The sequence below is a fragment of the Pseudomonas sp. 6D_7.1_Bac1 genome, from assembly GCF_025465945.1.
In the GTDB taxonomy this organism is placed as follows: domain Bacteria; phylum Pseudomonadota; class Gammaproteobacteria; order Pseudomonadales; family Pseudomonadaceae; genus Aquipseudomonas.
The window spans coordinates 1-57320 of record NZ_JANLNW010000011.1 but is presented as its reverse complement, the minus strand read 5'-3'; the positions used below and the strand labels follow the sequence as shown (position 1 = coordinate 57320).

Genomic DNA, 57320 nt, shown 5'->3' with positions numbered 1-57320 from the left:
CTCGCGTCGGTGCCGAAGGCCAGCGTAGAGAGCGGATCGTCGAAACGCCGCTCTTGGGGGATCAGCTGCTGCGCATCGCGCAGGAACGCGACCGGTAGACTCATTGGTCCTCCAGGATCAGCACCACCAGGTCTTTCGGGCCGTGAGCGCCGTAAGCCAGGACTTGCTCGATGTCGGCGGTTTTCGACGGGCCGGACACCAGTAAAGCGTTGGTCGGCATGCCCTGGGCCCACTCGAACTCTTGTTGCACCTGATAGAAGTTGTCGCGAATTTCACTGGCCTTGAGCAAGGCGAAATGCACCGGCGGCACCAGGCTCATCAGCCGTGGTTCTTCGCGTGTGGGCCAGATGATCAGGCTGCCGGTGGCGGCAATTGCGCCAAGGGTGGTGGTCAGGCTGGCCGGGGTGTCGTTGAACAGCTCGGCTTTCCATTCTTCTACTGGGCGGTCGTAGGCCTTGAGTGTGGGCAGGTCGGGATTGTTCGACCAGTGCTGCGTGACGCGTTGACCATGAGGCGTAGTCGGTGCGATCAACAGGCTCGGCAACTGACGGTCGCGCAGCAATTGCGCGAGCAACTCGGGCCAGCCTTGCTCGCTGGTCAGATGGATTTCGGTGTGCACCGCTTCCATTAACGTGCGCAGCTGCGGGATGCGCTGTTCCGCCGTGTAGGTGTAAGGCTCGGTCACCAGCGCTTCGTCGAAGTTGTCAGGCACTGGCGTGGTTCCGGTCAGACTGTTACGCAGTTTGGCGAGGATGTTCTGCTTGGCGCTCATCAGCGATCTCCCTGTTTGGCCAGATGCTCGCGGGCCATGTCATGCAGTGAGCGGGCGGCGGGTTTTGGCGCACTGTGGTTTTGCGTCCACGGGCCAATGTTGCTTGGCGTAAGGGCACGCAGGCGGGTGGCGAAGAAACCGAACAGCCGATACAGCGTCGGCGAACTGTTGAGTTTCGCCCAGGCGTTCCAGATGAAGCGCTCTTTGCGCGAGTACTTGCTGCCCTGGCCGCGCATCACTTGATGAGGGCTGTCCGGGGCTTTGACGTTTTCTTCGCGTAGGCGGCGCAGCAGTGCCGGGATCGGAATTTTTACCGGGCAGACTTCACCGCAGGCGCCGCACAGCGACGAGGCGCTCGGGTGGTCCGGGACTTTCGCCAGGCCGACCAGGTGCGGGGTGATGATCTTGCCGATGGGGCCCGGATAAACCTCGCCATAGGCGTGGCCGCCGATGCGGGTGTAGACCGGGCAATGGTTCATGCAGGCGCCGCAGCGGATGCAGTTCAGGGTCTGGCGCAGTTCACTGTCGGCGAAGGCCTGGCTGCGACCGTTGTCGAGCAGCACCAGATGCACTTCCTGCGGGCCGTCGAGTTCATGTGCCTTGCGCGGGCCGGAGATCATGTTGACGTAGGTGGTGATCGGCTGGCCGAGGGCCGAGCGCGTCAGCAAGGACAACAGCGGTACAACGTCGCGCAGGTTTTCGACGACTTTCTCGATACCGGTGACGGCGATGTGTACCGGCGGCACGGTGGTCGACATGCGACCGTTGCCTTCATTTTCCACCAATAGCAGGGTGCCGGTTTCGGCCACGGCGAAGTTGACGCCGGAGACGCCGATGTCCGCTTCGAAGAACTTCTGCCGCAAGACTTTGCGACCGATCTGAATAAGTTGGTCAACGTCCTTGGTGTATTCCACGCCAAGTTTGTCGTGGAACAAGGACGCGACCTGACCGGCATTCTTGTGGATCGCCGGCATAATGATGTGTGAAGGCTTCTCGTGATCGAGCTGGACAATGAATTCGCCCATGTCCGACTCCAGGCATTCAACACCTTGAGCCGCAAGGACATGGTTCATCTCCATCTCTTCGCTGACCATCGATTTGCCCTTGATCACTTGCCGCGCCTCGTGAGCGCGGATGATCGATAAGACGATGCCATTGGCCTCGTCCACCGTTTCCGCCCAGTGCACTGTCACACCGTTGCGGGTCAGGTTCTGTTCCAGTTGCTCGAGCAGGTCGGGCAACTTGGATAACGCGCGGGCACGGACCGCATTGCCCAGTACGCGTAAATGTTCTCTTTCATGGGCATCGCTGAAGGACGCTGCCCGCTTCGCCATCAGTGAATCCATCGCGCTGCGAAAGTTGTTTCGCAGTTGCGTGTCGCCCAGAGCCTTGTGAGCTCGTGCGCGAAAATCGTCTTGCACTTCTACGGTCGGAATCAGCTTCGGCGTGCTCATGAAGCACCTCCGGTACGCTGCCAGAGGAAGCTGGCCAGATGTTGGCCGCGTAACGCTTCGTTCTGTTTTTCCAGCGCGCCGTTGATGTTCATCAAGCAACCGCAGTCGGCACTCAGCACCGTGTGTGCGCCGGATTCCTTCAGGGCTTTGGTCTTGTCAGCGACCATCGCACCGGAAATGTCTGGCATTCGGACGCTGAATGTCCCACCAAAGCCACAGCATTCGCTTTCGTGGTCGTGATCGACCCGTTTCACGTTGCTCAACTGCGCCAACAACTCGCGGCCATGCAAGTGGGTGTTCATCTCCCGCCGCGCCGAGCACGAGGTGTGCAGCGCCACTTTGACCGGCTCGCCACTGTCCTTGAACTGCACCTTGCAAACGAACAGCAGAAACTCGGCCAGTTCATAGGTTCGCGCCGCGAGGGCTTGAACCTGTTTCAACGTGTCCGGCTCGTCCTTGAACAAGTCGGCGTAATGCTCACGCAGCATTCCCGCGCAGGAGCCCGAAGGCACCACCACCGGATAATCCCCGGCAAACAGCGCCAGTTGCGAGCGCGCCACGGTCCGCGCCTGTTCGGTGTAACCCGAGGTGTAGGCCGGCTGTCCGCAGCAGCTTTGCCCTTGCGGGTACTCAACGCGAATGCCTTCGCGTTCGAGCAGGTGAATCGCGTCCATCCCGGCTTCAGGATAAAACAGGTCGACCACACAGGTGCCGAACAGGTAGACCCGCTGCGGTTTCTCGCGGGGGTACTGGCGCGGTTCAGGCAGTGGCGGGGCGACACGGGTCGCGTTCGGCACAGCGTTGTAAAAAAGCTCGCTCATCAGGCGTGTCTCTCGGCCGGTTATCCGTCCGCTGAGGCTGCTGACTATAAAGCGGGAAGCTTTCAGCAGCCTTGCAGACCGGGTGGTGAGTCGCTGACGCCAGGGTTGTGGCCCGGCGTCGGTTCTTTCTGTATTGGGTGTAGCTGTGTGTCGCCCTTAGTGCACCAGCATGCCGGTAAACCAGTAGGCCTGGGCCAGCGTGATCAGGCCGACGATAGTGGCAAAGAATAGGCTGTGCTTGAGGGTGAAGCGGAACAGATCGGACTCCTTGCCCACCAGGCCGGTCGCGGCGCAGGCCACGGCAATCGACTGTGGCGAGATCATTTTGCCGGTCACGCCACCGCTGGTGTTCGCTGCCACCAACAGCACGTCGTTGACGCCGATCTGATGTGCGGTGGTGGCTTGCAGCGAACTGAACAGCGCGTTGGACGACGTGTCCGAGCCGGTCAGAAACACGCCCAGCCAACCGAGGAATGGCGAGAAGAACGGGAAGGCTGCACCGGTGGCTGCCAGTACCAGGGCCATGGTCGACGACATACCCGAATAGTTGGTGACGAAGGCGAAGGCCAGCACCATGCCGATCGACAGAATAGGCCAGCGCAGTTCGTAGAAGGTCTCTTTCAAAGTGGTAAGACCAGTTTTAACGTTGATCTTCAGGATCAGCATCGAGATCAGCGCGGAGAAGAAAATCGCCGTGCCGGTCGCCGAAATCGGGTCGAATTTGAACACCGCAGGAATGGCGGTCGGGGCGGCTACGATCGGGGCGGTCTTGATCACCAGTTGGTCAAGGTGCGGGATGGCGAAGTTGAACACCCAGCTGTACATCGAACCGCCGGCGGCGAACATCGCCTTGAAGGGCTTGAGGGTCCAGAGGGTGACCAGCGCGGTGAGGATCAGGAACGGCGACCAGGCCTTGAAGATCTCGCCCAGGCGGTACGGCGAAGGCTGGGTCGTACGCGGTTGGCCGAAACCTCCGGCGCTTCTTACGGTTGCGGCACCGACGCTGGCGGTCGCTTCGGCGAACGAACGCTTGGGCTGCCAGACCTTGAGGAACAGGGTCAGGGAGACCAGGCTGACCAGTGCCGAGGTGATGTCCGGCAGCTCGGGGCCGATGAAGTTCGAGGTGAAGAACTGGGTCACGGCAAAGCTTGCGCCCGCCACCAATGCTGCCGGCCAGGTTTCCTTGACGCCGCGCAGGCCGTCCATCATGAACACCAGCCAGAACGGCACGAACACCGACAGCAGCGGCAGTTGGCGACCCGCCATGGCGCCGATCTTGAAGGGATCGATGCCGGTTACTTGCCCGGCGACGATGATCGGAATCCCCAGTGCGCCGAAGGCGACTGGCGCGGTATTGGCAATCAGGCACAGGCCGGCGGCATACAGCGGGTTGAAACCCAGTCCTACCAGCAGCGCAGCGGTAATCGCTACGGGCGCGCCGAAGCCGGCGGCACCTTCCAGGAACGCACCGAAGCAGAAACCGATCAGCAGCACTTGCAGGCGTTGGTCGTCAGTAATCGACAGCACCGAGCTGCGGATCACTTCGAACTGGCCGCTCTTGACCGTCAGTTTGTAGAGGAACACCGCGGCCACGATGATCCAGGCAATCGGCCACAGTCCGTAGGCGAATCCATAGCCAGCCGCGGCGAAGGCCATGTCGACAGGCATTTGGAAGGCAAAGATCGCCACTAGAATCGACAAGGCCAGGGTGATGCTGCCGGCGACGTGTCCTTTGAGACGGAACACGGCCAGAGCCAGAAAGAAAAATACGATGGGGATAACGGCCGCGAGCGCGGACAAGCCGAGACTGCCGAGCGGGCTGTAAAGCTGTTGCCAGGTTTGCATATGGGGTGGCCCCTAATTGTTGTTGGTCAGGCACTGGTCAGCGTTCTTGGATAATTGGTAATACCAATTTACAATCGCTGTCGGCTAGGGTAAAAGCCTTGGGTGTGGTGTGTCAATTTGCCGCCCTGAAACTTTGGTCGAATGAGCGGTGTAGCGGTCATCTGATCTGTTCGATCAAACGCTGTCTGGTAGGTGCTGGCGCGACGCCAATAGGCCAGAATAGAGAGCCCGGCGAGCCGTCGGGATCGTGGAGAATGAGTTATGGGGTTTGATCAGATTCGTCAGCGCCGTTTGTCTGACGATATTGTCGAGCAGCTCGAGGGGATGATCCTTGAGGGCACGCTGAAGTCCGGTGAGCGACTGCCGGCAGAGCGCGCCTTGGCCGAGCAGTTCGGTGTGTCGCGCCCTTCATTGCGTGAGGCGATCCAGAAACTGGCGGCCAAGGGGCTGCTGGTCAGTCGCCAGGGTGGCGGCAACTATGTGGTTGAGTCGCTAGGTTCAACGTTCAGTGATCCGCTGCTGCACCTGCTGGAAAGTAACCCCGAAGCCCAGCGTGATCTGTTGGAGTTTCGCCATACGCTGGAAGCGTCCTGCGCCTATTACGCGGCGTTGCGTGCGACGGATGTTGACCGCGAGCGACTGACGGCAGCATTCGAAGAGTTGCAGGACTGCTATGCACGCCATGATGAAGTGAGTCGGGCGGAAGAGGGCGCGGCGGATGCGGAGTTTCACCTGGCTATTGCCGAGGCCAGCCACAACGCAGTCTTGCTGCACACCATTCGCGGGCTGTTCGATCTGCTCAAGCGCAACGTGGTGACCAACATCGGTGGCATGTACAAACAGCGCGCCGAAACCCGCGATATGCTGATCAGTCAGCACCGGGATTTGTATCAGGCGATTGTCGAAGGGCACGCCGAGCAGGCGCGAGAAATCTCCAGCCGACACATTCTGTATGTGCAGGAAGTGCTCGAAGAAGTGCGTCAGGAAGTGCAGCGCATGGCCCGGGCGGAGCGGCGCAAGGGGATGTAACTGTGTGAATGGGATTCAATGTGGCGAGGGAGCTTGCTCCCGCTGGGGCGCGAAGCGGCCCTCAAACCGGTCATTACAGTCTCACAAACAGAATGTGTTTTTCGGATACGACTGCTTCGCAGTCGAGCGGGAGCAAGCTCCCTCGCCACAAAAAAAACGCGCTGAGGCTGGAAGATTAGTCTTCCTTACCCTTGTTCCGCACCGCTCGCTGCAACTCGCGACCGGCGTCGCGCTCGCGCTCGGTATCACGCTTGTCGTATTCCTTCTTGCCCTTGCCCAGAGCGATCTCGCACTTGATCAAGTGCTTGCTCCAGTACAACGACAGGCAGACGCAGGCATAACCCTTCTGTTGCACGGCGGCAAACAGCTTCTCCAGCTCACGCTGGTTGAGCAGCAGTTTGCGCGTGCGCGTCGGGTCGGCGATGACGTGGGTGCTGGCGGTGGTCAGCGGAGTGATATGGCTGCCGAGCAGCCAGGCCTCGCCATCCTTGAGCAGCACATAACTGTCGACCAGTTGTGCCTTGCCTGCACGCAGACTCTTTACTTCCCAGCCGGCCAGGACCATGCCAGCCTCGAACCGGTGTTCGATGAAGTAATCGTGTCGCGCCTTTTTATTTTGCGCGATGGTCCCTTCGGGGTGTTTCTTCTGTTTAGCCATAGGGGCGGCATTATAGGGAGTTGCGCGCGAGTCGGCTACGGTGAACCTGCGTGCTTGAGCGCATTGAGTGAATCCCGGACAATGCGCCCATTGTTTACCCTGATTTTGTTTTTGATGCGCTATGTGGCGCCCATCGGCATTCTTGTAGTTTTTGCCGCCCAGCTGTGGAAGTAACGCTGACATGACGACACATATTCAACGTTCGGCTCTGCTGCCGTATCCCGCGCAAGCGCTCTATGACCTGGTCAATGACGTGGCGCGCTATCCGGAATTCTTGCCCTGGTGTTCCGAGGCCGAAGTCCTGGAAAGCTCAGCCGCGCAAATGCGCGCTAGTGTGGGGGTGGCCAAGGCCGGGTTAAGCCAGCATTTCGTGACGCGCAATACGCTGGTGCCTGGGCATTCGATCGAGATGAACCTCGAAGAGGGTCCATTCAATCATCTGCATGGTGTCTGGGTCTTCAAACCGTTGGGCGAGAAGGCCTGCAAGATCAGCCTGGACCTGTCGTTCGACTATGCAGGGCCGATTGTCCGGGCGACGCTGGGTCCGCTGTTCAATCAGGCAGCCAACACGCTGGTGGACGCGTTCTGTCAACGCGCCAAGCAGTTGCATGGTTGAGTCGGTGATTGAAGTCGAGGTGGTGTATGCCGCCGTCGATCGCCAGTTGCTGCTCAAGGTGACGGTGCCTGTGGGTACTACGTTACGAGCGGCGCTGGCCGAATCAGGCATCGCCGAGCAGTTCCCCGAGTTGGATCTGGCGACGTGCCCTGTGGGGATTTTCGGCAAGGTTATTGCCGATCCCCAGAGCCGTCAGGTTCAGGCCGGTGACCGAATCGAAATTTATCGAGCGTTGCTGGCGGATCCAAAAGAAGTCCGCCGGTTGCGTGCGGCCAAGGCTGCCGAGCAGGCCAAGGCCCGGGATCAGTAGACTGCCAAGCGACAGATAACAAAAAGCCCGGACATGCCGGGCTTTTTGTTATGCCGCAATTTATTGCGGCGCTGTGTCCAGCGGTGCTGGCGTCGGGACCGGGACAGTTTTGACGTTGTCGACGTCCTTCTGGATTTGATCCAGCAGCGAACCTGGTTTTACCGGTTTTTCTGGCTTCGGCTTCTCGGCATTTTCAGCAGGGGCGGTCACGGTCGTGCCGCTGTCCTTGCCAAGAAGGGCTTCGTCACGGCTCACGCCAGGCATGAAATCACCTGACAGGCTGACAAGCTGGTCATTAGCGTTGAAGATAACGCTGATGCGTTCCTGCTGGCGTTCACCGCCGCCAGGTTGCAGGCTATACAGGTAATCCCAGCGATCGGCATGGAACGTGTCGGTCAGCAGAGGGTTACCCATGATAAACCGTACTTGCCGGCGGGTCATTCCCGGGCGTAACTGGTCTATCATGTTCTGCGTGACGACATTGCCCTGCTGGATGTCGATTTTGTAAACCCCGGGGAATGAACAACCGGCGAGTGCGAGCAGTCCCACGAGGGTGAAACTGGTTAGCAGGAGCTTGGTGTTTTGCATCGGTGGGCGACTTCCACTATCTTGGCTGGGACAACGTAAACGCCGATCATACCCGCATTAAGAGAAGCTGCGAAGCAGCATCGCGAGAAAGCTGACCATGGTTGAAAATAGCGAACTACGCAAAGCCGGCCTTAAAGTGACCCTGCCACGGGTCAAAATTCTGCAAATGCTCGATTCCGCCGAGCAGCGTCACATGAGTGCTGAAGATGTTTACAAGGCGCTGATGGAAGCTGGCGAGGATGTCGGTCTGGCCACGGTTTACCGTGTACTGACCCAATTCGAAGCGGCTGGTCTGGTGGTCCGCCACAATTTCGACGGCGGCCACGCGGTCTTCGAACTGGCTGACGGTGGTCACCACGACCATATGGTTAACGTGGAGAACGGTGAAGTGATCGAATTCTTCGAGGAAGAAATCGAAAAGCTTCAGAAGGCGATCGTCGAGAAGCACGGCTTCGAGTTGGTGGATCACAACCTGGTGCTGTACGTGCGCAAGAAAAAGTAAGCATGTCGCGCGGATTTTTTAGTCCGCGAAACGAACGAAGGCGACCCAAGGGTCGCCTTCGTGCTGTCTGGCGTACTTAAATTTTTGCCGTCACGACCATTTTCCTGGCGTGGGCCAGGGACTCCTTGGTCAGGTCGATCCCTCCCAGCATTCGCGCGACTTCTTCAATCCGCTCATTTTTACTCAGTTTGGACACGGCGGTATGCGTGGCATCGTCACCGCGCACCTTGTGGACAAATAGATGTTGATGGCCCTGAGAGGCCACTTGCGGCAAGTGCGTGACGGTCAGCACTTGCCCGCGCTCCCCGAGGCGGCGCAAGAGCTGGCCGACAATTTCCGCCGTCGGGCCGCCAATGCCCACGTCCACTTCGTCGAACACCAGTGTCGGTACTCGCGAGGTTTGTGCGGTGATCACCTGGATGGCCAGGCTTATCCGTGAGAGCTCACCACCCGATGCGACTTTGGCCAATGCCTTGAGCGGTTGCCCTGGGTTGGCACTGACCAGCAGTTCCACCTGTTCAAGGCCGTTGGGCAGTAATTCGGCGCTGGTGTTGGGGCGTAGTTCGATGGTGAAGCGGCCGCCGGGCATGCCCAAGCGTTGAATTTCCTGTTCGACGGCATTGGCCAGGCTGCTCGAGGCTTGATGGCGCAGATCGCTCAGCTCTCGGGCTTTTTCCTGATAGTGCCGGGCGAATGCACCCAGCTCTTCGCTCAGGCGCTCGATGGACTCGTCGTTGGCATTCAGTGTTTCGATCTCGTCCAGAAGCCTTTGCTGAAGCTCTGCGACTTCGGTGGGCTGGATCCGGTGTTTGCGCGCCAGGGTATAGATCGTGTCCAGGCGTTCTTCGAGTTGCTGGAGGCGTGCCGGATCGGCATCGAAGTGGTCGAGAAAGCGGTTCAGTTCGCCAACGGCTTCTTCCACCTGAATCTGTGCGCTGGTCAGCAGGTTGGTCGCTTCGCCCAGGGCGCCGACCGAATTGTTCACGCTCGACAGGCGATTGAGGCTGGCCGTCAGGGCGTTCAGTACATTGCCGGAATCGCTTTCGCTGCACTGCTCGACCACTTGTCGGCAAATGCCCAGCAAGGTTTCGGCGTTGGTCAGGTTTTTGTGTTCCTGTTCCAGTTGCTCCAGCTCACTCTCGCCGAGGCCGAGGTTTTCCAGCTCTTCGAGTTGGTAGCTGAGCAATTGGTGGCGAGCACGCTGCTCGTCGCCGGAGTTGGAGAGGCGTTCCAGCTCCTGGCGGGTCTGGCGCCAGCGCTGGGCGGCAAGTTGCACCTGGCGGGCGAGGTCCGTGGCGCCGGCGTATTCGTCGAGCAGCCGACGGTGCGTGTCGGTTTTCAGTAACGATTGGTGTTCATGCTGGCTGTGGATATCGATCAGCAGTTCGCCAAGGGCTTTGAGGTCACCCAGCGGGCAGGGGCTGCCATTGATGTAGCCGCGCGAGCGACCTTCGGCGGTGATCACCCGGCGCAGGATGCACGGGCCGTCAGTGTCGAGGTCGCGTTCGGCGAGCCAGGCACTGGCTTCCGGGATATCGGCCAGGTCGAATGTGGCCAGGATGTCGGCCTTCTCCGCGCCTGGGCGAACCACGCCGCTGTCGGCTCGATCGCCGAGGGTCAGGCCCAGGGCGTCGAGCATGATCGACTTGCCGGCGCCGGTTTCCCCTGTGATAACGCTCATCCCGCGATCGAGTTCCAGATCGAGATGTTCAACGATGGCGTAGTTATGTACGGACAGGTGCACCAGCATAGAGGCCGCTCCCAGGCTTTAGGTCTGGTTATTTATACAGTGTTTTGTTTCTGGCTGACAATGCCCGTGTTTAGCTCGATTTGCTTGGTAACGGTGTTTTTTTAAAACCCGGTGGAATGTCAATTCAGCTGTTTTTGTAAGGGTAATGGCGTTCAGCGGTCTGGCAGCCCTTGAACCTTGAATTTGCGACCCCATATACCGGGGCAGAAGCGCGAGTCGAGTTCGCGCACGATTTTGAAAGGAGAAATCTATGGCTGACGAACAGACGCTGGATACGCAAAATCTAGACGCCAATCAGGCTCCCGAAGCATCGGGTGAAGACCTGGTGGCTCGTGTACAAGTGCTCGAAGAGCAACTGGCTGGCGCGCAGGATCAGTCTTTGCGTGTTGCTGCCGATCTGCAGAACGTCCGCCGTCGCGCCGAGCAGGATGTAGAAAAAGCTCACAAATTCGCGCTGGAGAAGTTCGCCAACGACCTGCTGCCGATCATCGACAGCCTGGAGCGTGGTCTTGAGCTGTCCAACCCGGACGACGAAAGCATTCGCCCGATGCGTGAAGGCATCGAACTGACCCTGAAAATGTTCCAGGACACCCTGAAGCGTTATCAGCTGGAAGCGATCGATCCTGAAGGCGAACCGTTCAACGCTGCACACCACCAGGCGATGGCCATGCAGGAAAGCGCCGACATGGAACCCAACAGCGTGCTGAAGGTGTTCCAGAAGGGCTACATGCTCAACGGCCGTCTGCTGCGCCCGGCCATGGTCGTGGTCAGCAAGGCTCCGGCGCCGGTTTCGCCTTCGATTGACGAGCAGGCTTGAAATCCGCCGTAAGGCCCCCATTTAGAAGTCAAGCGTTTAAGTGCTACCGCAGTCAGCCACCACTACTGCGGCAACCAAATCCAAAGTTTCGGGAGAGTTAACATGGGTAAAATTATCGGTATCGACCTGGGGACTACCAACTCCTGCGTCTCTATTCTTGAAAACGGCAACGTAAAAGTTATCGAAAACGCTGAAGGCGCGCGTACCACGCCGTCGATCATCGCGTACGCCAATGATGGCGAAATTCTGGTTGGCCAGTCGGCCAAGCGTCAGGCAGTGACCAATCCGCACAACACCCTGTATGCGGTTAAGCGTTTGATCGGTCGTCGTTTCGATGAAGAAGTGGTCCAGAAAGACATTCAGATGGTCCCTTACAAGATCGTCAAGGCTGACAACAATGACGCCTGGGTTGAAGTGAACGGCCAGAAAATGTCGCCGCCACAGATCTCGGCTGAAATTCTGAAGAAAATGAAGAAAACCGCCGAAGACTACCTCGGCGAGACCGTGACTGAAGCGGTCATCACCGTTCCGGCTTACTTCAACGACAGCCAGCGTCAGGCGACCAAAGACGCCGGCCGTATTGCCGGTCTGGACGTAAAACGCATCATCAACGAACCAACCGCAGCCGCTCTGGCTTACGGTATGGACAAGGCCAAGGGCGATCACACCGTGATCGTTTATGACCTGGGCGGCGGTACTTTCGACGTATCGGTAATCGAAATCGCCGAAGTGGATGGCGAGCACCAGTTCGAAGTGTTGGCCACCAACGGTGACACCTTCCTCGGCGGTGAAGACTTCGACATTCGTCTGATCGACTACCTCGTTGACGAATTCAAGAAAGAAAGCGGCATGAACCTCAAAGGTGACCCGCTGGCCATGCAGCGCCTGAAAGAAGCCGCTGAAAAAGCCAAGATCGAGCTGTCTTCGAGCTTGCAGACCGACGTTAACCTGCCGTACATCACTGCAGATGCGACCGGTCCTAAGCACTTGAACGTGAAAATCTCCCGCGCCAAGCTGGAAGCGCTGGTTGAAGACCTGGTTCAACGCACCATCGAGCCTTGCCGCATTGCGCTGAAAGACTCGGGTATCGAAGTTGGCGCGATCAACGACGTGATCCTGGTCGGCGGTCAGACCCGTATGCCGCTGGTACAGAAACTGGTGACCGAATTCTTCGGTAAAGAAGCACGTAAAGACGTTAACCCGGACGAAGCGGTTGCCATGGGTGCTGCTATCCAGGGCGCAGTATTGGCCGGTGACGTGAAAGACGTTCTGCTGCTCGACGTCAGCCCGCTGACTCTGGGTATCGAAACCATGGGCGGCGTGATGACTGCGCTGATCGAGAAAAACACCACGATTCCTACCAAGAAATCGCAAGTGTTCTCGACTGCTGATGACAACCAGGGCGCAGTGACCATTCACGTGCTGCAAGGCGAGCGTAAGCAAGCTGCCCAGAACAAGTCCCTGGGCAAGTTCGACCTGGCCGAGATTCCACCAGCACCACGTGGCGTGCCACAAATTGAAGTGACCTTCGACATCGACGCCAACGGCATTCTGCACGTGGGCGCCAAAGACAAGGCCACCGGCAAGACTCAGTCGATTGTGATCAAGGCCAACTCCGGTCTGTCCGAGGAAGAAATTCAGCAGATGATTCGCGATGCTGAAACCAACGCCGACGAAGATCGCAAGTTCGAAGAGCTGGCCACTGCCCGTAACCAGGGTGACGCACTGGTTCACTCGACGCGCAAAATGGTCGCTGACGCAGGCGAAAAAGTGACCGCTGAAGAGAAGACTGCAATCGAAGCGGCCGTAGTTGCCCTGGAAGCCGCCATCAAAGGCGACGACAAGGCAGCCATCGAAGCCAAGGTTGAAGAGCTGTCGAAAGTCTCCGCGCCAGTGGCTCAGAAGATGTATGCCGAGCAAGCCCAGCCAGCTGAAGGTGCCGCACCGCACGCTGAAAAAGCTGAAAAGGCTGACGACGTTGTCGATGCTGAGTTCGAAGAAGTTAAAGACCACAAGTAAGTTGTTGGTCGGCCGGTTGACTGCCTTTGCGCGGTGACTGGTAGGATGTCGCCGCGCGGGAGCTTGCTCCCGCGTTGGCGTGTCTGGAGTAGACGAATTTTTACAGCATGCGACATCGCTCGGATGCTGGCGGTACGGTCGGGAATGCTCCTGCTTTCCGACTCATGAATACCGCATCAGCAGGCCGGTGTTCCGGCTGCGAATCAAAGACCAGGATCGTTGAATTGACGTGAGTTGGGTCCGGGCCTGTATTGGGGCTCAACGAGTTTGGCGAAGCTCAGGAGGGGTTTGCCGAACGTCCTTAAGAGTGCAAAGACTTATGGCAAAGCGTGACTATTACGAAGTGTTGGGTGTCGAGCGTGGCACAAGCGAAGCGGACCTGAAAAAGGCCTACCGTCGCTTGGCGATGAAGCACCACCCGGACCGTAATCCTGACGACAAAGCGTCGGAAGAAAAATTCAAAGAGGCCAACGAGGCCTACGAAGTGCTGTCCGATTCCAGCAAGCGCGCGGCGTACGACCAGTACGGTCATGCCGGTGTCGACCCAAGCATGGGTGGCGGCGGTGCCGGTTTTGGTGGTCAGAACTTCTCCGATATCTTCGGTGATGTGTTCAGTGATTTCTTCGGTGGCGGTCGTGGTGGTTCCCGTGGCGGTGCTCAGCGCGGCAGCGATCTGCGTTACACCCTGGAGCTGAACCTGGAAGAAGCGGTGCGCGGTACAACCGTGAATATCCGTGTTCCGACACTGGTCAACTGCAAGCCGTGCGACGGCTCGGGTGCCAAAAAAGGCTCTTCTCCGATTACTTGCCCAACCTGCGGTGGTATCGGTCAGGTACGCATGCAGCAAGGCTTCTTCTCGGTGCAGCAAACCTGCCCGCGTTGCCATGGCCAGGGCAAGATCATTGCCGACCCGTGCAGCTCCTGCAACGGCGAAGGCCGTGTCGAAGAGTACAAGACTCTGTCGGTGAAGGTGCCGGCTGGCGTTGATACCGGCGACCGCATTCGTCTGTCGGGCGAAGGCGAGGCGGGTACTCAAGGTGGGCCGACTGGCGACCTCTACGTGGTGATCAACGTGCGCGAGCACGCGATCTTCCAACGTGACGGCAAGCATCTGTTCTGCGAAGTACCCATCAGCTTCGTTGATGCGGCGCTGGGCGGCGAGCTGGAGATTCCGACCCTTGATGGTCGGGTCAAGCTGAAGATTCCTGAAGGCACGCAGACCGGCAAGCAGTTCCGGGTGCGTGGCAAAGGCGTTGCGCCGGTTCGTGGCGGTGGAGCAGGCGACCTGATGTGTCGTGTGGCGGTCGAGACTCCGGTTAATCTGGGGCGTCGTCAGCGCGAGTTGCTGGAAGAGTTCCGCAGCTCGTTGGCAGACGACAACAGTCACTCGCCGAAAACCACCGGTTGGTTCGAAGGCGTGAAGCGCTTCTTCGGCGATCTGTAAGGAGTCGGCATGCGACGTATAGCTGTGATGGGTGCTGCCGGGCGTATGGGCAAGATCCTGATCGAGGCGGTGCAACAGCGCGCGCCACTCACCGGCCTGACGGCGGCCATCGTGCGCCCCGGCAGCACGTTGATCGGAGTGGATGCCGGTGAGCTGGCATCGCTGGGGCGTATTGGTGTGCCGCTGTCGGGTAGCCTGGACGCGGTGGCTGATGAGTTCGATGTGTTGATCGACTTCACGCTCCCGGAGGTCATGCTGAAAAACCTGGCGTTCTGTCGCAAGGCGGGCAAGGCCATGGTCATCGGCACCACGGGATTGGGTGTCGCGGAAAAACAATTGCTGGTCGAGGCGGGCAAGGACATTCCGATTGTCTTCGCCGCCAATTTCAGTGTCGGCGTGAACCTGTCGCTGAAGCTGCTCGATATGGCGGCTCGTGTGCTGGGTGATGATGCTGATATCGAAATCATCGAGGCACATCATCGACACAAGATCGATGCGCCTTCAGGTACGGCTTTGCGTATGGGCGAGGTGATCGCCAACGCACTGGATCGTGATCTGCAGAAAGTTGCGGTCTATGGGCGTGAAGGCCATACCGGTGCGCGCGAGCGCGAAACCATTGGCTTCGCCACTGTTCGCGGTGGTGATGTGGTTGGCGATCATACGGTGCTGTTCGCCTGTGAGGGTGAGCGGCTGGAGATCACTCACAAGGCGTCGAGTCGCATGACTTTCGCCAAGGGTGCCGTTCGTGCTGCTTTGTGGCTCGATGGCCGCACGCCGGGTCTGTATGATATGCAGGACGTGCTCGACCTGCGTTGAGATGTACCGGAAACAGGGTTCGAACTCAATTTGAGCCCTGTTTTCAACCGCTAAGCGACGTCCTGTCGCATTCCCCTGCCTTTAAGGCTCATTAGCGGTGGACCAAAAAAGCCTTTTTCTGTAAGCTACAGCTTTAGTGTGTCCACTAAAAGCGCGCAGAATAATTCAGTGAAGAAGCGGGGTGACGTGTCCATACGTCACTCCGCTTTTTTACAACCTGCGATCGCCCTTTCAGGCTTTATTTACGGGAGGTCTTCTTGACTAAGCCAGCCATACTCGCCCTTGCTGATGGCAGCATTTTTCGCGGCGAAGCCATTGGAGCCGACGGTCAAACCGTTGGTGAGGTGGTGTTCAACACCGCCATGACCGGCTATCAGGAAATCCTTACCGATCCTTCCTACGCCCAACAGATCGTTACCCTGACTTACCCGCACATCGGCAACACCGGCACCACGCCGGAAGACGCCGAGTCCGACCGCGTCTGGTCCGCTGGTCTGGTGATTCGTGACCTGCCACTGGTTGCGAGCAACTGGCGTAACACGATGTCCCTGTCCGACTACCTGAAAGCCAACAACGTTGTGGCAATCGCCGGTATCGACACCCGCCGCCTGACACGCATCCTGCGTGAAAAAGGTGCGCAGAACGGCTGCATCATGGCTGGCGACAACATCTCCGACGAAGCTGCGATTGCAGCGGCGCGCGGCTTCCCGGGCCTGAAGGGCATGGATCTGGCGAAAGTCGTCAGCACCAAAGAGAAGTACGAATGGCGCTCGACTGTCTGGGACCTGAAAACCGACAGCCACGCGACAATCGATGCGTCCGAACTGCCGTATCACGTGGTGGCCTACGACTACGGCGTCAAGCTGAACATCCTGCGCATGCTGGTCGAGCGCGGCTGCCGCGTCACCGTGGTGCCGGCACAAGCCCCGGCCAGCGAAGTCCTGGCACTCAAGCCGGACGGTGTGTTCCTGTCCAACGGCCCGGGTGACCCGGAGCCTTGCGACTACGCGATCCAGGCGATCAAGGACATCCTTGAAACCGAGATCCCGGTGTTCGGCATCTGCCTCGGTCACCAACTGCTGGCCCTGGCCTCTGGTGCCAAGACCCTGAAAATGGGGCACGGTCACCACGGTGCCAACCACCCGGTTCAGGATCTGGACACCGGCGTCGTCATGATCACCAGCCAGAACCACGGTTTTGCGGTAGACGAAACGACCCTGCCAGGCAACGTTCGCGCGATCCACAAATCGCTGTTCGACGGCACCCTGCAAGGCATCGAGCGTACCGACAAGAGCGCGTTCAGCTTCCAGGGTCACCCTGAAGCCAGCCCTGGTCCGAACGATGTGGCGCCGCTGTTCGATCGCTTCATCAACGAGATGGCCAAGCGACGTTAATCGCTGGCCTTGAGCATGTAGCGAGAAGTCACTGAGGGTGGCCCCGGTAGCCCGGCGGCCCCTGAAGGACTTCAGAGATTGATCAAGACGGCTTCTCCTCGGGGATTGCCGTCGGACCTGCGGATTTGAGTGAGTACCCATGCCAAAACGTACAGACATTAAAAGCATCCTGATTCTCGGCGCTGGCCCGATCGTGATCGGCCAGGCTTGCGAATTCGACTACTCCGGCGCCCAGGCTTGCAAGGCCCTGCGCGAGGAGGGTTACCGCGTCATCCTGGTGAACTCCAATCCGGCCACCATCATGACCGATCCGGACATGGCCGACGCGACTTACATCGAGCCGATCAAGTGGCAGACCGTTGCCAAGATCATCGAGAAAGAGCGCCCGGACGCGCTGCTGCCGACCATGGGCGGCCAGACCGCCCTGAACTGTGCCCTGGACCTGGAGCGCGAAGGCGTTCTGGAGAAGTTCGGCGTAGAGATGATCGGCGCCAACGCGGACACCATCGACAAGGCTGAAGACCGTTCGCGCTTCGACAAGGCGATGAAATCCATCGGTCTGGATTGCCCGCGCTCCGGGATCGCCCACAGCATGGATGAGGCCAACGCGGTCCTCGAGAAGCTCGGCTTCCCGTGCATCATCCGTCCCTCGTTCACCATGGGCGGCACCGGTGGCGGTATCGCTTACAACCGTGAAGAGTTCGAAGAAATCTGCGCCCGCGGTCTGGACCTGTCGCCGACCAAAGAGCTGCTGATCGACGAATCGCTGATCGGCTGGAAAGAGTACGAAATGGAGGTTGTCCGCGATAAGAAGGACAACTGCATCATCGTCTGCTCGATCGAAAACTTCGACCCGATGGGCGTGCACACCGGTGACTCGATCACCGTGGCTCCGGCACAGACCCTGACGGACAAGGAATACCAGATCATGCGTAACGCCTCGTTGGCGGTACTGCGTGAGATCGGTGTTGAAACCGGTGGCTCCAACGTTCAGTTCGGCATCTGCCCGGACACTGGCCGTATGGTGGTGATCGAGATGAACCCGCGTGTATCCCGCTCTTCGGCACTGGCCTCGAAAGCCACTGGTTTCCCGATTGCGCGTATCGCTGCCAAGCTGGCGATCGGCTACACCCTGGACGAACTGCAGAACGAAATTACCGGCGGCGCTACTCCTGCGTCCTTCGAGCCGTCCATCGACTACGTCGTGACCAAGCTGCCACGCTTCGCCTTCGAGAAATTCCCGAAAGCCGACGCCCGCCTGACCACTCAAATGAAGTCGGTCGGTGAAGTCATGGCCATCGGCCGGACTTTCCAGGAATCCCTGCAGAAAGCCCTGCGCGGTCTGGAAGTTGGCGTGTGCGGTCTGGACCCTAAGCTGGACCTGAGCAACCCGGAAAGCATGAGCGTGCTCAAGCGCGAGCTGACCGTGCCGGGCGCCGAGCGTATCTGGTACGTGGCGGACGCTTTCCGCGCCGGCATGACCGTCGAAGACATCTTCGGCATGAACATGATCGATCCTTGGTTCCTGGTGCAGATCGAAGATCTGATCAAGGAAGAAGAGAAGGTCAAGACGCTGGGCATGGCCAGCATTGACCGTGACACGATGTTCCGCCTCAAGCGCAAGGGCTTCTCCGATCAGCGTCTGGCCAAGCTGCTGGGTGTGACCGAGAAGAGCTTGCGTGTTCACCGTCACAAGCTCGAAGTGTTCCCGGTTTACAAGCGTGTTGACACCTGTGCGGCCGAGTTCGCCACCGATACCGCATACCTGTACTCGACGTATGAAGAAGAGTGCGAAGCTGCGCCGTCGGGTCGCGACAAGATCATGATCCTGGGTGGCGGTCCAAACCGTATCGGCCAGGGCATCGAGTTCGACTACTGCTGCGTACACGCGGCACTGGCGCTGCGTGAAGACGGGTACGAGACCATCATGGTCAACTGCAACCCGGAAACCGTATCCACCGACTACGACACCTCTGATCGTCTGTACTTCGAGCCAGTGACCCTGGAAGACGTGCTTGAAATCGTTCGCGTCGAGAAGCCAAAAGGCGTGATCGTTCAGTACGGCGGCCAGACTCCGTTGAAACTGGCTCGCGCTCTGGAAGCTGCTGGCGTGCCAATCATTGGCACCAGCCCTGATGCTATCGACCGTGCCGAAGACCGCGAACGCTTCCAGCAAATGGTTGAGCGTCTGAACCTGCGTCAGCCGCCAAACGCCACCGTGCGCAGCGAAGACGAAGCTATCCGCGCTGCCGGCAAGATCGGTTACCCGCTGGTGGTGCGTCCGTCCTACGTACTGGGCGGTCGGGCGATGGAAATCGTCTACGAAGAAGAAGAGCTCAAGCGCTACCTGCGTGAGGCGGTTCAAGTGTCCAACGACAGCCCGGTGCTGCTGGACCACTTCCTCAACTGCGCCATCGAAATGGACGTGGATGCGGTCTGCGACGGCACCGACGTGGTGATTGGCGCGATCATGCAGCACATTGAGCAGGCCGGCGTTCACTCCGGTGACTCCGCATGCTCGCTGCCACCGTACTCGTTGCCTGCGCATATCCAGGACGAGATGCGCGAACAGGTCAAGAAAATGGCCCTGGAGCTGGGTGTGGTTGGTCTGATGAACGTTCAGTTGGCGCTGCAAGGCGACGATATCTACGTCATCGAAGTCAACCCGCGCGCTTCGCGTACCGTACCGTTCGTCTCCAAATGCATCGGTGTTTCCCTGGCAATGATCGCGGCTCGCGTCATGGCCGGTAAAACCCTGAAGGAAATCGGCTTCACCAAAGAAATCATCCCGAACTTCTACAGCGTGAAAGAGGCGGTGTTCCCATTCGCCAAATTCCCTGGCGTTGATCCGATCCTCGGCCCAGAGATGAAGTCCACCGGTGAAGTGATGGGCGTGGGCGACACCTTCGGCGAAGCCTTTGCCAAAGCCCAGATGGGTGCCAGCGAAGTGCTGCCGACCGGCGGTACTGCGTTCATCAGCGTGCGTGACGATGACAAACCACTGGTTGCAGGCGTAGCCCGTGATCTGATCAACTTGGGCTTCGAAGTGGTTGCCACTGCCGGTACTGCCAAGCTGATCGAAGCCGCAGGCCTGAAAGTGCGCCGTGTGAACAAGGTGACCGAAGGTCGTCCGCACGTGGTCGACATGATCAAGAATGACGAAGTCACGCTGATCATCAACACGACCGAAGGTCGTCAGTCGATCGCTGACTCGTACTCCATTCGTCGTAATGCCTTGCAGCACAAGATCTACTGCACCACCACCATTGCTGCTGGCGAAGCTATCTGCGAAGCGCTCAAGTTCGGTCCGGAAAAGACCGTGCGCCGCTTGCAGGATCTACACGCAGGATTGAAGGCATGATCAAATACCCAATGACCGTCCAGGGGGCGAAAGCCCTGGAAGAAGAGCACGCTCACCTGACCAAGGTCGTCCGTCCGAAGCTCAGCCAGGACATCGGTACGGCCCGCGAGCTGGGTGACCTGAAGGAAAACGCCGAATACCACGCTGCTCGCGAGCAGCAGGGTATGGTCGAGGCGCGGATTCGCGACATCGAAGGCCGTATGCAGAATGCGGTGATCATCGATGTCACGACCATCCCGCACACTGGTAAAGTGATTTTCGGCACCACCGTTGAAATCGCCAATGTTGAAACTGATGAAAGCGTCACCTACCACATCGTTGGTGAGGATGAGGCTGACTTCAAGCTCGGCAAGATTTCGGTGGGTTCGCCATTGGCCCGCGCCTTGATCGCCAAGGAAGAGGGTGATGTAGTCGCCGTCAAAACGCCTGGTGGCGTTATCGAGTACGAGATTGTCGAAGTCCGCCATATCTGAAGGCAAGCGCCTGCTTCGTGCGGGCGCCATGCTTTGGCAGTTGACCCAGATGTTATGGGTTGGCGGCCTGTGGTTATTGCACATCGGACTGCTGCCGGTGCTGGGCCGAATTGGCCTGGCGCCGCTGCTGATCGAAGAAGTTTCAAGCGTGCTGAGTGCGCTGCTGGTCGGGTTTTCAGCGGCGTGCATTATTTTTCAGGTTTTGGTGCTGGTTCAGGCCAAGGGCCTTGTCAGTCTATGGCGCGATATTCGCGGGCAACTGCTGTTGATGGCGCTTTACGCGAGTGCGATGTACTTCGTGGTGCGAATCGACTGGCCAGATGCACAGCACTGGTTGTTGTTCAGCTATCTAGTGCTGGGGTTTTCCGGGCTGCTGCTGGTATTGCAGCCGGTGCCGGGATGGGGTGGCAGGGTGCGCGAAGCACACCCTTGACCCGTATCATCACTTGAAGCGATGGACGTTCGACAGCTGCTTGTTTACGCTGAAGTTCTTCCGGTAAATCAGTGCCATCTTGCCGATGACTTGCACCAGATCCGCTTTGCCGGCCTTGCACAGTTCTGCAATGGCTGCCAGGCGCGATTCGCGGTCGAGGATGCTGAGCTTGATCTTGATCAGCTCGTGATCGCCCAATGCGCGTTCCAGTTCGGCTAAAACACCTTCAGTCAAACCGTTGTCAGCCACAGTCAAAACTGGTTTCAGATGGTGGCCAATGGATTTGTACTGTTTCTTCTGCTCTTGAGTGAGCGGCATAATCTGACCCCTGCGTCTGATCTTGTAAAAAGCGGCGGCCAGTTTACCCGAGCGAGTCCGGGACCGCCCAGTTAATCGCGACTCGTTTATTTTTTTGAGGTGGCCCGTGGCCCGTTCCAAGACTAGCCTTAACTGGCTGAAAGAGCATTTCAACGATCCGTACGTCAAAATGGCGCAAAAAGACGGGTATCGTTCCCGTGCCAGCTACAAATTGCTGGAGATCCAGGAAAAGGATCGCCTGATCCGTCCGGGCATGACCGTAATCGACCTCGGCGCAGCGCCGGGTGGTTGGTCGCAAGTGACCAGTCGTCTGATTGGTGGGCAGGGTCGTTTGATCGCATCCGACATCCTGGAAATGGACAGCATCCCTGATGTGACCTTCATTCAGGGCGATTTTACCGAGGATGCCGTGCTGGCACAGATCCTCGAGGCGGTCGGAAATACGCAGGTGGACCTTGTGATTTCCGATATGGCCCCCAATATGAGTGGATTGGCGGCTGTCGATATGCCACGGGCGATGTTCCTGTGTGAATTGGCACTGGATCTCGCCGGTCGGGTTTTGCGGCCCGGCGGTGATTTTTTGATCAAGGTCTTCCAGGGTGAAGGCTTCGACGAGTACCACAAGGAAATCCGCAAGCTGTTTGACAAGGTGCAGATGCGCAAGCCTTTGTCATCGCGTGACAGGTCCCGCGAGCAGTACTTGCTGGGACGCGGTTTCCGCGGCGTTGAAGGTTCTGAGAGTGTCGAGCGTTTCTAAGGGGGCGATAGGTTTTTTTGTATCGCTTTACAGAGCCGGTATAACGAATATTGTGTAATAAGTGTTTCACAAAGGGTTACAGACGGCGCCTGCCAGAGCTGTAGGTAATGTAGTAAGTTAGGCCGGTGAATATCATGCGAAGCGCGCGCCAGTAGCGGAGCTTGCTTCAGAGGGTAGTTAATTGAACGATATGGCAAAGAATCTGATCCTGTGGTTGATCATCGCGGCTGTCCTGGTGACAGTGATGAACAACTTCTCCAGCCCTAACGAGCCGCAGACCCTCAACTATTCCGACTTCATCCAGCAGGTCAAGGATGGCAAGGTCGAGCGCGTAGCCGTGGACGGCTATGTCATTACTGGCAAGCGCAATGATGGCGACAGCTTCAAGACCATTCGTCCGGCCATTCAGGATAACGGTCTGATCGGCGATCTGGTGGATAACCACGTAGTCGTTGAAGGTAAGCAGCCTGAACAGCAAAGCATCTGGACTCAACTCCTGGTCGCAAGCTTCCCGATCCTGGTGATCATCGCCGTCTTCATGTTTTTCATGCGGCAGATGCAGGGCGGTGCTGGTGGCAAGGGTGGGCCGATGAGCTTCGGCAAGAGCAAGGCACGCCTGCTCTCCGAAGATCAGGTGAAAACTACCCTGGCTGACGTTGCCGGTTGCGACGAAGCCAAGGAGGAAGTGGGTGAGCTGGTCGAGTTCCTGCGTGATCCGGGCAAGTTCCAGCGTCTGGGCGGTCGCATTCCTCGCGGCGTGCTGATGGTGGGTCCACCGGGTACTGGTAAAACCCTGTTGGCCAAAGCCATTGCGGGCGAAGCCAAGGTACCGTTTTTCACCATCTCCGGTTCCGACTTTGTCGAAATGTTCGTTGGTGTGGGTGCCAGCCGTGTTCGTGACATGTTCGAACAGGCGAAAAAGCACGCTCCGTGCATCATCTTCATCGATGAAATCGACGCTGTCGGTCGTCATCGTGGTGCTGGCATGGGCGGTGGCCATGACGAGCGCGAACAGACGCTCAACCAGTTGCTGGTAGAGATGGACGGTTTCGAAGTGAATGACGGCATCATCGTCATCGCCGCAACCAACCGCCCTGACGTACTTGACCCTGCGCTGCTGCGTCCAGGCCGTTTCGACCGTCAGGTTGTCGTGGGGCTGCCGGATATCCGTGGTCGCGAGCAAATTCTCAAAGTCCACATGCGCAAAGTGCCAATGGGTGACGACGTCGCTCCAGCGGTTATCGCTCGTGGTACGCCTGGTTTCTCCGGTGCCGACCTGGCCAACCTGGTGAACGAGGCATCGCTGTTCGCCGCCCGTGCCGGCAAGCGCATTGTCGAGATGAAAGAGTTCGAGCTGGCGAAAGACAAGATCATGATGGGCGCTGAGCGCAAGTCCATGGTCATGTCCGAGAAAGAGAAGCAGAACACCGCTTATCACGAAGCAGGTCACGCGATCGTTGGTCGTGTGGTACCCGAGCACGATCCGGTCTACAAGGTCTCGATCATTCCGCGCGGTCGTGCGCTGGGTGTGACCATGTTCCTGCCGGAAGAAGATCGCTACAGTCTGTCCAAGCGTGCGTTGATCAGCCAGATCTGCTCGCTGTACGGCGGTCGTATTGCGGAAGAAATGACCCTGGGCTTCGATGGCGTGACCACTGGTGCGTCGAACGACATCATGCGTGCCAGCCAGATTGCACGAAACATGGTCACCAAGTGGGGGCTGTCGGAAAAACTCGGTCCTTTGATGTATGCCGAAGAAGAGGGTGAGGTGTTCCTCGGTCGTGGCGGTGGTGGTCAGCACGCCAGCTTCTCGGGCGAGACTGCCAAACTGATCGACTCTGAAGTGCGCAGCATCATTGATCAGTGCTATGGCACGGCCAAGCAGATCCTGACGGACAACCGCGACAAGCTCGACGCCATGGCCGACGCGCTGATGAAGTACGAAACCATCGATGCCGAACAGATCGACGACATCATGGCTGGTCGTACACCGCGTGAGCCTCGTGACTGGTCTGGCGGCACCGGTACTCCTCCCGTCGTGCAGGAAGAGCGTCCGGAAACACCCATCGGTGGCCCGGCTGCCGACGTCTAAGGTTTGAAATGACTCTTGTACCGTCCTCGACCCGGTTGCCTTGCGGCAACCGGGTTCTTGATTTGGCCCATACGCATGTCATGGGCATTCTTAACGTCACTCCTGATTCCTTCTCCGACGGTGGTCGCTTCAGTCAGCTCGATGCTGCCCTGCGACACGCCGAGGCGATGGTGGCTGCCGGTGCGACCCTCATTGATGTAGGTGGTGAATCGACCCGGCCTGGTGCGCGGGCGGTCTCCCCACTTGAGGAACTCGAGCGTGTGGCGCCGATCGTCGAGCGGATTCATCGCGAACTGGATGTGATTATCTCGGTCGATACCTCGACACCTGCGGTCATGCGTGAAACTGCGCGCCTTGGCGCTGGTCTGATCAACGATGTGCGTTCACTGCGTCGAGACGGAGCGCTGGATGCGGCGGCGGCCACCGGATTGCCAGTGTGTCTGATGCATATGCTCGGTGAGCCGGGAGATATGCAGGACAATCCGCATTATGATGACGTGACGAGCGAGGTCGGCGCGTTCCTTGCCGAGCGTATGGCGTCATGTGCGGCGGTCGGTATTGCGGCCGAGCGGATCATTCTTGATCCGGGTTTCGGGTTTGCGAAAAACCTGCAGCACAATTTGAGTCTGTTCAAGCATATGGAAGCCCTGCATGCCTTGGGGCGGCCTCTGTTGGTCGGGGTTTCGCGAAAGAGCATGATCGGGCAGGCATTGAATCGCCCGGTGGGAGAGCGGCTGCATGGTGGTCTGGCTCTCGCGGCGCTGGCTGTCGTCAAGGGTGCGCGCATCTTGCGCGTGCACGACGTGGCCGAAACAGTAGATGTGGTACGGATGATCACAGCAGTTGAATCAGCCGAATAAGAATGATGGAGCACTTATGACTAAGAAATATTTTGGCACCGACGGCATTCGTGGTCGGGTCGGCACCTATCCGATTACTCCTGAATTCATGCTCAAACTCGGCTGGGCTGCGGGCATGGCCTTCCGTAGTAAGGGAGCATGCAAGGTTCTGGTCGGCAAGGACACTCGAATCTCTGGTTATATGTTTGAATCGGCGCTTGAGGCCGGGCTTACCTCCGCCGGGGCTGATGTCATGCTGCTGGGGCCGATGCCGACGCCGGCTATCGCCTATTTGACGCGTACCTTCCATGCTGAAGCCGGTATTGTGATCAGTGCTTCGCACAATCCTCATGACGATAACGGCATCAAGTTCTTCTCCGGTCAGGGCACGAAACTGCCGGACGACGTTGAGCTGATGATCGAAGAGTTGCTCGATATGCCGATGACCGTGGTTGAGTCGAGCAAGATCGGCAAGGTCTCGCGAATCAACGATGCTTCTGGTCGTTACATTGAATTTTGCAAAAGCAGCGTGCCAACCGGAACCAATTTCGCCGGTCTCAAAGTAGTGATCGACTGCGCACACGGTGCTACCTATAAGGTGGCTCCGAGTGTGTTCCGAGAGCTGGGCGCGCAGGTGACGGTGCTCTCTGCACAGCCTGACGGCCTGAACATCAATCACAATTGTGGTTCGACCCATATGGGGCAATTGCAGGCAGCTGTAGTGGCCGAGCACGCCGACCTGGGTATTGCCTTCGATGGTGATGGCGACCGGGTGTTGATGGTTGATCACACTGGCGCGATTGTCGATGGTGACGAGTTGCTGTTCATCATTGCGCGCGATCTGCACGAGCGTAACAAGTTGCAGGGTGGCGTCGTTGGAACCTTGATGAGTAACCTGGGGTTGGAGCTGGCCCTGGCGGATCTGGGGATTCCTCTTGTGCGGGCCAACGTTGGTGACCGTTATGTGATCGCCGAGCTGCTTGAGCGTAACTGGCTGGTGGGGGGTGAAAACTCCGGCCACGTCGTGTGCTTCAGTCATACCACCACAGGTGATGCGATTATTGCTGCGTTGCAGGTGCTGATGGCGCTGAAGCGCCGTTCTGAAGGTCTCGCGCAATCGCGTCAGGCGCTACGCAAGTGCCCTCAGGTATTGATCAATGTGCGTTTCGGCGGTGGTGCAAACCCGGTCGAGCATGCGGCGGTCAAAGAGGCCAGCGAGCGCGTCACCAAGTCCATGGCTGGGCGTGGTCGTGTGTTGTTGCGCAAGTCCGGCACGGAGCCGCTGGTGCGGGTCATGGTCGAAGGTGAGGACGAAACTCTGGTTCGTGGTTACGCCGAAGAGCTGGCAAAACTGGTTGCTGAAGTTTCTGCCTGATTTCGGCTTGCCAGCAATGGTGTGGTTGGGTAACATCTGCGCCCACTTTGACCGACGAGGTACAGCATGCGTCGCCCTATGGTAGCTGGTAACTGGAAGATGCACGGTACCCGCGCCAGCGTCGCTGAGCTGATCAAGGGCTTGCGTAATCTGGCCTTGCCGAGCGGTGTTGATGTAGCGGTATTCCCGTCTTTCTTGCATGTCAATCAAGTGATTGATGGTCTGGAAGGAAAGTCGATCAAGGTCGGCGCGCAGAACGCTGCGGTGGAATCCAAACAAGGTGCGTTGACCGGTGAAGTTGCGCCGAGTCAGTTGGCTGATGATGGTTGCTCTCTGGTGCTCGTCGGGCATTCCGAGCGTCGCCAGATCATCGGCGAGAGTGAGGAAACGCTCATTCGCAAGTTCGCAGCGGCACAGGCATGTGGCTTGATTCCGGTGTTGTGCATAGGGGAAACCCTTGAGCAGCGTGAAGCCGGTAAAACGCTTGAGGTTGTCGGGCGTCAGCTCGGCAGCGTCATCGAAGAGCTGGGTGTTGGCGCATTTGCAAAGGCAGTAATCGCTTACGAGCCGGTCTGGGCCATTGGCACCGGGCTGACTGCTTCGCCGCAACAAGCGCAGGATGTGCACGCAGCCATTCGCGCGCAGTTGGCGGCAGAGAATTCTGAAATCGCACAAGGTGTGCGGCTTCTATACGGCGGCAGCGTGAAGGCGGCCAATGCGGTCGAACTGTTCGGCATGCCGGATATCGATGGGGGGCTCATTGGTGGAGCTTCCCTGAATGCAGATGAGTTCGGTGCGATTTGTCGCGCCGCGGGAAACTGAAAAAATGCTGGAAACAGTCGTAGTCGTTTTTCATCTGCTGGGTGCACTGGGCGTAGTTGCTCTCGTATTGCTGCAGCAGGGTAAAGGTGCGGATGCTGGCGCGTCTTTCGGAGCAGGTGCTTCAAATACTGTGTTCGGAAGCCAAGGTTCCTCTACCTTTCTTAGTAAGTTTACTGCTATACTTGCCGCAGGTTTCTTCATAACCAGCTTAGGGTTAGGTTACTTTGCTAAAGAGAAAGCTCACCAGCTGACTCAAGTAGGTTTGCCAAATCCAGCGGTGTTGGAAGTTCCAAAGCAAAAACCGGCTTCTGATGATGTCCCGGTGCTTCAAGAGCAAAAGTCGGCAACCAATGCGACTGACGTACCTCCAGCTCAAGAGCAGAAGTAAGAAGGGTTTCAAACGTAGTATTGCCGAGGTGGTGGAATTGGTAGACACGCAACCTTGAGGTGGTTGTGCCCATAGGGTGTAGGGGTTCGAGTCCCCTTCTCGGTACCAATTGTCAGGAGAGCCCGCTGTTGCGGGCTTTCTTGTAGGTGGAAGGTTACATTGACCCTGTCAGGGATCGGTCGTATACTTCCGCCCCAGCTTTGTCGCGGGGTGGAGCAGTCTGGTAGCTCGTCGGGCTCATAACCCGAAGGTCGTCGGTTCAAATCCGGCCCCCGCAACCAGTTTAAGGAGCCCCTTTTAAGGGGCTTTTTGTTAGCTGGACACTTTCAACGCCGCTGTTCGACGGCGTTTCAAGGATGGGCGTTTCGCCCATTTTTTTATTTTGCATAGCATGCACATACATGCACGAGGGGGTTCAGGTGTCGAGCAAGCTAGAAGAGTTGCAGGCCTTGTTGGCCCCGGTGGTCGTGGCCCTTGGCTATGAATGCTGGGGTATTGAGTTTTCGGCTCAAGGTCGCCACTCAATGTTGCGCGTTTATATCGATAAAGAGGGCGGTGTGCTGGTGGACGATTGTGCCATCGTCAGCCGTCAGATCAGCGGCGTGCTGGATGTTGAAGATCCGATCTCCGTTGAATACACCCTCGAAGTTTCCTCGCCTGGCATGGAACGCCCGCTGTTCACTATTGAGCAGTTTGCAAAATTTGCCGGTGAACAAGTGAAGATCAAGCTGCGCTCGCCTTTTGAAGGTCGACGTAACTTTCAGGGCCTTCTGCGCGGTGTAGAAGAACAGGATGTCGTGGTGCAGGTTGAAGACCATGAGTTTCTGTTGCCGATCGATATGATCGACAAGGCCAACATTATTCCCAGTTTTGACTGAGACGCGGATCCCGCGGATCCAATGGCTTGCGAAAGGCGAGGCGTACGATGAGCAAAGAAGTACTGCTGGTTGTTGAGTCGGTATCCAATGAAAAGGGCGTACCGGCAAACGTAATTTTTGAAGCGTTGGAGCTGGCTTTGGCCACTGCTACCAAAAAGCGTTTTGAAGACGAAGTTGATCTGCGTGTGGAAATCAATCGCCACACCGGTGCCTATGAGACTTTCCGTCGCTGGACGGTAGTTGAAGAAGCAGACCTGGACGATCCGGCTGTTGAAACCTGGCCGAGCAAGGTCCAGGAAACACATCCTGGCGCGAAGGTCGGTGATGTTGTCGAAGAAAAAATCGAGTCCATCGAATTCGGTCGCATCGCTGCGCAGACTGCCAAGCAAGTTATCGTGCAGAAAGTCCGCGAAGCCGAGCGTGCTCAAGTCGTTGATGCCTACCGCGAACGTCTGGGAGAAATCATCTCCGGCACCGTGAAGAAAGTAACCCGCGATAACGTGATCGTTGATCTGGGCAACAACGCTGAAGCGCTGCTGGCTCGTGAAGACATCATTTCTCGCGAAACTTTCCGGGTGGGTGTGCGCCTGCGTGCACTGCTCAAGGAAATCCGCACCGAGAACCGCGGCCCGCAGCTGATCCTGTCGCGTACCGCGCCGGAAATGCTGATCGAGTTGTTCCGCATTGAAGTGCCCGAAATCGCTGAAGGCCTGATCGAAGTAATGGCTGCATCCCGTGACCCGGGTTCGCGCGCCAAGATCGCGGTCCGTTCCAAAGACAAACGCATCGACCCGCAAGGTGCTTGCATTGGCATGCGCGGTTCGCGCGTCCAGGCAGTATCGGGTGAGTTGGGCGGTGAGCGTGTGGATATCGTCCTGTGGGACGACAACCCTGCGCAGTTCGTGATCAACGCCATGTCCCCGGCTGAGGTTGCGGCAATTATCGTTGACGAAGATGCCCATGCAATGGACATCGCCGTTGGCGCAGACAATCTGGCTCAGGCCATCGGTCGCGGTGGTCAGAACGTGCGTCTGGCTAGCCAGTTGACTGGCTGGACCCTGAACGTGATGACCGAATCGGACATCCAGGCTAAGCAGCAAGCAGAAACCGGCGACATCCTGCGCAACTTCATCGACGAGCTGGAAGTCGACGAAGATCTGGCCCAGGTGCTGGTTGATGAAGGCTTTACCAGCCTGGAAGAGATTGCCTACGTACCGTTGGAAGAAATGCTCAACATCGATGGCTTTGACGAAGACACCGTCAACGAGCTTCGCGCTCGGGCCAAGGATCGTTTGTTGACTAAAGCCATCGCTACTGAGGAAAAGCTGGCAGACGCCCATCCGGCCGAAGACCTGCTCTCGCTTGAGGGTATGGACAAGGATTTGGCGATGGAACTGGCGGTGCGCGGCGTAATTACCCGCGAAGACCTGGCCGAGCAGTCTATTGACGACCTGCTCGACATCGACGGCATTGACGATGATCGTGCCGGCAAGTTGATCATGGCCGCCCGAGCCCATTGGTTCGAGTAATAGGCGCGGCCTGAGGAGAGAAGTGCATGACGCAAGTCACGGTGAAACAACTGGCCGATGAGGTCAAAACACCGGTAGAGCGCCTGCTGCAGCAGATGCGTGAGGCAGGTCTGCCGCACACCGCCGCCGAGGAACATGTGACCGATAGTGAGAAGCAATCTTTGCTGACTCACTTGAAAAGCAGCCACAAGGCGAAAGTGGAAGAACCGCGCAAAATCACGTTGCAGCGTAAAACCACCAGCACCCTGCGTGTTGCTGGCAGCAAAAGCATCAGCGTTGAAGTGCGCAAGAAGAAAGTCTTCGTACAGCGCAGCCCGGAAGAAATCGAAGCCGAGCGCAAACGCGAACTGGAAGAACGTCGCGCAGTAGAAAATGCTGCACGTCAGAAGGCTGAAGAAGAAGCCAAGCGTCGCGCCGAAGAAGAAGCGCGTCGCCAGCCTGCTGCTGCGCAAACCGCTACTATCGACGCAGTCGCAGCGCCTGCTGCGGTTGCCGAGCCAGTGCGTGAAAGCGCGCCGGTCGTGGCAGCTGCTCCTGCAGCCGACACTCGCAAACGCGACGAACAGCGTCGTCCGGACAAACCACGTGCCGACGATAACAATCGTCGTGGCGCGGGCGATGGTGAGCGCAAAAACGCTCCGCATCGTGCTTCGGTCAAAGAAAAAGCGCCTGCTCCACGCGTTGCTCCACGTACTACCGACGAAGAAAGCGATGGCTTCCGTCGTGGTGGTCGCGGCAAGGCCAAGCTGAAGAAACGCAACGCCCACGGTTTCCAGAGCCCAACCGGCCCTGTCGTGCGTGAAGTGAAGATCGGCGAGACCATCACTGTTGGCGATCTCGCCCAGCAGATGTCGGTCAAGGCAGCTGAAATCATCAAGTTCATGTTCAAACTGGGTACGCCAGCGACCATCAACCAGGTACTTGATCAGGAAACTGCTCAACTGGTTGCCGAAGAGCTGGGCCACAAAGTGACCCTGGTCAGCGACACCGCCCTGGAAGACTCCCTGGCCGAGTCCCTGAAGTTTGAAGGCGAAGCGTTCTCCCGTGCACCAGTCGTGACCGTAATGGGCCACGTTGACCATGGTAAGACTTCGCTGCTCGACTATATCCGTCGTGCCAAGGTAGCTGCTGGCGAAGCCGGTGGTATCACCCAGCACATCGGTGCGTACCACGTTGAAACCGAACGCGGCATGGTCACCTTCCTCGACACCCCTGGTCACGCCGCGTTTACCGCTATGCGTGCTCGTGGTGCCAAGGCGACCGACATCGTGATCCTGGTGGTTGCAGCGGACGACGGCGTAATGCCGCAGACCATTGAAGCCGTACAGCACGCCAAGGCTGCTGGTGTTCCGCTGGTTGTTGCAGTGAACAAAATCGACAAGCCGGGCGCCGATCTCGATCGCATCCGTAGCGAACTGTCGGTTCACGGCGTGACCTCGGAAGAGTGGGGCGGCGACACTCCGTTCGTATCGGTTTCGGCGAAAGTCGGTACTGGCGTGGACGAGTTGCTCGAAGCTGTTCTGCTGCAAGCTGAAGTTCTCGAACTGAAAGCGACTCCTTCGGCTCCTGGCCGTGGTGTCGTGGTTGAATCGCGTCTCGACAAAGGTCGTGGCCCGGTTGCAACCGTTCTGGTTCAGGACGGCACCCTGCGCCAAGGCGACATGGTGCTGGTCGGTTCGAACTATGGCCGTGTTCGCGCCATGCTCGACGAGAACGGCAAGCCAATCAAGGAAGCCGGTCCTTCCATCCCTGTCGAGATTCTCGGCCTGGACGGTACCCCGGACGCTGGCGACGAAATGAGCGTGGTTGCCGACGAGAAGAAAGCCCGTGAAGTGGCTCTGTTCCGTCAAGGCAAGTTCCGCGAAGTCAAACTGGCTCGTGCTCACGCAGGCAAGCTGGAAAACATCTTCGAGAACATGGGCCAGGAAGAGAAGAAGACGCTTAACATCGTCCTCAAATCTGACGTCCGCGGTTCGTTGGAAGCGTTGAACGGCGCCTTGAACGGCCTGGGTAACGACGAAGTGCAAGTGCGTGTAGTCGGTGGCGGTGTCGGTGGTATCACCGAGAGCGACGCCAACCTGGCACTGGCCTCCAACGCTGTACTGTTCGGCTTCAACGTGCGTGCCGATGCTGGCGCTCGCAAGATCGTCGAGCAGGAAGGTCTGGATATGCGTTACTACAACGTGATCTACGACATCATCGAAGACGTCAAGAAAGCCCTGACCGGTATGCTTGGCAGCGACGTTCGGGAGAACATCCTGGGTATCGCTGAAGTCCGCGACGTGTTCCGTTCGCCGAAGTTTGGCGCGATCGCCGGTTGCATGGTTATCGAAGGTGTTGTGCACCGTAACCGTCCAATCCGTGTACTGCGTGAAGACATCGTTATCTTCGAAGGCGAGCTGGAATCCCTGCGCCGCTTCAAGGATGACGCTTCCGAAGTACGTGCCGGCATGGAATGCGGTATCGGCGTGAAGAGCTACAACGACGTCAAAGTCGGTGACAAGATCGAAGTCTTCGAGAAGGTTCAGGTTGCTCGCAGCCTCTAACTCGCGCACTTCAAGAGCCGTGATGGGCAGCCGCATGCAAATGCACAGCGCATCACCCGGACTCTAAACGCAACGCCCGGTCTGGCTTCTGTCAGGCCGGGCGTTTGCCGCTTTCAGACCACACGGGTTTCACCGTGAGGCAGTAACAGGTAACAAGACATGGCAAAAGAATACAGCCGTACCCAACGTATCGGCGATCAGATGCAGCGTGAGCTGGCACAGCTGATCCGTCGTGAAGTCAAAGACCCGCGCGTCGGCCTGGTCACCATTACCGCTGTTGAAGTCAGCCGTGACGTCGGTCACGCCAAGATCTTCATCACAGTGATGGGCCAGGACAGCGCCGAAGATATCGCCCAAAGCATCAAGGTGCTGAACTCGGCCGCCGGTTTCCTGCGCATGCAGTTGGCTCGCGAGATGAAGCTGCGCAGCGTTCCACAGCTGCACTTCCACTACGACGAAAGCGTCGTGCGTGGCGCTCATCTGTCGGCGTTGATCGAGCGTGCCGTGGCTGAAGACAATCAGCACCCGGTCGTGGCAGAAACCGAAGACACCAAGGAGTAATCGGTGGCTCAGGTCAAACGTATCCGTCGTAACGTCAGTGGCATCATCCTGCTCGACAAGCCGTTGGGGTTCACCTCCAACGCTGCCCTGCAGAAGGTCCGTTGGCTGCTGAACGCCGAGAAAGCCGGGCACACCGGTAGTCTTGATCCGTTGGCCACCGGCGTGTTGCCGCTGTGTTTCGGTGAGGCGACCAAGTTCTCGCAATACCTGCTCGACTCCGACAAGGGTTATGAAACCCTGGCGCAATTGGGCAAGACCACCACCACGGCAGATGCCGAAGGTGAAGTTTTGCAGGAGCGCCCGGTGACCGTTGGTCGCGCCGATATCGAAGCGGTTTTGCCGAAATTTCGTGGGCAAATCAGTCAGATACCGCCGATGTACTCAGCGCTCAAGCGTGACGGTCAGCCGTTGTACAAGCTGGCTCGTGCAGGTGAAGTGGTGGAGCGCGAACCGCGTTCTGTTACTATTGCGCGCTTGGATTTGCTGGCCTTTGAAGGTGATACTGCGCGCTTCGCCGTAGATTGCAGCAAAGGCACCTATATCCGGACCCTCGTGGAGGACATTGGTGAAGAGCTCGGTTGTGGCGCTTACGTTGCGCAGCTGCGACGTACCCAGGCCGGCCCGTTCAGTCTGGCCCAGACGGTCACGCTGGAAGAGTTGGAAGCAGTACATGCCGAAGGCGGCAACGAAGCGGTTGATCGCTTCCTGATGCCATCGGACAGCGGCTTGCTGGATTGGCCACTGTTGCAGTTCTCGGAGCACAGCTCGTTCTACTGGCTCAACGGCCAGCCGGTACGCGCCCCGGATGCACCGAAGTTCGGCATGGTACGAGTACAGGATCACAATGGTCGCTTCATCGGTATCGGTGAAGTGAGCGAAGACGGGCGCATCGCGCCGCGTCGACTGATTCGGTCAGAATGACCGAAACCAGCCCGCGTAACAGCGAGCTGGCGAGGGTGGCTGTTAACAGGCACGGTCACTACTCATTTTTAGATACAGGGATTTGTCCCTGGCCTGTTGAAGCTGTTTCTCTGAAACAGTTTCCTGATAAAAGGATTGCCTCATGGCTCTCGACGTTCAAGAAAAAGCTCAAATCGTAGCTGACTACCAGCAAGCTGTTGGTGACACTGGTTCGCCAGAAGTGCAAGTTGCACTGCTGACCCACAACATCAACAAGCTGCAAGGTCACTTCAAGGCCAACGGTAAAGATCACCACTCCCGTCGTGGTCTGATCCGCATGGTAAACCAGCGCCGTAAGCTGCTGGACTACCTGAAAGGCAAGGATCTGGGCCGTTACCAGGCTCTGATCGGTCGCCTGGGTCTGCGTCGCTAATCAGCGATTGCGCTAGAGGTTGGTTGTCTGTCGTGTGTCAGTGGGATTCCCGCTGGCTCATGGCAGGCTCCCAGCCTCAAGTTTTATCTGGATACACGTTTTATCCCTGGACAAGGGTTGGGCCGATTCCCGACATTGCCCAAGAATTTCGCAAGAAACCAGTTCCCCCAAGAGCCACAAAGAAGGTAGGACACCGTGAACCCGGTAATCAAAAAATTCCAGTTCGGTCAGTCGACCGTTACCCTCGAGACTGGCCGTATCGCCCGTCAGGCCTCCGGCGCAGTATTGGTCACCGTTGACGACGACGTCAGCGTATTGGTGACCGTAGTCGGTGCCAAACAAGCCGATCCAGGCAAGGGTTTCTTCCCTCTGTCTGTTCACTACCAGGAAAAAACTTACGCTGCCGGTAAGATCCCTGGCGGTTTCTTCAAGCGCGAAGGCCGTCCTTCCGAGAAAGAAACCCTGACTTCCCGACTGATCGACCGTCCGATCCGTCCGCTGTTCCCGGAAGGCTTCATGAACGAAGTGCAGGTTGTCTGCACCGTCGTTTCCACCAGCAAGAAGACCGATCCGGACATCGCTGCGATGATCGGTACCTCGGCTGCACTGGCTATCTCCGGCATTCCTTTCGATGGCCCGATCGGCGCTGCCCGCGTTGCATTCCACGAAAGCACCGGTTACCTGCTGAACCCGACTTACGAACAACTGAAAGCATCGAGCCTGGACATGGTCGTTGCCGGTACTTCGGAAGCGGTATTGATGGTTGAATCGGAAGCCAAAGAGCTGACCGAAGACCAGATGTTGGGCGCGGTACTGTTTGCTCACGACGAGTTCCAGGTTGTGATCAACGCCGTCAAAGAACTGGCTGCCGAAGCTGCCAAGCCAACCTGGACCTGGGCTCCACAGCCTGAAGCCACCGCACTGCTGGGCGCTATCCGTGCCGAGTTCGGCGAAGCAATCTCCCAGGCTTACACCATCACCATCAAGGCCGACCGTTATGCGCGTCTGGGCGAGTTGCGTGACCAGGTTGTTGCCAAGCTGTCGGGCGAAGAAGGCCAGCCGACTTCCAGCGAAGTCAAAGCTGCTTTCGGTGAAATCGAATACCGCACCGTTCGCGAAAACATCGTAAACGGCAAGCCACGTATCGACGGCCGCGACACCCGCACTGTACGTCCGCTGAACATCGAAGTTGGCGTTCTGCCGAAGACCCACGGTTCGGCACTGTTCACCCGTGGCGAAACCCAGGCTCTGGTAGTCGCGACGCTGGGCACCGCCCGTGACGCTCAACTGCTGGACACCCTGGAAGGCGAGAAAAAAGACCCGTTCATGCTGCACTACAACTTCCCTCCGTTCTCGGTGGGCGAGTGTGGTCGCATGGGTGGCGCTGGTCGTCGCGAAATCGGTCACGGCCGTCTGGCCCGTCGTTCGGTTCAGGCCATGCTGCCTGCTGCTGACGTGTTCCCGTACACCATCCGCGTTGTATCGGAAATCACCGAGTCCAACGGTTCCAGCTCCATGGCTTCGGTCTGCGGTGCTTCCCTGGCACTGATGGACGCTGGTGTGCCGATGAAGGCGCCGGTTGCCGGTATCGCGATGGGTCTGGTTAAAGAAGGCGAGAAGTTCGCCGTCCTGACCGACATCCTGGGTGACGAAGACCACCTGGGCGACATGGACTTCAAAGTAGCCGGTACCGCCAAAGGTGTTACCGCGCTGCAGATGGACATCAAGATCAAAGGCATCACCGAAGAAATCATGGAAATCGCTCTGGGCCAAGCCCTGGAAGCGCGCCTGAATATCCTCGGTCAGATGAACCAGATCATTGGCCAGTCGCGTACCGAGCTGTCGGAAAACGCTCCGACCATGATCGCGATGAAAATCGACACCGACAAAATCCGTGATGTCATCGGTAAAGGCGGCGCGACCATTCGTGCGATCTGTGAAGAGACCAAGGCTTCGATCGACATCGAAGACGACGGCTCGATCAAGATCTTCGGCGAAACCAAGGAAGCGGCAGAGGCGGCTCGTCAGCGCGTTCTGGGTATCACCGCTGAAGCCGAGATCGGCAAGATCTACGTCGGTAAGGTTGAGCGCATCGTCGACTTCGGCGCATTCGTCAACATCCTGCCGGGCAAGGACGGTCTGGTTCACATCTCCATGCTGAGCGACGCTCGCGTTGAGAAAGTGACCGACATCCTGAAAGAAGGCCAGGAAGTGGAAGTACTGGTACTGGACGTGGACAACCGCGGCCGTATCAAGCTGTCCATCAAAGACGTAGCAGCTGCCAAGGCTTCGGGCGTTTAATTACCCCGCAGCTTAAGCACTGAACAAGCAAGCGCCCCGACTGGTTCGGGGCGTTTTGCTGTGTGCAGGAAATTGAGAGACCTACCAGATTGCCTGCCCCCAAAGTCAGTGCTAGGTTTAGACCAACGCCCGTGTAGCTCAGCCGGTAGAGCAGCGCACTCGTAACGCGAAGGTCGCAGGTTCGATTCCTGTCTCGGGCACCAATAAAATCAAGTAAATGTGTGGGGCGTGCGTCCGTCATCTTTACGCGACGCATTGACGCTTAGTCCCGGTAGCCCCCTCCCTCCAAAAAAAGCATTTAGCTGGTTTTTCTTGCGCCTGTCGGAAATCAGGACGTTATGGCGTGCGTGCGCTATGATCATTTAAACTATACCCCCCTATAGTATATTTCAGTCTCAAGGAGCGATCGTGAGTCACACCATCCAGGACAAGAAAAAGCTATTGAATCGTGTCAGTCGTATTCGTGGGCAGCTCGAAGCGATCGAGCGTGCACTGCACGAAGAGCGTGATTGCATTGAGGTACTCCAGCAAATCACCAGTTGCCGGGGCGCCATGAATGGACTCTTGACGGTGGTGTTGGAGGACCATATCCGCACGCATTTGGTTGATGCGGATTTTGCTGATGGCAAGGAGCCGAATGATGCCAAAGAGCAACTGATCGAAATCATCCACAGTTATTTCAAGTGAACCCGATATGAATAACTTGTATGAAGCACCGTTCAATGTCGGTCATGACCACGTTTTTCTAGGCGTGGGCCATGAAAAGAATGAGCGCAAGACGTGGTCAGTGATTGCGCTGTGCACGGCCATGATGTTGGCCGAGATCATCGGCGGGAACCTGTACGGCTCACTGGCACTGGTTGCGGACGGCTTGCATATGTCCACACACGCCGGTGCCATGTTGATCGCCGCGATGGCCTACACCTATGCGCGCAAGCACGCCAATGATCGGCGGTTCGTGTTTGGTACTGGCAAGCTGGGTGATCTGGCGGGCTTCACCAGCGCCATCATTCTCGCGATGATCGCCTTACTGATTGGCTACGAAGCTGTTTCCCGCTTCCTGTCCCCGGTGCCCATCCATTTCAGCGAAGCCATTCCAATTGCTATCGTCGGCTTGGCCGTGAATATTGCCAGTGCCTGGCTGCTGAGCGGTGCAGATCATGGGCATGACCACGGGCACAGCCATGGACACAGTCATGGGCATGCCGAAGGCGATGAACATGACGATCATCATGAAGAGATGCAGCGTGTTGTCACTTCTGAGGGCGTGTTCGAACTGTCGATCTTCGAAGAGGGTGTTCCGCCAGTGTTTCGCCTTTCCCGCGAAGGCTCAGGTCCCTTGCTCTCGCCAAGCGATGTCACTGTTACGACGATACGCCAGGACGGTTCGCGGCAAGTATTCAGCTTTATGCAGAAAGCCGGCTTTCTGGAATCTACCAGCGACATTCCGGAGCCGCATGGCTTCAAAGTAGCCGTTGCCCTGCCATCTGGTGAACGGACCGTCGAGTTCACTGAGCATGCACACGACGACCATGGCGTGGATAGCAGCGATCACAATATGCGAGCGGCTTACATTCATGTGATTGCCGACGCGGCCGTGTCAGTGATGGCCATCATCGGCCTGCTATTGGCCCAGGCATTTGGCTGGCTGTGGATGGACCCGCTGGCGGGTATCGTAGGGGCGCTCGTGATCGCCAACTGGTCCTACGGTCTGATACGCCAGACCGGTGCGATCCTGGTGGACGCCAGTGCAGACACTCGGATTGAAGGCAAGATCAGGAAGGTCATCGACGAGGCCGGTGACAAGCTGGCGGATTTGCATGTTTGGCGGCTCGGCCCCGGGCATCTCGGAGCGTTGGTTTCGGTCGTCTCACGCGAGTCGAATCGCACCTCGCAGTTTTACCACCAGCATCTCGCCCAATTCAAAGGGTTGTCCCATCTCACGGTGGAAGTGCGCCCAGAAGCAGAGGTCTGAGCAATGGCCCTCAAATCGCCTTGCACCGAAGTCTGTAAGTTCGATGGCAAGACCACTCTTTGCGTAGGCTGCTTGCGCACCCTGGAGGAAATTCGCGGCTGGAAAAAAATGACGGATCATCGCCGCCATCAAATAATCAACGAGCGTTCAAAGCGGTTAGCGAAATTGCAACGAGAAGCGATTTCCCGAAAGGGTCAGGCTGAGTTGTGTTGACTTCCCTAACGGGCCACGCTTAAAATTCACATCTTGTTACAACTGAGATCGTATTACTTTGGACAGTCATTGTAGTCACTCGGAGAAATTCTCCGTACAAGCTTGGCACGACCTCAGCTAGATTCCCTTAGCCAACGTCCTGCCAAGTGCAAGACGTTGCGCGCATCAGTTTCAAACTCCTTCGCGTAACTAAAACATCAAACCTGAGCGGACAGATTTTTCTGTGCGCTGCCTGATTCGTGCGTGCGTCTGACGTTCGCTGCGATCGGAGGTTTGTGCACCCATCGTTTGCCTGCAGGTGTGCAGAAACGGTTGTTTTAACGTGAGCGTACCGCCAGGTACGCAAAGGAGGGCGTCATGCCACCTGACAACAATCAACGTCCGGCTCAATATCTGAAGCTGTGCCGCCACGAAAAACATGACGGAGAGACCTCTTATGGACCCCTGTAGTAGTAGTCCGGTCACTCTGATTGAAATGGCGGCGTCTAGCGGGTAGCAGTACAACCATCACTGGCTGATCTCCCCCCGTACTTCCCCCGCATTTCTCTCCGCGTGACCTCTTCACGACCCTGACCACCTTTGGTCGACGGTTTAGTGCCCGTTTTATTCGCGCCCTCGGCGCCAGGATGTCTGATTTCCCCCTCCGATGCCGGCTATAGGCTCTGGTTTGGATAGGGGAAGCGCATACACGCCTGCCCGATGTGAATCGAAAGCGGCATCCAGCGTTACGCTTTTGGAGAGATTTCGTTATGTCCAACTTGAAGATTGAAACAGCTGTTCTTGACAGCGCCCACGTCGGAGACATCCGCGGAGCATTCGGCACCATCCGTCATGACGACATTGCACCTCGCAATGGCTGGTGGCAGCGCTTCAAAACGTTGCTGGCCATCCTGGGCCCGGGACTGATCGTGATGGTCGGCGATAACGACGCCGGCGCATTCAGCACCTATGGTCAGGCTGGCCAGAACTACGGGACCATGCTGCTGTGGACCATGGCACTGTTGATCCCGGTGCTGTACGTCAATCAGGAAATGGTGCTGCGTCTGGGTGCCGTGACGGGTGTCGGTCACGCCCGACTGATCTTTGAACGCTTCGGCAAGTTCTGGGGTGCGTTCAGTGCGATCGACCTGTTCATCCTCAACGCGCTGACCATTGTCACCGAGTTCATCGGCATCAGCCTCGGGATGGACTTCCTCGGTGTGCCCAAGGTGGCCGGTGTGTGTGTGGCAGCGGTGTTCATCATGCTCGCAGCCTGCACCGGCGACTTCCGGCGCTTCGAACGCTTCGCGTTGATCCTGGTGATTGGCAGCCTGCTCCTGGTCCCGATCTTCGTGATGATCCATCCACCGATGGCGCAAGTCGCTCACGACTTTTTCATCCCGCAACTGCCGACTGACGGCAAGTTGTCAGAGGTATTGCTGCTGATCATCGGCATCGTGGGCACCACCGTGGCGCCATGGCAGCTGTTCTTCCAGCAAAGCTACGTGATCGACAAGCGCATCACCCCGCGCTTCATCAAGTACGAACGCGCCGATCTATGGCTGGGCATTGCAATGGTGGTGATTGGTGCAGTGGCAATGATCGCTTTCACCGCGCAGGTTTTTGTCGGTCACCCAGAGTTTGGCCAGTTCACCGATGCCGGCGCCATCGCCACAGGCATCGCCAAATACCACGGGCGTCTCCCAGGCGTGCTGTTTGCAATCGCATTGATCGATGCCAGCATCATCGGCGCAATGGCGGTCTCGCTGTCGACCGCCTATGCGCTGGGCGATGTACTGAAACTGAAACACTCGCTGCACCGTAAACCAAGCGATGCCAAGGGCTTTTACGTGATGTACTGCGGCCTGATTGCACTGGCCGCAGCGCTGGTGTTGATTCCGGGTGTGCCGCTCGGCCTGCTGACCAACGCGGTACAGACGCTGGCGGGTGTACTGCTGCCAAGCGCCACTGTGTTCCTGTTGCTGCTGTGCAATGACAAGGAAGTGCTGGGCCCATGGGCAAACAAGCGCTTCACCAACGTCATTACTGCGGTCATTGTCGCGGTGCTCGTACTGTTGTCGGTCATCTTGACGGCTTCGGTGGCCTTCCCGGATATGTCCGGTGAAACCATCACCAACATCCTCATCGGTGGCGGCCTGGTGGGACTCGTCGTCGCCATTGCGGTGAATGTGCTGCACGCCCGCAAAGAAATCGACAACGGGATGCTGCCTGAGAACACCGTGACCTTCACCCAGCAAATGATGTACTCGTGGCGGATGCCGCCACTGGCACAGCTCAAGCCAATGGTGCTGTCGCAACGCAATCGCATCTGGATGGGCGTGCTGCGCGGCTATCTGGTGGTGGCAATGATCATGGTGATTTACAAGGTCATCCAGCTGGCGCTCGCTTAAATATAAGCGTCGGAACAGTCATCTACCTGATCCCGTAAAGCCAGGACATAGTGTCCACCGACATCTGGACACTATGTCTGACCCTGGCATGAGCGTTACTTCACCTTTCTGCTCAAGTCCTCGACGCTGCGCTTCAGATTCGTCAGTTCACTATTCTGATTGTCTACATCGCGCTTGAGGCTGGACAGTTCGCTGGAGCTCGAACTGGAGCTGGATCCTGTGTTGCGCTTGAGCTCTTCCACCTGCTTGCCGAGGTTGTTCAGCTCACGCGCCTGTTCGCTGAGTGTGCGTTTGAGGTCGGACGCTTCGCTGGAGTTCGAGCTGGAACTTGCGCCGTTGTTGCGCTTGAGTTCTTCCACTTGCTTGCCGAGGCTGCTCAGGTCACGTTCCTGTTCGCCGAGTGTTTTCTTGAGACTGGACAGTTCGCTGGTGCTCGAGTTGGAGCTTGCGCCATTGTTGCGCTTGAGTTCGTCGATGAGGTGCGCCTGCTCGCTGACGGTTTTCTTCAGGTTCTCCATTTCAGCCGTATTGGCCTTCACGATCTTCTGCAGGTTTACCAGGTCATCAATGCTGAGATCGGTTTTGACCAGCATGTCTTTGCCGTTAAAGCTGTGGATGGCGGTGACCTTATCGGAATACGAAGGCGAGTCGGAGCTGAGCTCAATACTGGCCTGAGCAGTGCTCGGTAATGCAACGTTACCGAGCAGCAGTGCGGCCATGCCGGTTGCGAGAAGGGTAGACGGGAGCTTTGAGCGGCTGAACATCACTTGGATTCCTTGTGAAGTGCCGAGATGGCACATCGCTATGACTTTGTCCGCCGAAAGAGGTTCCTGGGAGGGGGCGTATAATTCTGGTGTGCAATGCCATGGGCACAGTGGAGGTTGTTTCACTGCTATGGTCAGGGTCGGGTTTTTATAGTTTTGATGTAACGATCCCTATAAATCACTGACTAAAGGTCCTATATTCAGAGCCTGTCTACGCACCGGAAAGCTGTTTTCAGATGATCCCGAATGGTTCTGAAGGCCAGATAAACCAGATTGCACGCGGTTTTTTCTGCGTCAGAGAGATCCTTGATGATCCAGATCCATCTTCCATTCCCAGATCAGAGAGAACGAAATGACCATTAAAGAACTGACACAAGAAGCCCGGCACGAAGAAGCCCTCAAGAAGTACATGCTTGATGCGCCAGAATTGATGGAAGAGATCAAGAACCTGAGCGCTGACGATCAAAAAGATCAGATTCAGTGGGCGTTCGAGGACGAGGCAGAAGCACAGGGTTTGCAGCCCTGGGAGCTGACGCTCAAGTACACCTCGACGCCGCAAGAGTACGAAGCGACGCGCCTTGCATTGCACAAGGAAGCCGCCGAAGTGCTGGGCGTCGAGTGGGAAGAATACTGCGAGATGAACAATCTGGTGGTTTGAATGCAACGCCAGCCTCATTGAGGCTGGCGTTTGTTTTGCTCAGAGACTCAGTCGCATCGACAAGTCCACAGCCTTCACATCCTTGGTCATCGCGCCAATCGAGATGTAATCCACACCCGTCTCGGCGATTGGCCGCAGGGTGCTTTCGTTGACGCCGCCGCTGGCCTCGAGCTTCGCCTTGCCGGCATTCAGCCGCACGGCTTCGCGCATGTCGTCAAGACTCAGCTCATCGAGCATGATGATATCGGCACCGGCGGCCAGGGCCTCCTTGAGCTCCGCCAGACTCTCCACTTCAACCTCCACCGGTTTGCCCGGTGCGATCTTGTGCGCGGCGGCGATGGCTTGAGGGATACCACCGCAGGCAGCGATATGGTTTTCCTTGATCAGAAAGGCGTCGTACAGGCCGATGCGGTGGTTGTGGCAACTGCCGCAGGTCACGGCGTACTTTTGCGCCAATCGCAGCCCAGGTAAGGTTTTGCGGGTATCCAGCAGTTTCACTTGAGTATCGGCGACGAAGTCGGCCAGGTACTGCGCGCGAGTGGCGACACCGGAAAGCAGTTGCAGGAAGTTCAGTGCGCAACGCTCGCCTGTCAGCAGTGAGCGGGCCGGGCCTTCGAGATGAAACAGCGCCTGATTGGGGCTCACGCGTTCACCGTCGCGTACTTGCCAGTGCACCGCGACCCGTGGGTCCAGTTGCCGAAAAACGGCATCGACCCAGGCGGTGCCGCTGATAACGGCTGCATCACGGGTAATGATGGTGGCCTTGGCCAGGCGTTCGGCCGGGATCAGTTGTGCGGTGATGTCGCCGCTGCCGATGTCTTCAAGCAACGCACGGCGCACGTTGGCTTCGATTTCGGCGGTCAAATCGGCGAGGCGTAGATTCGGCATAACGGGCTCCACAAACAAAGTGGCCCGATTATAGGGCCATGGCGCAAGCGAACCCAAGGCACCCAATACATTCACCGGGCTCCGAAGCCTGCATTTGGTCGACTCGCCAGTATTTTCCATTCTCTGTGATTGAGATCTATTTCAGGGTGGGTGCAGAGTCTGCTGGCACTCGGGAGGGCTTTTGCCAGATAATCCGCCTTGTGTTTGACGCCATAGCTTTGACGTCCCTTTGGCTTCCCGATACTTGAAATGCAGCGCAGTGAATCACGATTGCGTTGTGAGCCGGCTGCGAGCGTTTGCCGCGTCACATCGAACCGAGGAATCACCCCTTTGCAGGAGGCTTGGATGCACAACGACGGGAATGTAGTGCCTTTGCACAAGGCGGCTACCGATCAGGCGAGTCCGTCACCGCTCGCCCGCCTGCCGGTGATTCTGCTTCAGGTTCGCGACAAGGCTGCGCAACAACTCAGGCATGGCTTGCAGGCGCTGTTCGATAACGCCGACGATACGTTGTTCGAAATGGCCGACCGGGCGCAGAACAATATCGACCAGAATACCTTCTTTGAAGCCATGCGCGACTTGCGCCTCAAGCGCAAAAGCATCGAGCGCGGCTTTCTCGAGAGCTATTTCGAGGCCTTTGTCGGCCTCATCCAGTATGACCAGGCACACGCCACAGCACCGCTGGCGATGAGTTTCGACCCCTCGACCGACTTGCCCCATGATGACCTGGAGCGGCAAGTGGCGCTGGAAGGCATGGTCACCAAGGCACTCAAACGGGACGGCCTTGCCTTGGGCCAGCTGACGGCGCGTCTGAGCGCGCTGCTGGGCAAGCCCCTGGATGACTCGCATAACCCCATCGGGCCGGCGATGCTCTGCGAGTACTTCTTGCAGGCCGGGCGTAATCTGGGCGTAGAGATCAAGGTCAAGCTGATCATTCTCAAGTTGTTCGAGCGCTATGTGCTGAGCGACGCGGATCAGCTCTACGCGCAAGCCAACCAGTTGCTGATTGCCACGGGTGTCCTGCCTGAGCTCAAGGCTGCCCCTGCGCGCCGCTCAACCGATCGTGCGACAGCCCGCGTTCATGCTGAATCCGCCGAGTCGGGCGCCAGATCCAGCAGCATGCAAATAGACGAAAGTGTGCAGGAAGTCTTCGCCGCATTGCAGGCGTTGCTGTACCCCGTGCGCGGCAGTGTTGCACCGACCCTGGAAGCCAGCGCCCAGACACAGCCCATCTCGACCCGCGACCTGCTGCGTCTGCTCTCGCATTTGCAGCAGTATGTGCCGGCCCCTGCCGCGCAGGATGATTTTGACCTACGCAATCAGCTTGAACAGTTGCTGACCCGGGTCAGCGTCAAAAGTGGCAAGTCGCGGGTGGTCGGCGTGGCGGATGAGGATGTGATCAACCTGATCGCCATGCTCTTCGAATTCATTCTCGACGACCACAATTTGCCGGACTCGCTCAAGGCGCTGATCGGTCGCTTGCAGATCCCTATGCTCAAGGTCGCGGTGCTCGACAAAAGCTTCTTCAGCCGCAGCAGTCACCCGGCCCGGCGTCTGCTCAATGAAATTGCCGCGGCCGCCATGGGGTGGGGGCAATGTGATGATCATCAGCGCGACAGCCTGTACCTGCGCATCGAGCAGGTGGTGCAGCGGCTGCTGAATGACTTTGTCGATGACCCGGTGATTTTCTCCGAATTGCTGAGCGACTTTCTTGTCTTCACCGAAGAACCGAGCATGGTTGAGGTAGTACAGGAGATCGTCCTGAGGACGGCTGACGAAGGCCCCATCGAAACAGCCTCTGCACGTCTGGCCGAAGATGACGCCGCTTTGCGGCAGGTCGATCAACTGCGCCAGGGTAATTGGGTCGAGTTTCAGGAGGACGACGAAAATACCCTGCGCTACAAGCTGGCCGCCATTATTCAGCCGACGGGCAAGTACATCTTCGTCAACCGTACCGGTCTCAAAGTTCTGGAGCGCAGCCGCACGGGGCTGGCGCTGGAGTTTCGCCGTGGCGCGGTGCGCACGCTCGACGACACCTTGTTGTTCGATCGGGCGCTGGAGTCGGTGATTGGCAATCTGCGCCGACTCAATCGCGGCAAGTGATCGCAACCTGAGGGGCGATCACGGCATACTGGACCCCATCAAAGCCGTTGTTGAAGGAGCCTGTATGCAGTTGGACCCCGCGAGCGGTTGGTTTGAAGGCGTGCGTCACTGCCCGTCACCCAACTTCAATGCGCGCCCCTCGGGCGAAATCTCCCTGCTGGTGATCCACAACATCAGCCTGCCACCGGCGCAGTTTGCGACGGGCAAGGTGCAGGAGTTTTTTCAGAACCGTTTGGATGTCACCGAGCACCCTTACTTTGAAGGGATCGCCGACCTGCGCGTGTCTGCGCATTTCCTGATCGAGCGTGACGGCGCGATCACGCAGTTTGTCTCTTGTCTTGAACGGGCCTGGCACGCTGGGGTTTCCCGGTTCGAAGGGCGCGAAGGATGTAACGATTTTTCCGTGGGGATCGAGCTTGAAGGCACCGATGATCTACCGTTCACTGAGGCTCAGTATCAAGCGCTGGTTGCCCTGACGGGTCATTTGCAGCGTACGTATACGGCCATCACCCACTCGCGTATTCAAGGCCATAGTGATATTGCACCTGGGCGCAAGACGGATCCGGGACCGGCGTTCGACTGGGCACGCTATCGCGCAGCTCTGGAAAAAGGGGAAGCACAATGAGTTTTCTGGTGTTACTGCTGGCGGTCTGGATCGAGAAGTTCTCGGCCTTGCGTCATCAAGTTCAGCGCGACAGCGGATGGTTGCATGAGTTGGCCAAGCGTGAAGCCAGCCCAACGCTTGCAAATCGGCCTTGGCTGGTACTGGCATTGCTGGTGCTGTTGCCCGCAGCGTTGCTCGGATTGTTGTTGCTGGTGCTGGAACCGGTGTTCTACGGTTTGCTGGCCTTGCCGGTGCATTTGCTGGTGGTGATTTACAGCCTGGGCCGTGGTGATTTGCTCGCTGGTCTGGGACCGTTTCGTGATGCCTGGCGCCGTGAAGACCTGCAAGCAGCTGCGCATGTCGCCAAACGCGACCTGGACATTTGCGCCGACAGTGGCGAGCAGTTACTGCAAAGTGTACAAGCCCATTTGCTGTGGCAGGCGTATCAGAGCTTTTTTGCAGTGATTTTCTGGTACTTCCTGCTCGGCCCGGTGGCGGCCTTGAGTTATCGCTTGCTGGCCTTGGCCGCCGAGCACGGCAAGAACCCGGCACTGGTTGAGCGCGCCGCACAATTGCGACATGCCTTTGACTGGCTGCCGGTGCGCTTGTTGGCCGCGAGTTTTGCCCTGGTCGGCAACTTCGTCGCGGTCAGCCGGGTGATGCTCCATGAATTGTTGAACTGGAACATCAGCGCCGCGCAACTGATCGAGAGCGTCGGCAGGGTGGCGGGCGAGATTCCGGCGCCAGTGGTGGGGCCAGAAGGGATCATCAGCCTGGATCAGCTCTGGGAACTGCTACTGCGGGCGGCGGTGGTCTGGTATGCCGGGTTTGCCCTTTGGACCGTGTTGTCCTGAGAAACACCGAATATCTGGAGTGGGCACCCTGTGGCGAGGGAGCTTGCTCCCGCTGGGTTGCGAAGCGACCCTGAAACTTTCAGCGTTTAGCCGGGCTTGCGACCGCTATGCGCTCGAGCGGGAGCAAGCTCCCTCGCCACAAAGAAGCTGCGGTCTACCCGCCGTTAACCTTAAGTTACAAAACCTCCCTTCGATTTGAGCTATACAGAAGTAGCGCGCCATAGTGGCTATCTGCTGCATCTGCGTGCCTGCCAATAAAAATAAGAAATGAAAGAGGGACGTCTGTGAAGAGTTTGCTCTATCCCGCCGTTGCGCTGATGAATCGCCTGAGCTTCGGCATGAAGTTCAGCCTGATCAGCGTGCTGTTTTTCTTTCCCATGCTGGTGACCAACTTCTATCTGGTCCGCGACTCGTATCGCGAGTTCCAGGGCACCCAGGTCGAATTGCAAAGCCTTGACCTGTTGGGCAGTGGCCTGACGCTGCGGCGGGATCTGGAAACCTTGAACAATCTGGTGCAGATCAACACGACCCTCGGTCAGTCCGGCAAGGCAGGGGATACCGAGTCGAAGATCAGCGCGCTTGAGCAGAATGTGCTTGCGCATTTGCAAGGCCTGACCGCGACGGCCATCGATCCTGAGCAGGTCAGTATTTTTGATGGCAAGCGCGATGAAATGATCGCGGCGTTCAAGGCTCAACAAGCGGAAACGTCCCTGCAAAGCAAAAGTGCGCTGATCGGAAAACTGGTCGGCAATGCGCAGATTTTCGCTCAGCTCATCGCCAGCCAGGCCGGTCTGAGCCGTGACAACCAGAGTGACCTGCGTCAGTTGAGTGAGCTGATCACCAGCGTCACCCCGCGTGTCACGCAAATCCTCGGCGAAGGCCGAGCGATGGGGGCCTATTCGCTGGGGCAGGGGTTTCTCAATTCCGCTTCGAGCACCCGCTTCGATGAGCTGCTGGCGCAAATTGAAAAGCTTCAGGCCGAATACGCCTTGAAGTTGCAGGACGCACTGGGTGCCAGTAACGCCGCACGTGAGGTGCTGGAGCCCTCGTCCAATGCCAGTAAAGCCACGCTCAAGCAAGCCAGCGAGCTGTTTGAAGAACAAGTGATCATGGCCGACACCCTCGATAAACCCTGGCAGGGGTTTTACGATCAGGTCACCGGGTTGATGGACAAGACCTATCAACTGAACGAGGCGGCGCTGAAGTTTTTCAGCGTTCAATTGCAGCAACGCCTGGAGCAGAACCGCACGCACATGCTGTTGCAAGTGGTGGCGCTGTCGGTGGTTTTCGTGCTGATTTTCTATCTCTACGGTGGTTTCTACGCCTCCACCCGCACCACGCTCAAGCGCCTGGGCGGGGTCATGGACAAAGTGGCTGCCGGTGACATGACCGTCACGTTCACCGCCCACAGCCGTGATGAGCTGGGTGAGCTGGGCAACGTCTTCAATGGCACCGTGGCCAAGATTCATGACCTGATCGAGTTGGTCGGTAAAACCGTCAACGAGGTCGAGCGTCAGGCGGGTCAGGTGGAGACGGTGTCGGCCCAGAGCAATCAGGCGGTGGCGGGTCAGCGCTCTCAGATCGAGCAGGTCGCCACGGCGATGAACCAGATGTCGGCCACCGCTCAGGAGGTCGCACGCAGTGCGGCGGCGGCTGTCAGCAGCGCCCACAGCGTCAACGACGAAACCATCAGCGGCCGCGGGTTGGTCGAGTCGCAACAAGGCAGCATTGCGCAACTGGCCAGCGAGATCGACTCGTCGGTGCAGGTGATCAATCAACTGGCCAGCGACAGCCAGTCCATCAGCCGCGTGCTGGATGTGATCAAGAGCATCGCCGAGCAGACCAACCTGTTGGCGCTCAACGCCGCCATCGAGGCCGCCCGTGCGGGCGAGCAGGGACGTGGTTTTGCGGTGGTGGCCGATGAGGTCCGCACCCTGGCCAAACGCACCCAGCAATCGACCGAAGAAATCGAACAGATGATAACCAAGCTACACGGCGGCGTTGGTGCGGCGGTGAAGGCCATGGGCGTCAGTCATCAGATGGCCAGTGGCACGGTCGGTCAGTCGGAAAAGGTTCAGCAAGCCCTGGAAAACATCCTGGGCGCGGTGGGTATGATCGTCGATCAGAACCAGCAAATCGCTGCAGCCGTCGAGCAGCAAACCGCGGTAGCCCACGATATTGATCAGAACATTGTCGAGATCAACCGGGCCGGCGAGCGCACCGCCGAAGGGGCGCACCAGACCGAAAACGCCAGCCGTGCACTGTCGGCCCAAGTGGTGCAGTTGAAGCACTTGATCAGTGCCTTCAGGGTTTGAGATCGGTGGGCGGCTTATGGCCGCCGCTAGCCAGGCCGCCAAGGCTCACACCGACTGATTACCAGTTGAACAGCTCACAGGCATTGGCGGTACTGGCGGCGGCCAGCTGTTCGGGGCTGAAGGCCATGATTTGTGCCAATGCCGTGCAAATCGCCGGCAGATGAGCAGGGCTGTTGCGTTGTCCGGGGTACATGGCGGGGGCCATGTCCGGTGAATCGGTCTCCAGCACCACCGAGGTCAATGGCAAACCGGCGATCACCTTGTGCATGCGCAAGGCTTGTGGCCAGGTTGCCGCGCCACCCAATCCCAGTTTGAAACCGAGTTTGATGTATTCGCGGGCCTCTTCCTGGCTACCGGCGAAGGCGTGGATGATGCCGGCGCGTTTGAGCCTGAAGCGTTTCAAGGTGGCGATGACCGTCGCATGGCTGCGCCGCACATGCAGCAGCGCCGGCAGCCGGAAGTCTGCCGCCAGTTGCAGCTGTGCTTCAAACAGCGTTTGCTGGCGTTCGCGGTCCAGGTCCTCAAGAAAGTAATCCAGGCCAATTTCACCTACCGCACACAGTTGCCGATGACCGGCCAGACGCGTCAACCAGTCTGCCAGCTCGGTCAGGTCGGCAGGGCGGTGCTCATCGACGTAGACCGGATGCAGGCCAAACGCGGCGTGCAGGTCCGGATCGCTTTGCACCAGATCCCACACCCGCTGCCAATTGCGCTGATAAACCCCCAGCACCACCATCCGCTTTACACCCAAGGCGCGGCTTTGAGCCAGCAGCGCCTGACGGTCTTCATCGAAATCCGGAAAGTCCAGATGAGTGTGGCTGTCGATCAGCTCCACGTTTCAGTCCTGATGGATACGTTGCTTGAAGGTCCGCGCGATGGCTTGCACGCCGGGTTGGTAATGGGCTTCTTCAATCGCCGCTAGGGCCAGTTGCAGGGCTTTATCGGCGATCAGTTGATGCTGCTGGGCCATGGCGTTGACCGGCAGCGGCAGGAAGTCCAGCAACTGTGTGTCACCAAAGGTGCCGAGGCGCAGCGGGCGCGACTTCAACGGGAAGTCATGCAAGGCATCGAACACGCCTTGAAGCAGCACGTAGGAGGTGGTCACCAGCGCATCGGGCAAGTGGCCGAGGCGTTGCAGCAATTCTTCCATCAGTTGCCGACCGCAGTCACGGCTGAACGACTCACCGTGTTCGATCAGGATCTGGCCTTTGAAATCGACCAGGGCCTGCTTGAAGCCAGCGGCACGTTCCTGGCTGATGCTCAGCTCCGGCCGCGCACCGATCAGCGCAATCTGCTTGGGCTCCGGCTGCAACAGGCTGCGGGTGAGGTGCAGGCTGGCTTCGCGATCATCGCTGATCACCGAGCAAAAATGCTCGGGCTCCATGACCCGGTCGATGGCAATGATTGGCAAGCCCTTGGCTTGCAACTGGCGATAACTGTCATCGCCGACCGGCAGGCAACTGGCGACGATCAACGCATCGCAGCGTCGTGCGCGAAACAGTTGGAGCAATTGCCGCTCGCTGTCGGGGGCGTCGTCGGAGCTGGCGATCAGTAACTGATAGCCACGCGCCCTGGCGCCCTGTTCGAGGAGCTTGGCGATTCGCGCGTAACTGGGGTTTTCCAGGTCCGGCAGAATGAAGCCCAACGTGCGGGTGTGCCGACTGCGCAACCCGGCCGCTTGAGGATTAGGCGTAAAGCCATGTTGCTCGACCACCGCGCGTACACGCTCGACGGTGGCGTTGCTGATGCGCTGCTGTTCGGCCTTGCCATTGATGACATAGCTGGCGGTGGTGACAGACACACCGGCCAACTGGGCAATATCACTGAGTTTCAACCCGGCATTTCCTTGTTTTTTCGAGCTTGCCTCGACATTTTGTCCAATCCTACCCGATTAAGGCAGGCGACCCATGTCGCAGCTCATCCGACAAGTTGGACTTCAAGGTTGGTAGATTATCGAGTAACGTGCAAACTCATCTAGATTAAACGTTTCAGCAAGCGTATTTTCTTCGCTATTGGCTCTTTTATCCGGTTCTGCCGTGAAACCGACAAAGGATGCCCTGAAAAAGAGTGCTCCGATTTAAAGCCTAAACTGATTCAATCAAAACAATACCTGGTGCGACCCCCGCGCCAAAAAGGAGAAAGCATGCTCGAGCTCACCATAGAGCAGATATCCATGGGCCAGTCGGCTGTGGATAAAGCCGCCGCATTGCGTTTGCTGGCCGACAGGCTGGTCACCGATGGTCTGGTGGCCGAGGGTTATCTCAGCGGATTGCAGGCGCGTGAAGCCCAGGGCTCGACCTTTCTCGGTCAAGGCATTGCCATCCCCCACGGAACCCCTGATACCCGCCATCTGGTGCATACCACCGGCGTGCGCCTGCTGCAGTTCCCCGACGGGGTGGACTGGGGCGACGGCCACATCGTGTATCTGGCGATCGGTATCGCGGCTAAATCCGACGAGCATTTGCGCCTGCTGCAATTGCTGACCCGCGCCCTCGGCGAAACCGATCTGGGCCAGGCCTTGCGCCGCGCCAGCAGTAGCGACGCCTTGCTGAAACTGCTGCAAGGTGCGCCGCAAGAGCTGGCGCTGGATGCGCAAATGATCGGTCTGGGTGTCTCCGCCGATGACTTCGAAGAGCTGGTCTGGCGTGGTGCGCGGTTGTTGCGTCAGGCCGACTGCGTGAGCAATGGTTTTTCTGCGGTATTGCAGCAGGTCGAAGCATTGCCGTTGGGCGATGGCCTGTGGTGGCTGCACAGCGAACAAACGGTCAAGCGCCCGGGTCTGGCTTTCGTCACCCCGGACAAACCGATTCGTTACCTTGGCCAACCGTTGAGCGGGCTGTTCTGTCTGGCCAGCCTCGGCGAGGCGCACCAGGCCCTGCTCGAACGTCTCTGCGCCTTGCTGATTGAAGGGCGCGGCCACGAACTGGGGCGCGCTACCAGCCGCCGTGCGGTGCTCGAAGTGCTCGGCGGCGAGTTGCCAGCCGATTGGCCGAGTGCGCGTATTGCCCTGGCCAACGCCCACGGTTTGCACGCACGGCCGGCGAAGATTCTCGCGCAGTTGGCGAAAAGTTTTGACGGTGAGATTCGCGTACGCATCGTCGACGGTCAGGACAGCGCGGTGTCGGTGAAGAGCTTGAGCAAGCTGCTCAGCCTCGGTGCCCGCCGTGGGCAGGTGCTGGAGTTGATCGCCGAACCAAGCATCGCCGCCGATGCGTTGCCAGCGCTGGTGGCCGCTATCGAAGAAGGTCTGGGCGAAGAAATCGAACCTTTGCCGACAGCGAGCGCTCAACGCGAGGTCATGGCTGAAGTCGCCCCGGTTGTCGTTGCTCCAGCCTCCGGCAGCCTGATTCAGGCCATCGCCGCCGCGCCGGGGATTGCCATTGGCCCCGCGCATATTCAGGTGCTGCAACCGATCGATTACCCGTTGCGTGGCGAGTCCACGGCCATCGAGCGTGAGCGTCTGAAAACCGCCCTGGCCGATGTCCGTCGCGACATCGAAGGGTTGATCCAGCGCAGCAAGGCCAAGGCCATTCGCGAGATTTTCATCACCCACCAGGAAATGCTCGACGACCCGGAACTGACTGACGAAGTCGACACTCGCCTCAAGCAGGGCGAGAGCGCTGAAGCGGCGTGGATGGCGGTGATCGAAGCAGCGGCCAAACAACAGGAATCCTTGCAGGACGCGTTGCTCGCCGAGCGTGCGGCGGACTTGCGCGATATCGGTCGGCGGGTGCTGGCGCAACTGTGCGGCATCGAAACCCCAAGCGAACCGGATCAGCCCTACATCCTGGTGATGGATGAAGTTGGGCCGTCGGATGTCGCGCGCCTTGATCCGACCCGGGTGGCCGGCATTCTCACCGCGCGTGGCGGCGCCACCGCGCACAGCGCCATCGTCGCACGGGCCCTGGGTATTCCGGCGCTGGTCGGTGCTGGCGCGACGGTGTTACTGCTGGCGCCGGGCACGCCGTTGCTGCTCGATGGCCAGCGTGGTCGTTTGCATGTTGACGCCGACGCCGCGACCTTGCAACGCGCCGCTGAAGAACGTGACAACCGCGAGCAGCGCCTGCAAGCGGCAGCGGCCCAGCGTCACCAACCGGCGCTGACGACGGACGGCCATGCGGTCGAAGTGTTCGCCAACATTGGCGAAAGCGCAGGCGTGGTCAGCGCGGTGGAGCAGGGCGCTGAAGGCATCGGTCTGCTGCGCACCGAGCTGATTTTCATGGCCCATTCGCAAGCACCGGACGAAGCCACTCAAGAAGTCGAATACCGGCGGGTGCTCGATGGCCTGGCCGGGCGGCCGCTGGTGGTGCGCACCCTCGATGTCGGCGGCGACAAGCCGTTGCCATATTGGCCGATTGCCAAGGAAGAAAACCCGTTCCTCGGCGTGCGCGGAATTCGCCTGACTCTGCAACGTCCGCAGATCATGGAAGCGCAGTTGCGTGCCTTGCTGCGCGCCGCTGACAACCGTCCATTGCGGATCATGTTCCCGATGGTCGGCAGCGTGGATGAATGGCGTCAGGCACGGGACATGACCGAGCGCCTGCGTCTGGAGATTCCGGTCGCCGACCTGCAACTGGGGATCATGATCGAAGTGCCGTCGGCGGCCTTGCTGGCGCCAGTTCTGGCCAGGGAAGTCGACTTCTTCAGTGTCGGCACCAATGACCTGACCCAATACACCCTGGCCATCGACCGTGGTCACCCGACCCTGTCGGCCCAGGCCGATGGCTTGCACCCGGCGGTCTTGCAACTGATCGACATCACCGTGCGTGCCGCCCATGCCCATGGCAAATGGGTGGGCGTGTGCGGCGAACTGGCGGCGGACCCGCTGGCGGTGCCGGTGCTGGTCGGTTTGGGCGTGGATGAGTTGAGCGTCTCGGCGCGCAGCATCGGCGAGGTCAAGGCACGGGTCCGTGAGCTGAGCCTTGCGCAGGTAAGGCATCTGGCCCAACAGGCCCTGGCCGTGGGCAGTGCGAATGAAGTGCGTGCATTAGTGGAGGCTCTGTAATGGCCAAAATCCTAACACTGACCCTCAACCCGGCGCTGGACCTCACGGTGCAGTTGCCGCGTCTGGATCCGGGTCAGGTCAATCGCAGCGACGCTATGCATACCCACGCCGCCGGCAAAGGCGTGAATGTGGCGCAGGTGCTTGCGGACCTCGGGCATCAGCTGACCGTCAGCGGCTTTCTCGGGGAAGACAATCTTCAGGCGTTCGAAGCGTTGTTCGCCCGCCGTGGTTTTGTCGATGCGTTTATTCGCGTGCCGGGGGAAACCCGCAGCAACATCAAACTGGCGGAAGCGAACGGGCGCATCACTGACGTCAACGGTCCTGGGCCGCTGGTCAATGAGGTCGCGCAGCAGGCGTTGCTCGATCGTCTGGATCAGATTGTTATCGGCCACGACGCGGTGGTAGTCGCCGGCAGTTTGCCGCGAGGCATCAGTGCGCATTGGTTGCAGGCGCTGTTGCTGCGCCTCAAGTCCAAGGGTTTGAAAGTCGCCCTGGACACCAGCGGCGAAGCCTTGCGCGCAGGTCTGGCGGCTGGCCCGTGGCTGATCAAACCGAACACTGAAGAGCTGGCCGACGCTCTGGACTGCGAGGTGGTTTCGGTGACCGCCCAAGCCGAAGCGGCGAGCCACTTGCATGCTCAAGGTATCGAACACGTGGTGATTTCCCACGGTGCCGATGGTGTGAACTGGTTCAGTGTCGGCTCGGCGATGCACGCCACGCCACCCAGGGTCAGCGTTGTCAGTACGGTGGGCGCAGGCGATTCGTTACTGGCAGGCATGCTCCACGGTTTGCTCAGTGCCGATACGCCTGAGCAGACCTTGCGCACCGCCACGGCGATTGCCGCTATGGCCGTCACGCAGATCGGTTTCGGTATCGGCGATGCTGCGCAACTGGCGCAGCTCGAACAGGGCGTGCGCGTGCGCCTCCTGACAGAACAATAAGAGGGTTGGTCATGAAGTTAGCCATTGTTACTGCCTGCCCGAATGGCATGGTCACCAGTGTGCTGTGCGCCCGTTTGCTCGATGCGGCTGCGCAGCGTCAGGGCTGGATGACCTGTGTCGAAGTGCACGATGCCGCGCACCCGGAACGCCAGTTGTCCGCCGCGACCCTGGAAGCGGCCGAGTGGGTGTTGCTGGTCAGCACCGGGACGGTGGAGATGTCGCGGTTTGTCGGTAAACGGGTGTTCCAGAGCACACCGTCCCAGGCCCTGCAAGACGTCGATGCGGTGTTGCGCCGTGGTGCTGAAGAAGCGCAGGTCTACGTCGCGTCGCACGCCGTCGTTGAGCCTGTAGTCGTCAGCAAAACCGCGCCGCGTCTGGTGGCGGTCACCGCTTGCCCGACCGGTGTCGCTCACACCTTTATGGCTGCCGAAGCCTTGCAGCAAGCGGCCAAGCGTCTGGGGTATGACTTGCAGGTGGAAACCCAGGGCTCGGTCGGTGCGCGTAACCCATTGAGCGCTGCAGCGATTAGCGATGCTGATGTGGTGCTGTTGGCGGCGGACATCGAAGTCGCCACCGAGCGTTTCGCCGGCAAGAAGATTTACCGCTGCGGCACCGGCATCGCCCTGAAACAGGCCGAAGCCACGCTGAACAAGGCCTTGGCCGAAGGCACGCAAGAAACCGCGTCGACCGGCGCCAAGGGCCCGGCCAGGCAAGAGAAAACCGGCGTCTACAAACACCTGCTGACCGGCGTCTCGTTTATGCTGCCGATGGTGGTGGCCGGCGGTTTGATGATCGCGCTGTCGTTTGTCTTCGGCATCACCGCGTTCAAGGAACCGGGTACGCTGGCGGCGGCACTGATGCAGATCGGTGGCGATACCGCGTTCAAGTTGATGGTGCCGCTGCTGGCGGGTTACATCGCTTACTCGATTGCTGACCGTCCGGGCCTGGCGCCGGGGATGATCGGCGGACTGTTGGCGAGCACCCTGGGCGCCGGTTTTATCGGCGGGATCATTGCCGGTTTCATCGCCGGTTATGCGGCACAAGCGATCAATCGTTATGCACGCCTGCCGCAAAGCCTGGAAGCGTTGAAGCCGATCCTGATCATCCCGTTGCTGGCGAGTCTGTTCACCGGTCTGGTGATGATCTATGTGGTTGGTAAACCGGTTGCCGGACTGCTCGAAGGCCTGACCCATTTCCTCGACAGCATGGGCACCACCAACGCGATACTGCTCGGGGTATTGCTCGGCGGCATGATGTGCGTCGACCTCGGCGGGCCGATCAACAAGGCCGCTTATGCGTTCTCGGTAGGGCTGCTGGCGTCGCAAAGTTATGCACCGATGGCCGCGACCATGGCCGCCGGCATGGTGCCGCCGATTGGCCTGGGCATTGCCACCTTCATCGCCCGTCGCAAGTTTGCCCAGACTGAGCGTGAAGCCGGGAAAGCCGCGTTGGTGCTGGGGTTGTGCTTTATCTCCGAAGGGGCGATTCCGTTCGCCGCCAAGGACCCCTTGCGGGTAATTCCGGCGAGCATCGCCGGTGGTGCATTGACCGGTGCGCTGTCGATGTATTTCGGCTGCAAACTGATGGCGCCCCACGGCGGGCTGTTCGTGATGCTAATCCCGAATGCGATCAACCATGCGTTGCTGTACTTGCTGGCGATTGTCGCCGGGAGCTTGCTGACGGCGGTGGTCTATGCAGTGCTCAAGCGCACGGAAGTCGCCGAGTTGGCATTGGAGCCGGCCAACGCCTGATCGCCATACACTGTGGGA

The 57320-nt window shown here is 58.5% G+C and carries 50 protein-coding genes, 3 tRNA genes and 1 pseudogene (1 of these 54 running past the window's edge); 41 read left to right on the top strand and 13 right to left on the bottom strand.

Annotated elements, in window-relative coordinates; genetic code table 11:
* The 5 genes from NTD87_RS03660 to NTD87_RS03640 form a co-directional block, all read right to left on the bottom strand.
* Nucleotides 1–104, bottom strand: the beginning of a protein-coding gene (locus NTD87_RS03660) for an FAD-binding and (Fe-S)-binding domain-containing protein (RefSeq protein ID WP_262111953.1). Its footprint begins 2707 nt before the window's first position; the window shows 104 of its 2811 coding nt (coding positions 1–104); it begins with the start codon at nucleotides 102–104; the stop codon falls past the left edge of the window.
* Nucleotides 101–772, bottom strand: coding sequence for a lactate utilization protein C (locus NTD87_RS03655; protein ID WP_262111951.1), 672 nt, complete (start codon nucleotides 770–772; stop codon nucleotides 101–103). Before NTD87_RS03655 ends, NTD87_RS03660 begins: the two co-directional genes overlap by 4 nt.
* Nucleotides 772–2226 carry a LutB/LldF family L-lactate oxidation iron-sulfur protein gene (locus tag NTD87_RS03650; protein ID WP_262111950.1) on the bottom strand — a complete coding sequence of 485 codons (1455 nt, stop codon included), beginning with the start codon at nucleotides 2224–2226 and terminating at the stop codon, nucleotides 772–774. The genes NTD87_RS03655 and NTD87_RS03650 overlap by 1 nt, the downstream gene beginning before the upstream one ends.
* Complete coding sequence (locus NTD87_RS03645; protein ID WP_262111949.1) at nucleotides 2223–3047, bottom strand: (Fe-S)-binding protein; 825 nt, start codon at nucleotides 3045–3047, stop codon at nucleotides 2223–2225. The genes NTD87_RS03650 and NTD87_RS03645 overlap by 4 nt, the downstream gene beginning before the upstream one ends.
* A gap of 156 nt (nucleotides 3048–3203) precedes the next feature.
* Nucleotides 3204–4892 (bottom strand): lactate permease LctP family transporter, encoded by a 1689-nt coding sequence (locus tag NTD87_RS03640; RefSeq protein WP_262111948.1) that lies wholly within the window; start codon nucleotides 4890–4892, stop codon nucleotides 3204–3206.
* Nucleotides 4893–5153: 261 nt separating this feature from the next.
* Between NTD87_RS03640 and NTD87_RS03635 the strand changes: the two genes are divergently transcribed.
* Nucleotides 5154–5921 (top strand): FCD domain-containing protein, encoded by a 768-nt coding sequence (locus tag NTD87_RS03635; protein WP_262111947.1) that lies wholly within the window; start codon nucleotides 5154–5156, stop codon nucleotides 5919–5921.
* 175 nt (nucleotides 5922–6096) lie between these two features.
* Here NTD87_RS03635 and smpB read toward each other — a convergent pair whose 3' ends face one another.
* The gene (gene smpB / locus NTD87_RS03630; RefSeq protein ID WP_019691770.1) at nucleotides 6097–6579 is read right to left on the bottom strand and encodes an SsrA-binding protein SmpB; all 483 of its coding nucleotides are present in this window, start codon (nucleotides 6577–6579) and stop codon (nucleotides 6097–6099) included.
* A gap of 181 nt (nucleotides 6580–6760) precedes the next feature.
* On the opposite strand from smpB, the gene NTD87_RS03625 reads away from it, so the two are divergent.
* Both NTD87_RS03625 and NTD87_RS03620 read left to right on the top strand, forming a co-directional pair.
* The gene (locus NTD87_RS03625; RefSeq protein ID WP_262111945.1) at nucleotides 6761–7195 is read left to right on the top strand and encodes a type II toxin-antitoxin system RatA family toxin; all 435 of its coding nucleotides are present in this window, start codon (nucleotides 6761–6763) and stop codon (nucleotides 7193–7195) included.
* Nucleotides 7188–7505 (top strand): RnfH family protein, encoded by a 318-nt coding sequence (locus NTD87_RS03620; protein ID WP_262111944.1) that lies wholly within the window; start codon nucleotides 7188–7190, stop codon nucleotides 7503–7505. The genes NTD87_RS03625 and NTD87_RS03620 overlap by 8 nt, the downstream gene beginning before the upstream one ends.
* A gap of 60 nt (nucleotides 7506–7565) precedes the next feature.
* Here NTD87_RS03620 and NTD87_RS03615 read toward each other — a convergent pair whose 3' ends face one another.
* Nucleotides 7566–8093, bottom strand: coding sequence for an outer membrane protein assembly factor BamE (locus tag NTD87_RS03615; protein ID WP_262111943.1), 528 nt, complete (start codon nucleotides 8091–8093; stop codon nucleotides 7566–7568).
* A gap of 97 nt (nucleotides 8094–8190) precedes the next feature.
* On the opposite strand from NTD87_RS03615, the gene fur reads away from it, so the two are divergent.
* Nucleotides 8191–8595 (top strand): ferric iron uptake transcriptional regulator, encoded by a 405-nt coding sequence (fur, locus tag NTD87_RS03610; protein WP_019691775.1) that lies wholly within the window; start codon nucleotides 8191–8193, stop codon nucleotides 8593–8595.
* Nucleotides 8596–8671: 76 nt separating this feature from the next.
* Here the strand turns inward: fur and recN are convergent, their stop codons facing one another.
* Nucleotides 8672–10345: a DNA repair protein RecN gene (recN, locus tag NTD87_RS03605; protein ID WP_262111941.1), complete on the bottom strand. Its 1674-nt coding sequence runs from the start codon at nucleotides 10343–10345 to the stop codon at nucleotides 8672–8674.
* Between the two features lie 250 nt (nucleotides 10346–10595).
* Here recN and grpE point away from each other — a divergent pair, with 250 nt between their 5' ends.
* From grpE to NTD87_RS03565, 8 genes are all read left to right on the top strand, one after another.
* On the top strand, nucleotides 10596–11162 hold the full coding sequence (gene grpE, locus NTD87_RS03600; RefSeq protein WP_071551878.1) for a nucleotide exchange factor GrpE: 567 nt from the start codon (nucleotides 10596–10598) through the stop codon (nucleotides 11160–11162).
* 102 nt (nucleotides 11163–11264) lie between these two features.
* Nucleotides 11265–13181, top strand: a complete 1917-nt coding sequence (dnaK, locus tag NTD87_RS03595) for a molecular chaperone DnaK (protein WP_262111939.1) — start codon at nucleotides 11265–11267, stop codon at nucleotides 13179–13181.
* Nucleotides 13182–13500: 319 nt separating this feature from the next.
* Nucleotides 13501–14625, top strand: coding sequence for a molecular chaperone DnaJ (dnaJ, locus tag NTD87_RS03590; RefSeq protein ID WP_262111937.1), 1125 nt, complete (start codon nucleotides 13501–13503; stop codon nucleotides 14623–14625).
* 9 nt (nucleotides 14626–14634) lie between these two features.
* Nucleotides 14635–15441: a 4-hydroxy-tetrahydrodipicolinate reductase gene (gene dapB / locus NTD87_RS03585; RefSeq protein ID WP_262111935.1), complete on the top strand. Its 807-nt coding sequence runs from the start codon at nucleotides 14635–14637 to the stop codon at nucleotides 15439–15441.
* Between the two features lie 257 nt (nucleotides 15442–15698).
* Nucleotides 15699–16835, top strand: coding sequence for a glutamine-hydrolyzing carbamoyl-phosphate synthase small subunit (carA, locus tag NTD87_RS03580; RefSeq protein WP_262111934.1), 1137 nt, complete (start codon nucleotides 15699–15701; stop codon nucleotides 16833–16835).
* A 139-nt stretch (nucleotides 16836–16974) separates the two neighbouring features.
* Nucleotides 16975–20196 (top strand): carbamoyl-phosphate synthase large subunit, encoded by a 3222-nt coding sequence (carB, locus tag NTD87_RS03575; RefSeq protein WP_262111932.1) that lies wholly within the window; start codon nucleotides 16975–16977, stop codon nucleotides 20194–20196.
* Nucleotides 20193–20669, top strand: a complete 477-nt coding sequence (greA, locus tag NTD87_RS03570) for a transcription elongation factor GreA (RefSeq protein WP_223487885.1) — start codon at nucleotides 20193–20195, stop codon at nucleotides 20667–20669. Before carB ends, greA begins: the two co-directional genes overlap by 4 nt.
* Before the next feature lie 28 nt (nucleotides 20670–20697).
* A complete protein-coding gene (locus NTD87_RS03565; protein ID WP_262112064.1) occupies nucleotides 20698–21102 on the top strand; it encodes an MFS transporter in 405 nt (134 codons plus the stop codon).
* Between the two features lie 9 nt (nucleotides 21103–21111).
* Here the strand turns inward: NTD87_RS03565 and NTD87_RS03560 are convergent, their stop codons facing one another.
* Nucleotides 21112–21420 (bottom strand): YhbY family RNA-binding protein, encoded by a 309-nt coding sequence (locus NTD87_RS03560; protein ID WP_019691785.1) that lies wholly within the window; start codon nucleotides 21418–21420, stop codon nucleotides 21112–21114.
* A gap of 106 nt (nucleotides 21421–21526) precedes the next feature.
* Between NTD87_RS03560 and rlmE the strand changes: the two genes are divergently transcribed.
* From rlmE to NTD87_RS03465, 20 genes are all read left to right on the top strand, one after another.
* Nucleotides 21527–22177: a 23S rRNA (uridine(2552)-2'-O)-methyltransferase RlmE gene (gene rlmE, locus NTD87_RS03555; protein WP_019691786.1), complete on the top strand. Its 651-nt coding sequence runs from the start codon at nucleotides 21527–21529 to the stop codon at nucleotides 22175–22177.
* 190 nt (nucleotides 22178–22367) lie between these two features.
* Nucleotides 22368–24269 carry an ATP-dependent zinc metalloprotease FtsH gene (gene ftsH / locus NTD87_RS03550; protein ID WP_262111928.1) on the top strand — a complete coding sequence of 634 codons (1902 nt, stop codon included), beginning with the start codon at nucleotides 22368–22370 and terminating at the stop codon, nucleotides 24267–24269.
* Nucleotides 24270–24277: 8 nt separating this feature from the next.
* A complete protein-coding gene (folP, locus tag NTD87_RS03545; protein ID WP_262111927.1) occupies nucleotides 24278–25129 on the top strand; it encodes a dihydropteroate synthase in 852 nt (283 codons plus the stop codon).
* A gap of 16 nt (nucleotides 25130–25145) precedes the next feature.
* Complete coding sequence (glmM, locus tag NTD87_RS03540) at nucleotides 25146–26483, top strand: phosphoglucosamine mutase (protein WP_262111926.1); 1338 nt, start codon at nucleotides 25146–25148, stop codon at nucleotides 26481–26483.
* A 66-nt stretch (nucleotides 26484–26549) separates the two neighbouring features.
* Nucleotides 26550–27305 carry a triose-phosphate isomerase gene (gene tpiA / locus NTD87_RS03535; RefSeq protein WP_262111925.1) on the top strand — a complete coding sequence of 252 codons (756 nt, stop codon included), beginning with the start codon at nucleotides 26550–26552 and terminating at the stop codon, nucleotides 27303–27305.
* A gap of 4 nt (nucleotides 27306–27309) precedes the next feature.
* Nucleotides 27310–27693, top strand: a complete 384-nt coding sequence (gene secG, locus NTD87_RS03530) for a preprotein translocase subunit SecG (protein ID WP_054594060.1) — start codon at nucleotides 27310–27312, stop codon at nucleotides 27691–27693.
* A 22-nt stretch (nucleotides 27694–27715) separates the two neighbouring features.
* Nucleotides 27716–27801, top strand: a tRNA-Leu gene (locus NTD87_RS03525).
* Between the two features lie 96 nt (nucleotides 27802–27897).
* Nucleotides 27898–27974 (top strand) — tRNA-Met (locus tag NTD87_RS03520).
* Nucleotides 27975–28112: 138 nt separating this feature from the next.
* Nucleotides 28113–28571, top strand: coding sequence for a ribosome maturation factor RimP (gene rimP, locus NTD87_RS03515; RefSeq protein ID WP_038843818.1), 459 nt, complete (start codon nucleotides 28113–28115; stop codon nucleotides 28569–28571).
* A gap of 47 nt (nucleotides 28572–28618) precedes the next feature.
* On the top strand, nucleotides 28619–30100 hold the full coding sequence (nusA, locus tag NTD87_RS03510; protein WP_019691793.1) for a transcription termination factor NusA: 1482 nt from the start codon (nucleotides 28619–28621) through the stop codon (nucleotides 30098–30100).
* Nucleotides 30101–30126: 26 nt separating this feature from the next.
* Nucleotides 30127–32646: a translation initiation factor IF-2 gene (gene infB / locus NTD87_RS03505; RefSeq protein WP_262111924.1), complete on the top strand. Its 2520-nt coding sequence runs from the start codon at nucleotides 30127–30129 to the stop codon at nucleotides 32644–32646.
* 159 nt (nucleotides 32647–32805) lie between these two features.
* Nucleotides 32806–33207 (top strand): 30S ribosome-binding factor RbfA, encoded by a 402-nt coding sequence (rbfA, locus tag NTD87_RS03500; RefSeq protein WP_262111922.1) that lies wholly within the window; start codon nucleotides 32806–32808, stop codon nucleotides 33205–33207.
* A gap of 3 nt (nucleotides 33208–33210) precedes the next feature.
* Entirely contained in the window at nucleotides 33211–34128 is a 918-nt protein-coding gene (truB, locus tag NTD87_RS03495) for a tRNA pseudouridine(55) synthase TruB (RefSeq protein ID WP_262111921.1), read from the top strand.
* Between the two features lie 142 nt (nucleotides 34129–34270).
* Nucleotides 34271–34540: a 30S ribosomal protein S15 gene (gene rpsO / locus NTD87_RS03490; RefSeq protein WP_003176135.1), complete on the top strand. Its 270-nt coding sequence runs from the start codon at nucleotides 34271–34273 to the stop codon at nucleotides 34538–34540.
* 195 nt (nucleotides 34541–34735) lie between these two features.
* On the top strand, nucleotides 34736–36841 hold the full coding sequence (pnp, locus tag NTD87_RS03485; protein WP_262111919.1) for a polyribonucleotide nucleotidyltransferase: 2106 nt from the start codon (nucleotides 34736–34738) through the stop codon (nucleotides 36839–36841).
* A gap of 127 nt (nucleotides 36842–36968) precedes the next feature.
* Nucleotides 36969–37044: transfer RNA gene (locus NTD87_RS03480), tRNA-Thr, on the top strand.
* A 205-nt stretch (nucleotides 37045–37249) separates the two neighbouring features.
* Entirely contained in the window at nucleotides 37250–37528 is a 279-nt protein-coding gene (locus tag NTD87_RS03475; protein ID WP_262111917.1) for a metal/formaldehyde-sensitive transcriptional repressor, read from the top strand.
* A gap of 7 nt (nucleotides 37529–37535) precedes the next feature.
* On the top strand, nucleotides 37536–38816 hold the full coding sequence (dmeF, locus tag NTD87_RS03470; protein ID WP_262111915.1) for a CDF family Co(II)/Ni(II) efflux transporter DmeF: 1281 nt from the start codon (nucleotides 37536–37538) through the stop codon (nucleotides 38814–38816).
* 3 nt (nucleotides 38817–38819) lie between these two features.
* Nucleotides 38820–39029: a DUF1289 domain-containing protein gene (locus NTD87_RS27960; RefSeq protein ID WP_410017456.1), complete on the top strand. Its 210-nt coding sequence runs from the start codon at nucleotides 38820–38822 to the stop codon at nucleotides 39027–39029.
* Between the two features lie 749 nt (nucleotides 39030–39778).
* Nucleotides 39779–41419: an Nramp family divalent metal transporter gene (locus tag NTD87_RS03465; RefSeq protein ID WP_262111913.1), complete on the top strand. Its 1641-nt coding sequence runs from the start codon at nucleotides 39779–39781 to the stop codon at nucleotides 41417–41419.
* Between the two features lie 95 nt (nucleotides 41420–41514).
* Here NTD87_RS03465 and NTD87_RS03460 read toward each other — a convergent pair whose 3' ends face one another.
* Nucleotides 41515–42183 (bottom strand): hypothetical protein, encoded by a 669-nt coding sequence (locus NTD87_RS03460; RefSeq protein WP_262111911.1) that lies wholly within the window; start codon nucleotides 42181–42183, stop codon nucleotides 41515–41517.
* A 352-nt stretch (nucleotides 42184–42535) separates the two neighbouring features.
* Here NTD87_RS03460 and NTD87_RS03455 point away from each other — a divergent pair, with 352 nt between their 5' ends.
* Nucleotides 42536–42841, top strand: coding sequence for a DUF6388 family protein (locus tag NTD87_RS03455; RefSeq protein WP_262111909.1), 306 nt, complete (start codon nucleotides 42536–42538; stop codon nucleotides 42839–42841).
* 39 nt (nucleotides 42842–42880) lie between these two features.
* On the opposite strand, the gene nadC is transcribed toward NTD87_RS03455, so the two are convergent.
* On the bottom strand, nucleotides 42881–43729 hold the full coding sequence (nadC, locus tag NTD87_RS03450) for a carboxylating nicotinate-nucleotide diphosphorylase (RefSeq protein ID WP_262111906.1): 849 nt from the start codon (nucleotides 43727–43729) through the stop codon (nucleotides 42881–42883).
* A 345-nt stretch (nucleotides 43730–44074) separates the two neighbouring features.
* Between nadC and NTD87_RS03445 the strand changes: the two genes are divergently transcribed.
* The 5 genes and pseudogenes from NTD87_RS03445 (at nucleotide 44075) to NTD87_RS27950 (ending at nucleotide 49605) form a co-directional block, all read left to right on the top strand.
* Nucleotides 44075–45832 (top strand): DUF1631 domain-containing protein, encoded by a 1758-nt coding sequence (locus NTD87_RS03445; RefSeq protein WP_262111904.1) that lies wholly within the window; start codon nucleotides 44075–44077, stop codon nucleotides 45830–45832.
* A 64-nt stretch (nucleotides 45833–45896) separates the two neighbouring features.
* Complete coding sequence (ampD, locus tag NTD87_RS03440) at nucleotides 45897–46457, top strand: 1,6-anhydro-N-acetylmuramyl-L-alanine amidase AmpD (protein WP_262112061.1); 561 nt, start codon at nucleotides 45897–45899, stop codon at nucleotides 46455–46457.
* Nucleotides 46454–47290 carry a regulatory signaling modulator protein AmpE gene (ampE, locus tag NTD87_RS03435; RefSeq protein WP_262111903.1) on the top strand — a complete coding sequence of 279 codons (837 nt, stop codon included), beginning with the start codon at nucleotides 46454–46456 and terminating at the stop codon, nucleotides 47288–47290. The genes ampD and ampE overlap by 4 nt, the downstream gene beginning before the upstream one ends.
* Before the next feature lie 317 nt (nucleotides 47291–47607).
* Nucleotides 47608–48699, top strand: a pseudogene (locus tag NTD87_RS27955) (methyl-accepting chemotaxis protein); the annotation flags it as partial.
* Entirely contained in the window at nucleotides 48676–49605 is a 930-nt protein-coding gene (locus tag NTD87_RS27950; protein WP_410017457.1) for a methyl-accepting chemotaxis protein, read from the top strand. The pseudogene NTD87_RS27955 and the gene NTD87_RS27950, both read left to right, overlap by 24 nt.
* A gap of 58 nt (nucleotides 49606–49663) precedes the next feature.
* Here NTD87_RS27950 and NTD87_RS03425 read toward each other — a convergent pair whose 3' ends face one another.
* Both NTD87_RS03425 and cra read right to left on the bottom strand, forming a co-directional pair.
* Nucleotides 49664–50440, bottom strand: coding sequence for a TatD family hydrolase (locus NTD87_RS03425; RefSeq protein WP_262111900.1), 777 nt, complete (start codon nucleotides 50438–50440; stop codon nucleotides 49664–49666).
* Nucleotides 50441–50443: 3 nt separating this feature from the next.
* Nucleotides 50444–51439, bottom strand: coding sequence for a catabolite repressor/activator (gene cra, locus NTD87_RS03420; RefSeq protein WP_262111898.1), 996 nt, complete (start codon nucleotides 51437–51439; stop codon nucleotides 50444–50446).
* 309 nt (nucleotides 51440–51748) lie between these two features.
* On the opposite strand from cra, the gene ptsP reads away from it, so the two are divergent.
* The 3 genes from ptsP to NTD87_RS03405 are packed head-to-tail and all read left to right on the top strand — an operon-like array spanning nucleotide 51749 to nucleotide 57302.
* A complete protein-coding gene (gene ptsP / locus NTD87_RS03415) occupies nucleotides 51749–54610 on the top strand; it encodes a phosphoenolpyruvate--protein phosphotransferase (protein WP_262111897.1) in 2862 nt (953 codons plus the stop codon).
* Nucleotides 54610–55551, top strand: a complete 942-nt coding sequence (gene pfkB / locus NTD87_RS03410; protein WP_262111894.1) for a 1-phosphofructokinase — start codon at nucleotides 54610–54612, stop codon at nucleotides 55549–55551. The genes ptsP and pfkB overlap by 1 nt, the downstream gene beginning before the upstream one ends.
* 11 nt (nucleotides 55552–55562) lie before the next feature.
* Nucleotides 55563–57302: a PTS fructose-like transporter subunit IIB gene (locus NTD87_RS03405; protein WP_262111893.1), complete on the top strand. Its 1740-nt coding sequence runs from the start codon at nucleotides 55563–55565 to the stop codon at nucleotides 57300–57302.
* Nucleotides 57303–57320 lie beyond the last annotated feature (18 nt).

Bases quoted from the DNA above. Each gene is read 5' to 3' on its own strand.
- dnaK (WP_262111939.1), top strand. From the start codon at position 11,265: ATGGGTAAAATTATCGGTATCGACCTGGGGACTACCAACTCCTGCGTC.
- NTD87_RS03650 (WP_262111950.1), bottom strand. From the start codon at position 2,226: ATGAGCACGCCGAAGCTGATTCCGACCGTAGAAGTGCAAGACGATTTT.
- rbfA (WP_262111922.1), top strand. From the start codon at position 32,806: ATGGCAAAAGAATACAGCCGTACCCAACGTATCGGCGATCAGATGCAG.
- NTD87_RS03405 (WP_262111893.1), top strand. From the start codon at position 55,563: ATGAAGTTAGCCATTGTTACTGCCTGCCCGAATGGCATGGTCACCAGT.
- secG (WP_054594060.1), top strand. From the start codon at position 27,310: ATGCTGGAAACAGTCGTAGTCGTTTTTCATCTGCTGGGTGCACTGGGC.
- NTD87_RS03620 (WP_262111944.1), top strand. From the start codon at position 7,188: ATGGTTGAGTCGGTGATTGAAGTCGAGGTGGTGTATGCCGCCGTCGAT.
- NTD87_RS03465 (WP_262111913.1), top strand. From the start codon at position 39,779: ATGTCCAACTTGAAGATTGAAACAGCTGTTCTTGACAGCGCCCACGTC.
- NTD87_RS03645 (WP_262111949.1), bottom strand. From the start codon at position 3,047: ATGAGCGAGCTTTTTTACAACGCTGTGCCGAACGCGACCCGTGTCGCC.
- smpB (WP_019691770.1), bottom strand. From the start codon at position 6,579: ATGGCTAAACAGAAGAAACACCCCGAAGGGACCATCGCGCAAAATAAA.
- NTD87_RS03635 (WP_262111947.1), top strand. From the start codon at position 5,154: ATGGGGTTTGATCAGATTCGTCAGCGCCGTTTGTCTGACGATATTGTC.
- tpiA (WP_262111925.1), top strand. From the start codon at position 26,550: ATGCGTCGCCCTATGGTAGCTGGTAACTGGAAGATGCACGGTACCCGC.
- NTD87_RS27950 (WP_410017457.1), top strand. From the start codon at position 48,676: ATGACCGTCACGTTCACCGCCCACAGCCGTGATGAGCTGGGTGAGCTG.
- rpsO (WP_003176135.1), top strand. From the start codon at position 34,271: ATGGCTCTCGACGTTCAAGAAAAAGCTCAAATCGTAGCTGACTACCAG.
- grpE (WP_071551878.1), top strand. From the start codon at position 10,596: ATGGCTGACGAACAGACGCTGGATACGCAAAATCTAGACGCCAATCAG.
- NTD87_RS03625 (WP_262111945.1), top strand. From the start codon at position 6,761: ATGACGACACATATTCAACGTTCGGCTCTGCTGCCGTATCCCGCGCAA.
- NTD87_RS03565 (WP_262112064.1), top strand. From the start codon at position 20,698: ATGCTTTGGCAGTTGACCCAGATGTTATGGGTTGGCGGCCTGTGGTTA.
- nadC (WP_262111906.1), bottom strand. From the start codon at position 43,729: ATGCCGAATCTACGCCTCGCCGATTTGACCGCCGAAATCGAAGCCAAC.
- ptsP (WP_262111897.1), top strand. From the start codon at position 51,749: ATGCTCGAGCTCACCATAGAGCAGATATCCATGGGCCAGTCGGCTGTG.
- nusA (WP_019691793.1), top strand. From the start codon at position 28,619: ATGAGCAAAGAAGTACTGCTGGTTGTTGAGTCGGTATCCAATGAAAAG.
- dapB (WP_262111935.1), top strand. From the start codon at position 14,635: ATGCGACGTATAGCTGTGATGGGTGCTGCCGGGCGTATGGGCAAGATC.
- folP (WP_262111927.1), top strand. From the start codon at position 24,278: ATGACTCTTGTACCGTCCTCGACCCGGTTGCCTTGCGGCAACCGGGTT.
- carB (WP_262111932.1), top strand. From the start codon at position 16,975: ATGCCAAAACGTACAGACATTAAAAGCATCCTGATTCTCGGCGCTGGC.
- NTD87_RS27960 (WP_410017456.1), top strand. From the start codon at position 38,820: ATGGCCCTCAAATCGCCTTGCACCGAAGTCTGTAAGTTCGATGGCAAG.
- NTD87_RS03560 (WP_019691785.1), bottom strand. From the start codon at position 21,420: ATGCCGCTCACTCAAGAGCAGAAGAAACAGTACAAATCCATTGGCCAC.
- pfkB (WP_262111894.1), top strand. From the start codon at position 54,610: ATGGCCAAAATCCTAACACTGACCCTCAACCCGGCGCTGGACCTCACG.
- NTD87_RS03655 (WP_262111951.1), bottom strand. From the start codon at position 772: ATGAGCGCCAAGCAGAACATCCTCGCCAAACTGCGTAACAGTCTGACC.
- glmM (WP_262111926.1), top strand. From the start codon at position 25,146: ATGACTAAGAAATATTTTGGCACCGACGGCATTCGTGGTCGGGTCGGC.
- NTD87_RS03615 (WP_262111943.1), bottom strand. From the start codon at position 8,093: ATGCAAAACACCAAGCTCCTGCTAACCAGTTTCACCCTCGTGGGACTG.
- ampE (WP_262111903.1), top strand. From the start codon at position 46,454: ATGAGTTTTCTGGTGTTACTGCTGGCGGTCTGGATCGAGAAGTTCTCG.
- infB (WP_262111924.1), top strand. From the start codon at position 30,127: ATGACGCAAGTCACGGTGAAACAACTGGCCGATGAGGTCAAAACACCG.
- ampD (WP_262112061.1), top strand. From the start codon at position 45,897: ATGCAGTTGGACCCCGCGAGCGGTTGGTTTGAAGGCGTGCGTCACTGC.
- fur (WP_019691775.1), top strand. From the start codon at position 8,191: ATGGTTGAAAATAGCGAACTACGCAAAGCCGGCCTTAAAGTGACCCTG.
- NTD87_RS03445 (WP_262111904.1), top strand. From the start codon at position 44,075: ATGCACAACGACGGGAATGTAGTGCCTTTGCACAAGGCGGCTACCGAT.
- dmeF (WP_262111915.1), top strand. From the start codon at position 37,536: ATGAATAACTTGTATGAAGCACCGTTCAATGTCGGTCATGACCACGTT.
- NTD87_RS03640 (WP_262111948.1), bottom strand. From the start codon at position 4,892: ATGCAAACCTGGCAACAGCTTTACAGCCCGCTCGGCAGTCTCGGCTTG.
- ftsH (WP_262111928.1), top strand. From the start codon at position 22,368: ATGGCAAAGAATCTGATCCTGTGGTTGATCATCGCGGCTGTCCTGGTG.
- NTD87_RS03460 (WP_262111911.1), bottom strand. From the start codon at position 42,183: ATGTTCAGCCGCTCAAAGCTCCCGTCTACCCTTCTCGCAACCGGCATG.
- NTD87_RS03455 (WP_262111909.1), top strand. From the start codon at position 42,536: ATGACCATTAAAGAACTGACACAAGAAGCCCGGCACGAAGAAGCCCTC.
- greA (WP_223487885.1), top strand. From the start codon at position 20,193: ATGATCAAATACCCAATGACCGTCCAGGGGGCGAAAGCCCTGGAAGAA.
- recN (WP_262111941.1), bottom strand. From the start codon at position 10,345: ATGCTGGTGCACCTGTCCGTACATAACTACGCCATCGTTGAACATCTC.
- dnaJ (WP_262111937.1), top strand. From the start codon at position 13,501: ATGGCAAAGCGTGACTATTACGAAGTGTTGGGTGTCGAGCGTGGCACA.